This window comes from Micromonospora sp. DT62, assembly GCF_049847285.1.
GTDB lineage: Bacteria > Actinomycetota > Actinomycetes > Mycobacteriales > Micromonosporaceae > Micromonospora > Micromonospora reichwaldensis.
Window position 1 is genome coordinate 112,429 of sequence record NZ_JBNCOB010000004.1, and the last position, 55,075, is coordinate 167,503.

The 55,075-nt window shown below is 72.7% G+C and carries 55 protein-coding genes (2 of these 55 running past the window's edge); 22 read left to right on the plus strand and 33 right to left on the minus strand.

Going from position 1 to position 55,075, the window contains the following annotated elements:
• Both ACPXCB_RS08005 and ACPXCB_RS08010 read right to left on the minus strand, forming a co-directional pair.
• A protein-coding gene (locus ACPXCB_RS08005; RefSeq protein WP_425853862.1) for a PPOX class F420-dependent oxidoreductase crosses the window boundary here: on the minus strand, positions 1 to 147 show its beginning. The gene continues 318 nt to the left of window position 1, outside the view; the window shows 147 of its 465 coding nt (coding positions 1–147); the start codon lies at positions 145 to 147; its stop codon lies off the left edge, out of view.
• A 111-nt stretch (positions 148 to 258) separates the two neighbouring features.
• Positions 259 to 900, minus strand: coding sequence for a DUF6642 family protein (locus tag ACPXCB_RS08010; RefSeq protein WP_311412426.1), 642 nt, complete (start codon positions 898 to 900; stop codon positions 259 to 261).
• A 304-nt stretch (positions 901 to 1,204) separates the two neighbouring features.
• Here ACPXCB_RS08010 and ACPXCB_RS08015 point away from each other — a divergent pair, with 304 nt between their 5' ends.
• A complete protein-coding gene (locus tag ACPXCB_RS08015) occupies positions 1,205 to 1,993 on the plus strand; it encodes a D-Ala-D-Ala carboxypeptidase family metallohydrolase (protein ID WP_425873588.1) in 789 nt (262 codons plus the stop codon).
• Between the two features lie 168 nt (positions 1,994 to 2,161).
• Here the strand turns inward: ACPXCB_RS08015 and ACPXCB_RS08020 are convergent, their stop codons facing one another.
• From ACPXCB_RS08020 to ACPXCB_RS08030, 3 genes are all read right to left on the minus strand, one after another.
• The gene (locus ACPXCB_RS08020) at positions 2,162 to 2,605 is read right to left on the minus strand and encodes a hypothetical protein (protein WP_425873590.1); all 444 of its coding nucleotides are present in this window, start codon (positions 2,603 to 2,605) and stop codon (positions 2,162 to 2,164) included.
• A 99-nt stretch (positions 2,606 to 2,704) separates the two neighbouring features.
• A complete protein-coding gene (locus ACPXCB_RS08025) occupies positions 2,705 to 3,415 on the minus strand; it encodes a response regulator (protein ID WP_425873975.1) in 711 nt (236 codons plus the stop codon).
• Entirely contained in the window at positions 3,394 to 4,647 is a 1,254-nt protein-coding gene (locus ACPXCB_RS08030; RefSeq protein WP_425873592.1) for a sensor histidine kinase, read from the minus strand. Before ACPXCB_RS08030 ends, ACPXCB_RS08025 begins: the two co-directional genes overlap by 22 nt.
• A gap of 133 nt (positions 4,648 to 4,780) precedes the next feature.
• On the opposite strand from ACPXCB_RS08030, the gene ACPXCB_RS08035 reads away from it, so the two are divergent.
• Genes ACPXCB_RS08035 through ACPXCB_RS08050 form a run of 4 tightly spaced genes read left to right on the plus strand, consistent with a single transcriptional unit; the run spans position 4,781 to position 7,802 of the window.
• A complete protein-coding gene (locus tag ACPXCB_RS08035; RefSeq protein WP_425873594.1) occupies positions 4,781 to 5,677 on the plus strand; it encodes an ABC transporter ATP-binding protein in 897 nt (298 codons plus the stop codon).
• Entirely contained in the window at positions 5,674 to 6,474 is an 801-nt protein-coding gene (locus ACPXCB_RS08040; RefSeq protein ID WP_425873596.1) for an ABC transporter permease, read from the plus strand. Before ACPXCB_RS08035 ends, ACPXCB_RS08040 begins: the two co-directional genes overlap by 4 nt.
• A complete protein-coding gene (locus tag ACPXCB_RS08045; RefSeq protein WP_425873598.1) occupies positions 6,474 to 7,220 on the plus strand; it encodes a YqeB family protein in 747 nt (248 codons plus the stop codon). The genes ACPXCB_RS08040 and ACPXCB_RS08045 overlap by 1 nt, the downstream gene beginning before the upstream one ends.
• Positions 7,221 to 7,259: 39 nt before the next feature.
• Complete coding sequence (locus ACPXCB_RS08050; protein WP_425873600.1) at positions 7,260 to 7,802, plus strand: SOUL family heme-binding protein; 543 nt, start codon at positions 7,260 to 7,262, stop codon at positions 7,800 to 7,802.
• A 49-nt stretch (positions 7,803 to 7,851) separates the two neighbouring features.
• Here the strand turns inward: ACPXCB_RS08050 and ACPXCB_RS08055 are convergent, their stop codons facing one another.
• The 5 genes from ACPXCB_RS08055 to ACPXCB_RS08075 are packed head-to-tail and all read right to left on the minus strand — an operon-like array spanning position 7,852 to position 11,970.
• Positions 7,852 to 8,535, minus strand: coding sequence for a 4Fe-4S cluster-binding domain-containing protein (locus ACPXCB_RS08055; RefSeq protein ID WP_425873601.1), 684 nt, complete (start codon positions 8,533 to 8,535; stop codon positions 7,852 to 7,854).
• On the minus strand, positions 8,528 to 9,619 hold the full coding sequence (locus ACPXCB_RS08060; protein WP_425873603.1) for a helix-hairpin-helix domain-containing protein: 1,092 nt from the start codon (positions 9,617 to 9,619) through the stop codon (positions 8,528 to 8,530). The genes ACPXCB_RS08055 and ACPXCB_RS08060 overlap by 8 nt, the downstream gene beginning before the upstream one ends.
• A complete protein-coding gene (locus ACPXCB_RS08065) occupies positions 9,603 to 9,815 on the minus strand; it encodes a DUF2997 domain-containing protein (RefSeq protein ID WP_425873605.1) in 213 nt (70 codons plus the stop codon). The genes ACPXCB_RS08060 and ACPXCB_RS08065 overlap by 17 nt, the downstream gene beginning before the upstream one ends.
• Positions 9,815 to 10,267, minus strand: coding sequence for a hypothetical protein (locus ACPXCB_RS08070; RefSeq protein WP_425873606.1), 453 nt, complete (start codon positions 10,265 to 10,267; stop codon positions 9,815 to 9,817). The genes ACPXCB_RS08065 and ACPXCB_RS08070 overlap by 1 nt, the downstream gene beginning before the upstream one ends.
• 32 nt (positions 10,268 to 10,299) lie before the next feature.
• On the minus strand, positions 10,300 to 11,970 hold the full coding sequence (locus ACPXCB_RS08075) for an AAA family ATPase (protein WP_425873607.1): 1,671 nt from the start codon (positions 11,968 to 11,970) through the stop codon (positions 10,300 to 10,302).
• Positions 11,971 to 12,136: 166 nt separating this feature from the next.
• Between ACPXCB_RS08075 and ACPXCB_RS08080 the strand changes: the two genes are divergently transcribed.
• Positions 12,137 to 13,069, plus strand: coding sequence for a ParA family protein (locus tag ACPXCB_RS08080; protein ID WP_425873609.1), 933 nt, complete (start codon positions 12,137 to 12,139; stop codon positions 13,067 to 13,069).
• The gene (locus ACPXCB_RS08085) at positions 13,066 to 13,605 is read left to right on the plus strand and encodes a Rho termination factor N-terminal domain-containing protein (RefSeq protein WP_425873611.1); all 540 of its coding nucleotides are present in this window, start codon (positions 13,066 to 13,068) and stop codon (positions 13,603 to 13,605) included. Before ACPXCB_RS08080 ends, ACPXCB_RS08085 begins: the two co-directional genes overlap by 4 nt.
• Before the next feature lie 239 nt (positions 13,606 to 13,844).
• On the opposite strand, the gene ACPXCB_RS08090 is transcribed toward ACPXCB_RS08085, so the two are convergent.
• Positions 13,845 to 15,896 carry an endo-1,4-beta-xylanase gene (locus ACPXCB_RS08090; RefSeq protein ID WP_425873613.1) on the minus strand — a complete coding sequence of 684 codons (2,052 nt, stop codon included), beginning with the start codon at positions 15,894 to 15,896 and terminating at the stop codon, positions 13,845 to 13,847.
• 291 nt (positions 15,897 to 16,187) lie between these two features.
• Here ACPXCB_RS08090 and ACPXCB_RS08095 point away from each other — a divergent pair, with 291 nt between their 5' ends.
• Positions 16,188 to 16,727 (plus strand): DUF1697 domain-containing protein, encoded by a 540-nt coding sequence (locus tag ACPXCB_RS08095; RefSeq protein WP_425873615.1) that lies wholly within the window; start codon positions 16,188 to 16,190, stop codon positions 16,725 to 16,727.
• 79 nt (positions 16,728 to 16,806) lie between these two features.
• Here ACPXCB_RS08095 and ACPXCB_RS08100 read toward each other — a convergent pair whose 3' ends face one another.
• Positions 16,807 to 17,784 carry an MBL fold metallo-hydrolase gene (locus ACPXCB_RS08100; RefSeq protein WP_425873617.1) on the minus strand — a complete coding sequence of 326 codons (978 nt, stop codon included), beginning with the start codon at positions 17,782 to 17,784 and terminating at the stop codon, positions 16,807 to 16,809.
• 154 nt (positions 17,785 to 17,938) lie between these two features.
• Positions 17,939 to 18,853: a serine hydrolase gene (locus ACPXCB_RS08105; protein ID WP_425873619.1), complete on the minus strand. Its 915-nt coding sequence runs from the start codon at positions 18,851 to 18,853 to the stop codon at positions 17,939 to 17,941.
• A gap of 237 nt (positions 18,854 to 19,090) precedes the next feature.
• Between ACPXCB_RS08105 and ACPXCB_RS08110 the strand changes: the two genes are divergently transcribed.
• The 4 genes from ACPXCB_RS08110 to ACPXCB_RS08125 all read left to right on the plus strand — a co-directional run bounded on the left by ACPXCB_RS08110 (position 19,091) and on the right by ACPXCB_RS08125 (position 22,682).
• Positions 19,091 to 20,047 carry a LysR family transcriptional regulator gene (locus ACPXCB_RS08110; RefSeq protein ID WP_425873621.1) on the plus strand — a complete coding sequence of 319 codons (957 nt, stop codon included), beginning with the start codon at positions 19,091 to 19,093 and terminating at the stop codon, positions 20,045 to 20,047.
• Between the two features lie 192 nt (positions 20,048 to 20,239).
• Positions 20,240 to 20,794 (plus strand): NADPH-dependent FMN reductase, encoded by a 555-nt coding sequence (locus ACPXCB_RS08115; protein ID WP_425873623.1) that lies wholly within the window; start codon positions 20,240 to 20,242, stop codon positions 20,792 to 20,794.
• 29 nt (positions 20,795 to 20,823) lie between these two features.
• Complete coding sequence (locus ACPXCB_RS08120) at positions 20,824 to 21,834, plus strand: ATP-binding cassette domain-containing protein (RefSeq protein WP_425873625.1); 1,011 nt, start codon at positions 20,824 to 20,826, stop codon at positions 21,832 to 21,834.
• Entirely contained in the window at positions 21,831 to 22,682 is an 852-nt protein-coding gene (locus ACPXCB_RS08125; RefSeq protein WP_425873627.1) for an ABC transporter permease, read from the plus strand. The genes ACPXCB_RS08120 and ACPXCB_RS08125 overlap by 4 nt, the downstream gene beginning before the upstream one ends.
• A 79-nt stretch (positions 22,683 to 22,761) precedes the next feature.
• Here ACPXCB_RS08125 and ACPXCB_RS08130 read toward each other — a convergent pair whose 3' ends face one another.
• From ACPXCB_RS08130 to ACPXCB_RS08155, 6 genes are all read right to left on the minus strand, one after another.
• Positions 22,762 to 24,072, minus strand: a complete 1,311-nt coding sequence (locus tag ACPXCB_RS08130) for a hypothetical protein (RefSeq protein WP_425873629.1) — start codon at positions 24,070 to 24,072, stop codon at positions 22,762 to 22,764.
• Positions 24,069 to 24,593 carry a SigE family RNA polymerase sigma factor gene (locus ACPXCB_RS08135; RefSeq protein WP_425873631.1) on the minus strand — a complete coding sequence of 175 codons (525 nt, stop codon included), beginning with the start codon at positions 24,591 to 24,593 and terminating at the stop codon, positions 24,069 to 24,071. Before ACPXCB_RS08135 ends, ACPXCB_RS08130 begins: the two co-directional genes overlap by 4 nt.
• A gap of 106 nt (positions 24,594 to 24,699) precedes the next feature.
• On the minus strand, positions 24,700 to 28,095 hold the full coding sequence (locus ACPXCB_RS08140; protein ID WP_425873633.1) for an ATP-binding protein: 3,396 nt from the start codon (positions 28,093 to 28,095) through the stop codon (positions 24,700 to 24,702).
• Between the two features lie 128 nt (positions 28,096 to 28,223).
• The gene (locus ACPXCB_RS08145) at positions 28,224 to 28,625 is read right to left on the minus strand and encodes a hypothetical protein (RefSeq protein WP_225852145.1); all 402 of its coding nucleotides are present in this window, start codon (positions 28,623 to 28,625) and stop codon (positions 28,224 to 28,226) included.
• Complete coding sequence (locus tag ACPXCB_RS08150; RefSeq protein ID WP_425873635.1) at positions 28,622 to 28,882, minus strand: hypothetical protein; 261 nt, start codon at positions 28,880 to 28,882, stop codon at positions 28,622 to 28,624. Before ACPXCB_RS08150 ends, ACPXCB_RS08145 begins: the two co-directional genes overlap by 4 nt.
• Positions 28,883 to 28,898: 16 nt before the next feature.
• Complete coding sequence (locus tag ACPXCB_RS08155) at positions 28,899 to 29,585, minus strand: hypothetical protein (protein WP_425873637.1); 687 nt, start codon at positions 29,583 to 29,585, stop codon at positions 28,899 to 28,901.
• Between the two features lie 202 nt (positions 29,586 to 29,787).
• Here ACPXCB_RS08155 and ACPXCB_RS08160 point away from each other — a divergent pair, with 202 nt between their 5' ends.
• On the plus strand, positions 29,788 to 30,060 hold the full coding sequence (locus ACPXCB_RS08160) for a hypothetical protein (RefSeq protein ID WP_425873638.1): 273 nt from the start codon (positions 29,788 to 29,790) through the stop codon (positions 30,058 to 30,060).
• Entirely contained in the window at positions 29,958 to 30,686 is a 729-nt protein-coding gene (locus ACPXCB_RS08165; RefSeq protein WP_425873640.1) for a cellulose binding domain-containing protein, read from the plus strand. The genes ACPXCB_RS08160 and ACPXCB_RS08165 overlap by 103 nt, the downstream gene beginning before the upstream one ends.
• Before the next feature lie 60 nt (positions 30,687 to 30,746).
• Here ACPXCB_RS08165 and ACPXCB_RS08170 read toward each other — a convergent pair whose 3' ends face one another.
• The 3 genes from ACPXCB_RS08170 to ACPXCB_RS08180 form a co-directional block, all read right to left on the minus strand.
• On the minus strand, positions 30,747 to 31,652 hold the full coding sequence (locus ACPXCB_RS08170; protein ID WP_425873641.1) for a hypothetical protein: 906 nt from the start codon (positions 31,650 to 31,652) through the stop codon (positions 30,747 to 30,749).
• A 233-nt stretch (positions 31,653 to 31,885) separates the two neighbouring features.
• Positions 31,886 to 33,262, minus strand: a complete 1,377-nt coding sequence (locus tag ACPXCB_RS08175) for a M23 family metallopeptidase (protein WP_425873643.1) — start codon at positions 33,260 to 33,262, stop codon at positions 31,886 to 31,888.
• Between the two features lie 122 nt (positions 33,263 to 33,384).
• Positions 33,385 to 34,710: an AAA family ATPase gene (locus ACPXCB_RS08180; RefSeq protein WP_425873645.1), complete on the minus strand. Its 1,326-nt coding sequence runs from the start codon at positions 34,708 to 34,710 to the stop codon at positions 33,385 to 33,387.
• Between the two features lie 305 nt (positions 34,711 to 35,015).
• Here ACPXCB_RS08180 and ACPXCB_RS08185 point away from each other — a divergent pair, with 305 nt between their 5' ends.
• Together ACPXCB_RS08185 and ACPXCB_RS08190 are read left to right on the plus strand one after the other, a co-directional pair.
• A complete protein-coding gene (locus ACPXCB_RS08185; RefSeq protein ID WP_425873647.1) occupies positions 35,016 to 36,188 on the plus strand; it encodes a sensor histidine kinase in 1,173 nt (390 codons plus the stop codon).
• On the plus strand, positions 36,185 to 36,847 hold the full coding sequence (locus ACPXCB_RS08190) for a response regulator (protein WP_425873648.1): 663 nt from the start codon (positions 36,185 to 36,187) through the stop codon (positions 36,845 to 36,847). The genes ACPXCB_RS08185 and ACPXCB_RS08190 overlap by 4 nt, the downstream gene beginning before the upstream one ends.
• A 51-nt stretch (positions 36,848 to 36,898) precedes the next feature.
• On the opposite strand, the gene ACPXCB_RS08195 is transcribed toward ACPXCB_RS08190, so the two are convergent.
• Positions 36,899 to 37,246, minus strand: a complete 348-nt coding sequence (locus tag ACPXCB_RS08195; RefSeq protein ID WP_425873650.1) for a DUF6223 family protein — start codon at positions 37,244 to 37,246, stop codon at positions 36,899 to 36,901.
• Between the two features lie 221 nt (positions 37,247 to 37,467).
• Here ACPXCB_RS08195 and ACPXCB_RS08200 point away from each other — a divergent pair, with 221 nt between their 5' ends.
• On the plus strand, positions 37,468 to 37,788 hold the full coding sequence (locus ACPXCB_RS08200; RefSeq protein ID WP_425873652.1) for a GYD domain-containing protein: 321 nt from the start codon (positions 37,468 to 37,470) through the stop codon (positions 37,786 to 37,788).
• A gap of 108 nt (positions 37,789 to 37,896) precedes the next feature.
• Here ACPXCB_RS08200 and ACPXCB_RS08205 read toward each other — a convergent pair whose 3' ends face one another.
• Both ACPXCB_RS08205 and ACPXCB_RS08210 read right to left on the minus strand, forming a co-directional pair.
• The gene (locus tag ACPXCB_RS08205; protein ID WP_425873653.1) at positions 37,897 to 38,730 is read right to left on the minus strand and encodes a peptidase; all 834 of its coding nucleotides are present in this window, start codon (positions 38,728 to 38,730) and stop codon (positions 37,897 to 37,899) included.
• The gene (locus ACPXCB_RS08210; RefSeq protein ID WP_425873977.1) at positions 38,727 to 40,037 is read right to left on the minus strand and encodes a VWA domain-containing protein; all 1,311 of its coding nucleotides are present in this window, start codon (positions 40,035 to 40,037) and stop codon (positions 38,727 to 38,729) included. Before ACPXCB_RS08210 ends, ACPXCB_RS08205 begins: the two co-directional genes overlap by 4 nt.
• A gap of 304 nt (positions 40,038 to 40,341) precedes the next feature.
• Here ACPXCB_RS08210 and ACPXCB_RS08215 point away from each other — a divergent pair, with 304 nt between their 5' ends.
• On the plus strand, positions 40,342 to 41,412 hold the full coding sequence (locus ACPXCB_RS08215; RefSeq protein ID WP_425873655.1) for a hypothetical protein: 1,071 nt from the start codon (positions 40,342 to 40,344) through the stop codon (positions 41,410 to 41,412).
• 61 nt (positions 41,413 to 41,473) lie between these two features.
• On the opposite strand, the gene ACPXCB_RS08220 is transcribed toward ACPXCB_RS08215, so the two are convergent.
• The 5 genes from ACPXCB_RS08220 to ACPXCB_RS08240 form a co-directional block, all read right to left on the minus strand.
• A complete protein-coding gene (locus ACPXCB_RS08220; protein WP_425873657.1) occupies positions 41,474 to 42,136 on the minus strand; it encodes a hypothetical protein in 663 nt (220 codons plus the stop codon).
• Between the two features lie 78 nt (positions 42,137 to 42,214).
• Complete coding sequence (locus ACPXCB_RS08225; RefSeq protein ID WP_425873659.1) at positions 42,215 to 43,939, minus strand: HNH endonuclease; 1,725 nt, start codon at positions 43,937 to 43,939, stop codon at positions 42,215 to 42,217.
• A gap of 103 nt (positions 43,940 to 44,042) precedes the next feature.
• Entirely contained in the window at positions 44,043 to 44,315 is a 273-nt protein-coding gene (locus tag ACPXCB_RS08230) for a DivIVA domain-containing protein (protein ID WP_425873661.1), read from the minus strand.
• On the minus strand, positions 44,315 to 45,385 hold the full coding sequence (locus tag ACPXCB_RS08235; RefSeq protein ID WP_425873663.1) for an FAD-binding oxidoreductase: 1,071 nt from the start codon (positions 45,383 to 45,385) through the stop codon (positions 44,315 to 44,317). Before ACPXCB_RS08235 ends, ACPXCB_RS08230 begins: the two co-directional genes overlap by 1 nt.
• Positions 45,382 to 45,675, minus strand: a complete 294-nt coding sequence (locus ACPXCB_RS08240; protein ID WP_425873665.1) for a hypothetical protein — start codon at positions 45,673 to 45,675, stop codon at positions 45,382 to 45,384. Before ACPXCB_RS08240 ends, ACPXCB_RS08235 begins: the two co-directional genes overlap by 4 nt.
• A 375-nt stretch (positions 45,676 to 46,050) precedes the next feature.
• On the opposite strand from ACPXCB_RS08240, the gene ACPXCB_RS08245 reads away from it, so the two are divergent.
• Positions 46,051 to 46,764 (plus strand): poly-gamma-glutamate hydrolase family protein, encoded by a 714-nt coding sequence (locus tag ACPXCB_RS08245; protein WP_425873666.1) that lies wholly within the window; start codon positions 46,051 to 46,053, stop codon positions 46,762 to 46,764.
• Positions 46,765 to 46,871: 107 nt separating this feature from the next.
• Here the strand turns inward: ACPXCB_RS08245 and ACPXCB_RS08250 are convergent, their stop codons facing one another.
• Positions 46,872 to 48,380 (minus strand): hypothetical protein, encoded by a 1,509-nt coding sequence (locus ACPXCB_RS08250; protein ID WP_425873668.1) that lies wholly within the window; start codon positions 48,378 to 48,380, stop codon positions 46,872 to 46,874.
• Between the two features lie 182 nt (positions 48,381 to 48,562).
• Here ACPXCB_RS08250 and ACPXCB_RS08255 point away from each other — a divergent pair, with 182 nt between their 5' ends.
• Together ACPXCB_RS08255 and ACPXCB_RS08260 are read left to right on the plus strand one after the other, a co-directional pair.
• The gene (locus ACPXCB_RS08255) at positions 48,563 to 50,056 is read left to right on the plus strand and encodes a hypothetical protein (protein WP_425873670.1); all 1,494 of its coding nucleotides are present in this window, start codon (positions 48,563 to 48,565) and stop codon (positions 50,054 to 50,056) included.
• Positions 50,053 to 50,619: a GNAT family N-acetyltransferase gene (locus ACPXCB_RS08260; RefSeq protein ID WP_425873672.1), complete on the plus strand. Its 567-nt coding sequence runs from the start codon at positions 50,053 to 50,055 to the stop codon at positions 50,617 to 50,619. Before ACPXCB_RS08255 ends, ACPXCB_RS08260 begins: the two co-directional genes overlap by 4 nt.
• Positions 50,620 to 50,824: 205 nt before the next feature.
• Here the strand turns inward: ACPXCB_RS08260 and ACPXCB_RS08265 are convergent, their stop codons facing one another.
• Together ACPXCB_RS08265 and ACPXCB_RS08270 are read right to left on the minus strand one after the other, a co-directional pair.
• On the minus strand, positions 50,825 to 51,937 hold the full coding sequence (locus ACPXCB_RS08265) for a DUF262 domain-containing protein (RefSeq protein ID WP_425873674.1): 1,113 nt from the start codon (positions 51,935 to 51,937) through the stop codon (positions 50,825 to 50,827).
• Positions 51,930 to 52,559 carry a hypothetical protein gene (locus ACPXCB_RS08270; RefSeq protein WP_425873675.1) on the minus strand — a complete coding sequence of 210 codons (630 nt, stop codon included), beginning with the start codon at positions 52,557 to 52,559 and terminating at the stop codon, positions 51,930 to 51,932. The genes ACPXCB_RS08265 and ACPXCB_RS08270 overlap by 8 nt, the downstream gene beginning before the upstream one ends.
• A gap of 260 nt (positions 52,560 to 52,819) precedes the next feature.
• On the opposite strand from ACPXCB_RS08270, the gene ACPXCB_RS08275 reads away from it, so the two are divergent.
• On the plus strand, positions 52,820 to 55,075 hold the 5' portion of the coding sequence (locus ACPXCB_RS08275; protein WP_425873677.1) for a DUF3427 domain-containing protein. Its footprint extends 864 nt past the window's final position; 2,256 of the gene's 3,120 nt are visible here — the first part of the coding sequence; the start codon lies at positions 52,820 to 52,822; its stop codon lies off the right edge, out of view.

Here is a 55,075-nt window from a genome sequence, read left to right on the forward strand (position 1 = left end):
CTCGCCGTCCACCCCGGCGGACACCGGGGACGACTGCGGCCGACCGTCGGCGCGGGTGGTCATGAGCACCACCCGGTGCCGCGGCCGGAGGAACTCGGTCAGCCCGGCCCGGTCGACCCGGGTGTTCGTCGCGATGCTGCGTGCCATCGTTCGTTCCTACCAGGGCTTCCGTCGCACGGCGACCGCACCGGCCGGAACGGGCTCGACGCACACCGGGATCGCGCGGCGGCGCGGCGGCCGGATCGCGGCGCGGCGGCCTCAGCGGGGTCGCGGGGCGGCGCGGCCGGCGGCGGGCTGGGCCGGCACCCGGGGGCGGACCGAGGGCCGCCAGGCGCGGCCGTTGGCGTAGATCACCCGGAATCCGAGGTACGAGGCGAGGGGCGCCCAGTGCGCGGAGCCCATCCGCAGCTCGGCGGCGTTGTGGCGCTGCCCGTTGGCCAGCACGTCGAGCAGGACGGTCTCGAAGGCGGCCGACTCGACCCAGTCCACCTCCCGGGTGTACCCGCAGATCAGGGCCGCTCCCGTGGCGTCGAGGAAGTCCCGCAGCACCGCGTCGGAGGCGCGCAGCACCGAACAGCTGCCGAAATAGAGCCGCCGGCCCTCGCAGCGGCCCGCCATCAGCTCGGCGACGTCGGCGAGCGCCACCGATTCCCAGTCGGTGAGGCAGAGCCGGCTCGGCTCGCCGTGCATGGCGAAGAAGCCGACCCGGTGGTCGGCGTACTGCTTGAGCAGCCAGCGGTCGACGAAGTAGAAGAGTTCGTCGCGGGTGGCCGCGTCCTTGTGGATGAAACGGATCTTTCCGAGCCGTTCGAGCAGTTCCAGGGTGGGCAGGACGGAGCCGCGCTCGTTGAGGTCGCGGTGCCACTGGCCCTCGATGCAGAAGACGCCACCGCGTGCCATGTCGCCCCCTCCCCCGGTCCCGCCGGCGCTGACGTTACCGGGTCGGGCCGGCCGGAGAACATCACCCGGCGCGTGCCGGACTGCGGCTTTGCGCGCCGTTCGCGCTTTCCTGTGGCCTGTTGCCGATCAATGGGCGTTTCGCAATTCGCGTAATGCCCAGGCAACACTCAGGAACGGCGAATCGCGAGGACAATTCTTGTTAATCGCCGCGAACCACCCGTCGGCCTGCCAGGGTGGAAATGCGGGACGGGCAGGCCGATGTCCCGGATGCCACCCCATTCCCACTCCTATCGGGAGGACTTCTGTGCGCGTTAACACCCTGAAACGGGCGGCTGTCGCATTCGCCCTGGCGTTGCCGGCAGCCGCTGTCGCCACGGTGGTCGCCGCGCCAGCGGCCCATGCCGACGGCTGCTACACGTGGAAGCGCAACCTCTACCAGGGGCGCTCCGGCGACGACGTCCGCCAGTTGCAGATCCGGGTCGCCGGGTGGGCCGGCAACCGGAACATCGTGGAGAACGACGGCCGCTACGGACCGAAGACCGCCGCCGCCGTCAAGCGGTTCCAGGCCGCGTACGGGCTGCGCGCCGACGGCATCGCCGGACCGCAGACGTACGGCAAGCTCTACGACCTCCAGGACGACGACTGCACGCCACGGCACTTCAGCTACAGCGAGATGGACGACGGCTGCGGTCGCGGGGGCTGGAGCGGCGGTCCGCTCTCCGCCGCGCAGACCCGGCAGAACGCGCTGCGCACGATGTGGAAGCTGGAGGCGTTGCGGCACAGCCTCGGCGACAAGCCCCTCCTCGTCAGCAGCGGTTTCCGCAGCCGCACCTGCAACGACCGGGTCGGCGGGGCGTCCGACAGCCAGCACCTCTACGGCAACGCCGCCGACGTGGTGTCGCGCACCAGCTCGCTGTGCCAGATCGCCCGCGACGCCCGCAACCGGGGCTTCAGCGGGATCTACGGTCCCGGTTACCCGGACCACGACGACCACGTGCACGTGGACTCGCGGCGGGAGAACAACAGCGACGACACCTCGAACACCACCAGTTGGTCCGCGCCGGACTGCGGCATCGGCGCCGGCCGCGACTGAGCCGGTCGGGACGGGCCACGCCGAGCCGGGCGGACAGGCCACGCCGAACCGGTGCGCGGGTGCCACCCCGCGCACCGGGCCGGCGTCGTGTCCCCGGGTCCCGCCGAGCGGGCGTACCCCCGCCCGGCGTGCCGGGGACCAGCGGTCCCGCCGGCCGGCGTACCCCGCTCAGCTCGCCCTGGGCCAGCGCGGCGCGGTGGCGGGGGGAACCACCGGCCGGGCGGAGGCGGCGGGACGGGCGCCGGGCGCGACCGCGCGCGGGCCGCCCGGGTGCCCGGCGGTGGTACGTGGTGCGCGGGTGGTCGGCGCGGCACCGGTCACCGTGAACGGGAACGGCACGTGCACGAAGGGGTTGCCGTGCCGCACCAGGGCGTCGATCTGCCGCTCGTTGAGCCCGTGCCGCGTCAGCACCCGCCGGCCCCAGCGGTGCAGCCGGCACGGGTACGTCGCACCGTCGTTGCGGCACAGCGGCCCGGCCGGCCACTCCTCGGCGGCGTGCACCACCACCGCCCGGACCGCGAGCCGGACGTCCTCGGGGGTGAGGGGCGCCGGCACCGGCACCTCACCCAGGATCTGGTCGATGGGATCCGTCGACTGCTCACCAATCCGCACGGCAGGCCTCCCGCGGCTCCGGCAGCGGTGCGGCTGACCCGCCGCACCGCATCCTCGGCGACTGGTACGGCCCCCGCCCCCGGAAGGTTCAATCGCGCCTCAGACGAGGCCGGCGTCGTGCACCAGCAGGGCGACCTGGACCCGGTTGTTCAGGCCCAGCTTCACCAGCAGCCGCGACACGTACGCCTTGACGGTCGCGACGCTCATGAACAGCTCGGCGGCGATCTCCGCGTTCGTCCGGCCCTGCCCGAGCGCGACCGCGACCTCGCGTTCCCGCTCGCTGAGCCCGGCGAACTGCCGCAGCGCCCGCTCCCGGCGCGGGTCGGGGCCACCCGCCGCGCCCGGCGCGGTCACGTGGTCGATCAGCCGCCGGGTCACCGCCGGGGAGAGCGTCGCCTCGCCCGCCGCCACCCGGCGCACCGCCCGCACGATCTCGGCCGGCGGGGTGTCCTTGAGAAGGAAGCCGCCGGCCCCCGCCCGCAACGCCCGCAGCACCTGCTCGTCGGCGTCGAAGGTGGTCAGCACCAGCACCTCCGGCGGATCGGGCGACGCGCGCAGCGCCTCGGTGGCCGCGAGACCGTCGAGCCGGGGCATCCGGATGTCCATCAGCACCACGTCCGGCGCGCAGGCCGCCACGGCGGCGGGCACCTCGCTGCCGTCGGCGGCCTCCCCGACCACGAGCAGGTCCGGCACCCCGCCGAGGATCATCGACAGGCCGGCCCGCACCAGCGCGTCGTCGTCGACGAGCAGCACCCGTACCGGCCGGCCGGGGTCGGGGCCCGGCCCGCTCACGCCGGCCACGGCAGCCAGGCGGCCAGCCGGAAGTCGCCCACGTCGTCCCGCCCGTACTCCAGCCGGCCGCCGGCCAGGCTGACCCGCTCCGCGATGCCGACCAGGCCGGTGCCCGCGCCGGGGATCTCCGGGCCGGCGATGCCGCCGACCGGCCACCGGTTGCGGATCTCCACGGTCAGCCCGTCGCCGGGGGCGCCGGCCACGTCGACGGTGACCGCCGCGCCGGCGGCGTGCTTGCGGGCGTTGGTGAGCCCCTCCTGCACGATCCGGTAGACGCTGCGCCCCACCGCCGCGGGCACCCGCTCCGCCGAGGTGACCACCTCGCGGACGCCGATCCGCGCCCCGGCCGACCGGGACTCCTCGACGAGCGCCGGCAGATCGCCCAGCGTGGGCTGCGGGCGCTCGGGATCCTCCTCGGCGGTGGTCTCCGCGCGGAGCACCCCGATCACCTCGCGCAGATCCTGCAACGCGGCGTGGGCGCTGCCCCGGATCACCCCGGCCGCCCGCGCCACCTCCTCCGGCGGCGCGTCCGGCCGGAACTCGAGCGCGCCGGCGTGCAGGCTGAGCAGCGAGATCCGGTGGGCCAGCACGTCGTGCATCTCGCGGGCGATCCGGGTGCGCTCCAGGTGCCGGGCCTGCGCCACCCGCAACTGCTGCTCCGCCTCGGCCCGCTCGGCGCGCTCGCGCAGCGACACGACGAGCTGCCGCCGGGCCCGGACGAACATCCCCCACGCCAGCACGGAGAGGCTAAACACCACCCCCCAGAGGGTCGTCGCCCAGTACGGCATCTGCGGGTCCGGGCGCAGGTAGCTGAAGGCGAAGTTGGTGACCAGGCCGGCGGCGGTCAATCCCAGCGCGACGGCCGTGCGCCGGTGCACCACCACGGTGAAGTAGAGGATCAGCAGCGGAACCGCCGCCGCCATCGAGAACAGGGTCAGCGGCACGGTCGCGACGGCGAGCCCCACCGGCCACCGGCGCCGCAGCCAGATCAGCGCGCAGCAGACGAGCCCGAGCAGGGCGTCGACCGGGACCATCCAGCGCTGCGGCAGCGGCGTGGCGAACTCCGGGTCGGCCGAGGCCGCGTCAGCCGTGGCGAGCAGGACCCAGCCGAGGGAGAGCAGGAAGCAGAAGCCGTCCACCACCCAGTCGCGGGTCGTGCGACGCGGCCCCCGCCCCACCCGCGCCGCCGGATCGACGCTCAGCGCCCCCGGCAGCAGCCAGGGGTGCTCCGGTACGGCGGCACTGGTCACGCGACCATGCTAGGCAGCCGCCCGGCGGACCGACCAGCTACCAAAGTCGAGACCCTGGCGTCGACCAAGGTAGCCGCCGGACGAGACCGTCGGCCGCAGCGCGCGACCGGGTGGCTCCGGCAGCGTGGCCGGCATGATCAGCGTGGAACACCTCACCAAACGGTACGGGCGGCACACCGCCGTCGACGACGTGTCGTTCCGCTGCGAGCCGGGCACCGTCACCGGCTTCCTGGGGCCGAACGGCGCCGGCAAGTCCACCACCATGCGGATGATCTGCGGACTCACCCCGCCCAGCGGCGGCGGCGCGACGGTCGGCGGCCGGCCGTACCGGGAACTGCCCAACCCCGGGCGGGAGGTGGGCGTGCTGCTGGACGCCTCGGCCCAGCACGCCGGGCGCACCGGGCGGGAGGCGCTGACCGTGGCCGCGGCAACCATGGGCGTGGACCGCCGGCAGGTCGCCACCAAGCTCGACCTGGTCGGGCTCAACGAGGTCGCGGCGAAGCGCCGCCTCCGGGCGTACTCGTTGGGGATGCGGCAACGACTCGGCCTCGCGCACGCGCTGCTGGGCGACCCCCGGGTGCTGATCCTCGACGAGCCGGCCAACGGCCTGGACCCGGAGGGGATCTTCTGGATGCGCGGCCTGCTGCGCGACTTCGCCGACCGGGGCGGCACCGTGCTGCTCTCCTCCCACCTGCTGCGCGAGGTGGAGGCGGTCGCGGACCGGCTGGTGGTCATCGGGGGCGGCCGGATCGTGGCCCAGGGCGACAAGGCCGAGCTGCTGGCCGGCGGCGGGACGCTGGTGCGGGCCCGCGACGGCGGGGCGCTGCGCGGCGCGTTGGAGCGGGCCGGGCTGGCGGTCACCGAGGGCGCCGAGGGGCTGCTGGTCCATGCCGACGCCGAGGCGGTCGGGCAGGCCGCCGCCGACGCCGGCGTCGCCCTCACCGAACTGCGGTCGGCCGGCAGCGGCGGCCTGGAACAGCTCTTCCTCACCCTGACCGCCGGCGCGTCGACCCAGGAGGCCGTCCGATGACCACCACCGCCACCACCGCCAGCCCGCCCGCCACCACCGCGCCCCAGCGCCATTCCGGCGTACGCCGACCGTCGCTGCTCCGGCTCACCGGCGTGGAGCTGCGCAAGCTCGTCGACACCCGGGCCGGGCTCTGGCTGCTGATCACCATCGGGCTGCTCGCCGCCGCCCTCGTGGTGGTCCAGTTGATCTGGTCGGACGACGCCGCGCAGACCTTCCCCAACTTCTTCCTCCCCTCGATGCTGCCGATCGGCCTGCTGCTTCCCGTGCTGGGCATCCTGTCGATCACCGGGGAGTGGTCCCAGCGCACGGCGCTCACCACGTTCGCCCTGGTGCCCCGGCGGGGCCGGGTGATCGTCGCCAAGCTGACCGCGATGGTGCTGGCGGCCCTGGCGTCGGTGCTGGTGAGCCTCGGCGTGGCCGCCGCCGGCACGCTCGTCGCCGCGGCCACCGGCGGCGCCGGCACCTGGCGCATGGAGTGGGCCCTGGTGCTGCACGCCGTGGTGCTCCAGGTGGCCAACGTGCTGATGGGGGCCGGCTTCGGCCTGCTGCTGCTCAACACCCCGCTGGCGATCGTCGGCTACCTGCTGCTGCCGACCGTCTGGTCGATCCTCGGCGAGATGATCCGGCCGCTGCGCGGCCCGGCGGGCTGGCTGGACACGGGCCGGACCATGGAGCCGCTGCTCACGCCCGACGTGACCGCCGGGCAGTGGGGACGGTTCGCCGTGTCGCTGCTGGTCTGGCTGGCCGTGCCGCTGGTCGCGGGGCTGGTCCGCACGCTGCGGCGCGAGGTGTCCTGATGGTGGACGGCTACGGTGCCCCCACCGTCGTCGACGGCGGCGCGGCGGAACTGGCGGTCCTCTGGGGCGGGTTCCCGGCACTCGGCGCGGGCGCCGGATGGCTGCTCGTCACCGGCGCGGAGTGGGTCGCCGGGCTGTCCTGGGCTCCCGCGCAGGACCTGTTCGAGCTGGTCGCCCGGCTGCCGGACCCGCAGGCCGGCATCGGCGGCCTGGCCGTCGGCACGCTGGGCGGCCTGCTGGTCGCCGCCGTCGGCACCGCCGAACGGCTCGCCGTCACCATCGACACCGAACGGGTCCGGCTGCGCCGCGACCGCACGGACCGGCAGGTCGGGCGGCGACCGGTACGCGCCGTCTTCGTCGACGGCAAGGACCTGGTGCTGCTCGGCGCGGACGACGAGGAACTGGTCCGGGAGCGGTCGGACCTGGCCGTCGACCGGCTGCGCGACGCCTTCCGCGCGCACGGCTGGCCGTGGGCCGACGGCGACCCGCACCGGGACGCGTACCGGCGGTGGGTGCCGGGCCTGCCGGGGCTGCCGACCGGCGCGGACGCGCTGCTGCGGGCCCGGCAGCGGGCCCTCGACGCCGACCGGGGCGGCGAGGCCCGGGAGCTGCGCGGCGAACTGGGCCGCACCGGGTTGGTGGTCCGCGACGACGGGCGGCGGCAGTACTGGCGGCTGACCCGCGCCGCCCCGCGCCCCCGGCCGGAGGACGCGACTTCGGCTGAGCCGGAGGTCGAGGGCCGGTAGCGTTGCTCCCGACGGGGCCCGGGGCACGGGGAGCGCGCGATGACCGAGCAGCAGTCGTACCGGGTGGTGGCCCGGCACCCCGGCTTCGAGCTGCGCCGCTACCCGGCCCACCTGGTCGCCGAGGTGCGAGCGGAGGGCGCGTTCGAGCAGGCCGCCCGGGACGCCTTCCGGCCGCTGGGCGCGTACCTGCGCGGCGCCAACCGCGCGCGGCGGGCGACCGCCCGGGAGACGGGCCCGCAGACGATCGCGATGACGGTCCCGTTCGTGCAGGAGGAGGGGGACCGGCCGGGCCACTGGCTGGTGTGGCTCGTGATGCCGGCGGGCCTCACCCCCGACACGCTGCCCGAACCGGCGGACCCCCGGGTCCGCACCCGGTTGGTCCCGGAACAGCTCGCCGCCGCGACGCGCTTCGCGGGCCGCTGGACGGCCGTGGCGTTCGACCGGCGGGCGACCGCGCTGGGCCGGGCGGTCACCGCGGCCGGGCTGCGCCCCACCGGCGCGGTCCGGTACGCGCGCTTCGATCCGCCGTGGAAGCCGTGGTTCCTGCGCCACAACGAGGTCGTGCTGCCGATCGCCGAGTGAGCCGGGTGCCGCGGCCCGGCACGGGGTGCTCCCGGCCGGACCGGCGCGGCTACCCCCGCCGGGGTACGCCCGCGGGCCGGGGCCGAGGGCTGGTCACCGACGCCAGCAGTTCGTCGAGGGCGTCGACCTCGGCCCAGCCGTTCACCGCGATCCGGCCGGCGGCGTCGACGGTCACCTCGACCCGGTCCGGGCTGTGCGACACCTCGTCGAGCAGTCCCGGGAAGCGGTCGCCGAGCAGCACGAACTCCTGATTGGTGGAACCCACCCAGGGCCGCCGGGTGTCGATCCGATCGGCCAGGAACGGCCCGGCGACGAGGAGGTCGGTCGCCGCCAGCAGCGCCGCGACGTCGTCCCGGCCGGCGTCGACCGCCCGGTGCAGCTGCGCCCGGGTGTAGCCCGTGAAGGTCATCACCGAACGCCCGGCGGCGCGTACCCCGGCGGCGACGGCCGCCAGCGGGGCGGCCTGGTCGAAGGGCTCGCCGCCCAGCAGGGTCAGCCCGTCGGTGCCGGCGTCGAGCGCCCGGCGCACCAGATCGGCGGGGGCGACCCGTTCCCCGCCCCGGAAGCTCCACAGGTGCGGGTTGAAGCAGCCGGGGCAGCGGATGGCGCAGCCCTGCACCCAGACGGCCGTCCGCTCGCCCGGGCCCTCGGCGCGGGTGGCGGCCAGGAAGCGCGCCACCGCCGCCGTCTCCACCCCCACCGGCGGGCGCGGCCCCGGACCGTCGTCAGACATCGAGGACCCGGCCGGGCGGCGGCCGGTCGGGCGCCGGCCCGGCGGGCGGGACGCACTCCACGGCGTCGCGCAGGCGCGCGTACTCGTGGGGGGCCAGGTTGGCGGCGGCGGCGAACTCGGCCAGGCTGCCGAAGGACCCGCGCCGCTCCCGCTCGGCCAGCACCTGCCGGGCGCGCTGCGGGTCGAAGCCGGGCAGCGCCGCGAGGTCGCCCGGCCCGGCCGCGTTGACGTCGATCGGCGGTCCGGCCGGCGGCCCGGAGGCCGGCGCGTCCGGTTGCCCCGGGGCCGGCGCGTCCGGTTGCCACGCAAGCGACGTGATCGGCCCGGTGGGAAAGGGGTCGACGGCCGGCGCCAACGTCGGGTCGGCCGCCAGCGACGGATACCCAGTCGACGTGGGCGGATGTCCCGTCGGCGACGCGGGCGGGTACGCCGGCGACCCCGGCGGATAGGTTGACGACCCCTGCGGATAGGACGACGACGCGGGCGGGTAGGACGACTCGGGCAGGTAGGACGACGGCCCCGGCGGGTACGCCGGCGAACCCGGCGGATAGGCGGGCGACGTGGGCGGGTACCCAGGCGGGTAGGCCGGGGACGGGTAGGCCGCCGTCGAGCCGGGCTGATACGTCGGGGACATGCCCGGGTAGGGATGGGGGATCGGGCCGGCGGGAGCCGCCCCGGGCAGCGGGGCCAGCGGGTACGCGCCGCCGGGCCACCCCGTCGCCGCGAACCTGGCGCGGCGGTCCGTGAGCCAGCGCAGCCACGCAGGATTGATCAGCGCGGCATGCAGGATGCTGGCGATCCACACGGCCAGGAGCACGCCGACCGCCCAGTCGCTGAGGGCGCTCTCCTGGTCCGACTCGCCGACGACGAGGAACGCCGCCGAGCCCACCACGGTGTAGAAGATGCCGGGGAGCCACCACGCCGCGCGCTGGGCCCGCAGGCCCACGTAGACGAATCCGAGGCCGCCGAGGCAGCTGCACCCGAGGACGGGCAGCAACAGCCACCAGCTCTGCAACACCTGCCACGTCGTGCTCGGCCGGGGGACGGCCGGGGGCGGCCAGCCGGGGCTAGGCGCGTTCGACATCGCGCTGCTCCTGCCGCTCGGGCACGGCGGCGCGGTCGCGGTCGGCGGTGTACGCGCTGCGTACCGTGCGGGCCGCCAGCAGGTCCTCCAGCACGGCGATGTAGTCGATGCACCCGTCGCCGAGCACGTCCCTGGTCTCGGCGCTCACGACGCCCTCGCTGGTCACGGTGACCACGATCCGCGGCTGCCCGCCCATCACGACCTGCCCTCGACGGCGAACACCAGGCGGACGCTCGCGTCCTCGGTGACCTGTTCGGACTCCAGCCGCAGCCCGGCGGCGGGGGCCTGCTCGCGCAGCCGCTCCAGCACGGCCCGCTGGACCTGCCGCCCGTACGCGGCGTCGATGGCCCGGACCGCCTCGACGGCCCGCGGCTCGTCGACCTCGCCCGTGAAGTGCGCCGACCAGATGCCGTCCTCGCCGCGCCGGAAGCCGGCCCGCACGTCGGCCCAGTCCGCGATGATGGCGTCCGGTTCGGTGGTGACCACCGCGCCGGTGTCGCGCAGCGCGGTGACGAGCAGCGTCTCGTCCCGCATCCGGGTCTGCACCTGGCAGACGACGCGGCCCTCCCCGTCCCGTCCGGCGGTCGCGGCGTGCGTCGCGGCGACGGCGGCGACGGCCAGCGGCAGGAGTATCAGTGAGACGCTCATCGGGGCCCCTCCCCTCGGTTTCGACCCACAGACTAGAACTCGACCGCTCGCCCGCCCTGCCCCCGTTGCTCTCCCGGACCGCCGGGGCGGGGGCCGCCCGGGCCGACGGGACGACCGCCGAGGTCCCAGTCCTCGGCGGCGGTGGCGGCGACGGCGCGGGCGTCGGCCCAGGAGCGTACGGCGTCGATGCGTTCCGCCTGGGTGACGCTGAGCGGCACCATGCTGACCAGGGCCCGGACCAGGTCGTCGCGGCGCAGCGGACGCCGTTCGGCGAAGGCGTCGAAGAGCCCGCCGACGACGGCCTGCTCGATCTCGGCCCCCGAGTAGCCCTCGCTGAGCCCGGCCAGCTCGCCGAGCAGGGCGTCGTCGGGCGTCAGGGCGCCGGCGACGGCCGGGTTGCGCAGCCGCCGGGCGAGGTGGACCCGCCAGATCGACGCGCGCTCCGCGCGGGTCGGCAGGTCGACGAAGAAGATCTCGTCGAAGCGCCCCTTGCGGAGCAGTTCCGGGGGCAGCCGTTCGAAGTCGTTGGCGGTCGCGATGACGAAGACGGGCCGGGACTTCTCCTGCATCCAGGTCAGGAAGGAGCCGAAGACCCGGGCGGAGGTGCCGGAGTCGTTGGCCCCGCCGACGAAGCCCTTCTCGATCTCGTCGACCCACAGCACGCAGGGCGCGGTCGCCTCGGCGGTCCGGATGGCGGTGCGCATGTTCTGCTCACTCGACCCGACGAGCCCGGCGAAGACCCGCCCGACGTCCAGCCGCAGCAGCGGCAGGCCCCAGGCCGCGGCGACCGCCTTCGCGGTCAGCGACTTGCCGCAGCCGGGCACGCCGGTGATCAGGACGCCCCGGGGCGCGGGCAGCCCGTACGCCGCCGCCTCGGCCAGCCAGGAACCGTCCCGCTTGGCCAGCCACCGTTTCAGGTTCTCCAGCCCGCCGACGTCGGCGAGGTCGACCGGGGGGTCGACGAATTCCAGCAGCCCCGACTTGCGTACGGTCTGCCGCTTCTCCTCGTGCACGACCGCGAGGTCGCTGCCGTCGAGGACACCGTCGTTGACCATGGCGCGGGCGAACGCGTTCTCCGCCTCGTGCAGGGTGAGCCCGAGGGCCGCCTTGGCGAGCCGTTCCCGGCCGAGGTCGTCCAGCGCGATCCGGATCCGGCCGCTGGCGGAGTTGGCGGCGATCATGCCGTCGAGCACCCGTCGGATCTCCGTCTCGGTGGGCAGCGGGAAGTCGACGATCGTCACGTCCTTCTCCAGCTCCACCGGGATGTGCAGCACCGGCGAGACCAGGACGAGAGTGCGCGGCACCGGGCCGGCCTTGAAGGCCGCCACCACGTCCCGCAGCCGGCGGACCACACCGGGGGTGCCCGGCCGGTCGCTGCTGCCGTGCGCCGGGTGCAGGTCCTTGAAGACCAGCACGCTGGGGTGGTCGAGGCGCAGCACGGCGCCCAGCGCGTCGTCCGGGTCGGTGGTGCCCTTGCGGGCGACGCCGTCGGGCTGCACGAGCCCCGTCGTCAGCGACCAGGTCCACACCGCCCGGGGCGTGCGGACGAGGGTGGCGTCCCGGGCGACGGCGCAGACCTCGGCGACCACCCGCTGTTCCTCGGACGACTCGACGTAGAGGACCGGGAAGCGCGCCTTGAGCATCTGCGACAGTGCGTCACGGAACGGCACCACCACCGTCGCCCCCTCCCACCCCCGACCCAAGAGCAGCGCAGACTCTAACAGCCCCGCCCACCGCCCACTCCGGCGTCGATCATGAGTTGGCGCCCACCGGTCGTCGAGGCGGACGGTGCCGGTGAAGGCGGACCGCCGGAGCGGTTGACGCGCCGGTCCGCCGGCCCGCTACCGTTCCCGGTCTGGGGAGGTGCCGGTGTACGTCGTATCAGTGATCAATTACAAGGGCGGGGTCGGCAAGACCACCGTGACCGCCAACCTCGGTGCAGAGCTGGCCAACCGCGGGATGAAGGTGCTGCTCATCGACCTCGATCCGCAGGCCAGCCTCACCTTCGGCTTCTACGACCCCGACGACTGGCGGGTCCGCCTGCGCGACGGTCGGACGGTGAAGCGCTGGTACGACGGCCTGCGCGGGGACACCCCCGCGACGACCCTGGGCGAGCTGGTCGTCTCCCCCGGCCCGGTCAACGCGCGGCTCACCGGCGCGGGCCGGCTCGACCTGATCGCGTCCCACCTCCAGCTCGTCGACATCGACCTGGCGCTGGCCCGGGCGGTCGCTGACGGCGACGAGTACGACGCCGAGCTGTTCCGGGTGCGCGGCTCCCTGGCCGAGGGGCTGCACGACGACGCGCTCGGCGGCTACGACATGGTGCTCATCGACTGCCCGCCGAACTTCAACGTGGTCACCCAGTCGGCCATCATCGCCAGCGACCACCTGCTCATCCCGGCGAAGGCCGACTACCTGTCCACGCTGGGCATCGACTACCTGCACGGCAACGTCCGGGAACTGGTCGACCAGTACAACGCCGACGCCCGCCGGTTCGCCACCACCCGCCGGCACCACAAGGTCGCCCCCGACGTGGCCGGCGTGGTGTTCACGATGATCCAGCTCATGGCGCAGCGGCCGATCGCCGCCCACCAGGGCTACATGGACCAGGTCCGGGCGCTCGGCCTGCCGGTCTTCCCCACCCCGCTGCGGGAGAACGTCACCGTGTTCGCCACGAACACCCCGCGCGGCGTGCCCGTGGTGCTCCGCGACCGGATCGCCACCCCGGCGGTCCGCGACGAGCTGCGCCAGCTCGCCACCGAGTTCCTCGACCACCTCCAGCCTGAGCGGGCCGGGGCGTGACCGACCCGACCCGCGACGTCGCCGACCTGGTGGCCGCGCTGCTCCGGGGGCTGCCCGCCGCCGACGTCGCCGCCCTGGCGGAGGGGCGGGCCCGGCTCGCGGTGGTACCGGTCGACCCGGCCCCACCCACCCCACCGCCCGCCGGAACCACCCACGCCGGGCACCCGGCCGCCGCACGCGCCGACCAACTCGGTTCCGCCGGGCACCCGCCCACCGTCCCCGCCGACCGGACCACCCACGCCGGGCACCCGGCCGCCGAATCCGCCGACCGGGGCGGGGCGCCCGCGCGCCCGGCGGCCCGGCGGGCGGCGTCCGCGCCGGACCCGGTGGCGGCCGGGGCCGCGCTGGCGGCCATGTCCCGCCGCGACGACGGTACGGCGTACCTTTCCGGCTGGACCGCCCGCGACCTGCGGGTGCTCGCCGCGAGCCTGGAGTTGCGCGGCGTCGCCGGGCTGCGGAAGGCGGACCTGGTCGCCCGCATCGTCGACCGCACCATCGGCTTCCGCCTCGCCTCCGCCGCCATCCGCCAGCTCTGACGCCGGACCGGAGCGGACGCCGTCGCCGGCATCCGCGGGGTCCCGGCCCGGCTCCGCCGCGACGTCCGGGCACCGGGCACGGCGATGGCCGGGCCTGCCCGGCCCGGCCATCGCCCACCGCTGACGCCCCGGGTACGGCCCTTCCGTCAGACGCGGTCACCGCCACCGTCGCGCTGGCATGGCGGCCGGCCACCGACCGGAGGCGGGCAGGTCGGGCGGCGGCACGACGGGCCGGTGGGTCAGCCGGTCGCGCAGGCCAGTCCGTCGAGGGTGAAGCCGACCGGGCGGTCGTTGCTCGTGGACCAACCGGCGAGGAAGCCGAACTCGACCGTCCCGCCGGCGGGCAGGGCGGAGTTCCAGGACGTGGGGGTGACCGACACGTCCGGGCCGTCCTGCCGGACCGTGCCGTTCCAGAGCTGGCTGATCCGCTGCCCGTCCGGGAACCGCCAGCGCACCGTCCAGCCGTCGTGCGCCCGCCCGCCGGTGTTGGTGATCCTCACGCTCGCCTGGAAGCCGCCCGGCCACTGGTTGGAGACGGTGTACGCCGCCCGGCAGGCGTCCGGCCCCCCGGTCGGCGAGACCGTCGGCGAAACGGTCGGGCTGACCGTCGGCGAGACCGTCGGGCTGACGGTTGGGGAAGCCGTCGGGCTGACGGTTGGGGAAACCGTCGGGCTGGCCGTCGGCGTCGGGGTCGGGTCGATCCGGGTCGGGTCGACGATGCCCCAGTACGCCGACTTGGCCTGGAGTTCCGTGTCGAACAGCAGCGGCGCGTCCTTGCGGGTCACCGGGAAGGTGTCCAGCCAGGTGTCGTCGTCCGCCAGCCCCCACAGGGTCACCGAGGTCAGCTCGTCGGCGTAGCGGCGGTAGAGGGCGAACAGGTCCCGGTACCGGTACGCCTGGGTCAGCAGCCGGTCGGCCGGCGGGGTGGGGAAGGACTCGCTGCTGTCGACGTAGATGCTGACGTCCATCTCGGTGACCTGCTGCTCCACGCCGAGCGGGACGAACGCCTGGAGCATCGCCTCGGTCTCGGCGATCGACGGCCACTGGACGTTGACGTGCATCTGGTGCCCGACGCCGTCGATCGGCACCCCTTCGGCGCGCAGCTGGCTCACCAGGTCGCGCAGCTTGTCGCGCTTGGCCGGCACGTTGGTGTTGTAGTCGTTGATGTAGAGCTTGGCCGTCGGCGCGACCTCCCGGGCCACCCGGAACGCGGTCCGCAGGTAGTCCAGCCCGCTGATCTCGTACCAGCGGCTGCGCCGCAGCCCGTCGGACTGGTTCTCGTCGATCACCTCGTTGGCGACGTCCCAGACCCCGATGGCGTCGCCATACCGGCCGACGACCGCGCGGATGTGCGCCTCCAGCCGGGACAGCAGCAGGGCCTTGTCGGCCGGGTCCGAGGTCAGCGGGGTGCCGTCGGTGTCGGTGAAGACCCAGGCCGGGGTCTGCTGGTGCCAGACGAGGGTGTGTCCACGTACCGCCAGGTTGTTGTCCGTGGCGAAGCCGACCTGCGCGTCGGCGTCGGCCCACCGGAAGGTGCCCTCGGCCGGCTGGGTGGCGTCCCACTTGAGCGCGTTGCCCGGGGTGACCGTGTCGAAGTGCCGGCGCAGCAGGGTGGCCTGGTCGCCGATGATCTGCCGGTTGCCGATCGCCGCCCCGATCGGGAAATCGGCGGCCAGCACCTCACGCAGGGCCGGGATGTCGGTCTGCACCGGCTTGGTCGGCTGGGACGCCATGGTGAAGTCGTCGATGTGCAGGTCGGCGGTGCCGCTGACGGTCTCGACGTACGCCGACAGCCCGTCCACGTCGTGCGCGAGCACGTACGTGCCACTGAGCCGGACCCAGGCGTCGGCGGTGACGGCGGTGTCGCCCACCACCTGGTCGTAGGCGGAGGTGCCGCCGGAGTCGCGTTGCACGCTGAGCCGGACCTGGCCGGGCGACTGGCCGGCGGCGAGCCGCACCCACACCGTCAGCGTGTAGCGGGTGCCCTTGACCATCTCGTCGAGCAGGTCGAGGGCGGGACCCTGCCAACTCTCGGTGCGGCCGGAGGCGAGCAGGCTGCGCGTGCCGCCGTGGGCGACGGCGGTGCTGACCGCGACGGTCTCACCGCCCCGGGAGCGGAAGCCCTGGGTGGTGCCGTCCTCGAAGGTGGCGTCGAGCACCACGACGGGGTCGGCGGCGCGGGCGGGCGGGCTGGTGAGTGGAACGGCGGCGGCCACGGCGGCGGTGGCGAGGCAGGCCAGGGCCAGCAGCCCCGGCAGAAGGCGGTGACGGCGCGTCCAGGGAGCGCGCATGGCGGTGTCCTTCCGGTACGGATGGATGCGCGCGGACCGCTGGGCGAGGTTCTCGCGGAGGCGGTCGCACGCCGGTCGACCGGCATGAGCCCGCATGCCGGTGTCCGTGGTCCCGCTCCGCTCGCGGCACCCGTTGCCGGGCGCCGCTGTCGAGAACCGATGGTACGGATCACGGACCCGGCACTCCAGCACGGTGTGGCGAGCGGCGGGCCCCGACCCGGCGCCGACGGCCGCGACCCGACGTCGACCCACGCCCTAGGCTGGCCCGTACCGGCGGGTCGAGGAGGTCGTGTGGACAGGTGGGTCGCGTTGCTGCGCGGGGTCAACGTCGGCGGTGCGAAGGTCGCCATGGCCGACCTGCGCCGGCTGGTCACCGGCCTCGGCCATCAGGACGTGCAGACGTACCTGCAGAGCGGGAACGTGGTCTTCGGGAGCACGGTGCGCGACGCCGACGCGCTGGCGCGGGGCATCGAGCGGGCCATCGCCGACGAGTTGGGGCTGACGGTGCCGGTGCTGGTGCGCAGCGGCCGGGAACTGGCGGCGGTGGCCGGCGGCAACCCGTACGCCGGGCGGGAGGACGACCCCACGCGGCTGATGGTGGTCTTCCTCGCGACCGCGCCCGACCCGGCCGCCGTGGCCGCCCTGACCGTGCCCGGCGGCGAGAACGTCGCGTTCACGGTCACCGGTCGCGAGGTCTACCTGCACCATCCCGACGGCGGCTACGGCCGGTCGAAGTTCACCAACAACCACCTGGAGAAGAAGCTCGGCGTGGTGGCGACCACCCGCAACTGGCGCTCGGTGCGGGCACTGGCCGACATGTCGGCGAGCTGAGCCCTCGCCGCCGGTCCAGCAGCCGACCTGGACGCGACGACGGGCCGGGGGCTGCTGCCCGCGGCCCGTCGTGCGTTCCTCAGAAGTGGTACGCGGTGTGATACTCCGGCACGATCACCCGGCTGCGCGGGGAGACCCGGCGGATGGCGGCGAGGAACGCGTCCAGCCGCTCGCGGTCCGTCGGTGCCATAGGCACGGGGTTGCGCAGCTCGGTCTCGAAGTTGTCGAAGTGCACCGGCACCACGACCTTCGGCCGGTCGAGCGCGTCGAGCAGCCGCTCCGCGTAGTCGGCGGTGACCGTGGTGCTCGGCAGCGCCAGCATGGCCACGTCGGGGGCCAGCCCGGTCAGGTTCCGCTCGGCGAAGTCGCTCGCGCCCATGAAGAAGACCGACGGACCGCCGGGCACCCGCAGCTGGTACGCGAGGGTGTCGCCCTCGGGCAGGTCGGCGATGGTCTCCGGCTTCGCCGGCTGGCTGACCCGTACGCCCGGAAAGGCCATCGAGTACGACTTGTTGCGGCTGTGCAGGGAGCTGACCACCTCCACGGTGTACGCGCCGAAGTCCAGCACCTCCCCGCCCCGCACCGGGCTGAGCTGCCCCGACGGCAGCCCGTACGCCAGCCCGAGGTGGTAGGCGGTCAGCGTGCCGAAGACCCGGGCGCCGGTGCGGCCGGCGATGTACGGCACGTCCATGTAGTGGTCCCAGTGGGTGTGCGTGACGAGCACCGTCTCGGCCCGGTCCACCAGGGAGTCCACGACGTCGGTGCGGACCTCCAGCTTCTTGGTCTGGTCGAAGGCGCCCCTGAACAGCCCCGTGTCGATCCGGCTGAGGAAGGGGTCGACCAGGACGGTCCGGTCGCCGACGTCGATGCGCCAGGCGGACGTACCCCACCAGCGGAAGCTGACCGGGCCGCTGCGGCGGCCGGCCGGGGCGGCGGCGACCGGCGGCGCGGCGTGCGCCGGGCCGGTGAGTGCGGTGCCGGCGAGCCCGCCGGCGGTGACCAGCGCGGTGCTGGCGGCGGCGTCGCGGAGGAAGCGGCGGCGGTCGATGTCGGGCATGCGGAACTCTCCCCGTCGTGGTGCTGATCGGTCGGTGCCGAGCCAATCAGCTCGGCCCGGGCCCGGTCCAAGATCGTCGGCCGACACGATCGATATCCGCCGGCATATCGGGCCAGCTCAGCCGGGTCGACGGCAGCACCTCGCGGCCGGAAGATCAGCCGGCACGCAGGGCCTCGACGGCCGTCCGGGCCGCCTCCCCCATCGCCAGGTCCACGTCGATGCGGCGGGTGGCGAGCTGCGTGGCGCGGACGAAGACGGCGACGGCGTACCGCCCGCCGTCGGGGTACTCGGCCACGCCCGCCTCCAGGTACAGGCCCGGCAGGGTGCCGGTCTTGCCGGTCACCCGCACGCCCGGCGGGAAACCGGCGGCCAGCCGGGTCCAGAAGAGTTGCCGGGCCATCCAGCCCCGGACCATCGCGCACGCCTCGGGCGGGCCGGCCTCGTCGCGCCAGATCAGGCCGAGCAGCCGGGTGATCTCCCGGGCGGTGCTCGACGTGGTGTGCGCGGGATCGAACATCCGCATCGCGCGGACCCGCTCGGGCGGCAGGGTGGGGAAGATCCGGGCGAAGTCCGCCTCCGTACGCGCGCCGACGTCGGCGAGCATCGTCTCGACCAGCTGCCGGGGGCCGCCGACGATCCGGGTACGCGGCAGCCCCAGCTCGGCGGCGAGCATCGGCAGCACGTCCGCCCCGACCCGGCACAGCAGCAGGTCGGCGGCGGTGTTGTCGCTGACCGACATGGCGAAGTAGGCCAGGTCCCGCAGCGACACCTCGGCGTCGTCGGCGCAGCCGGCGATCCCCCACCCGCCGAGCCGGTCGTCGGCGGTGACGAGGACCCGTTCCCGGGGGTCGAGCTGGCCGGCGACGACCTGCCGGGCGAACTCCAGCACCAGCAGCACCTTGAAGATCGAGGCGATCACCACCTGCTCGTCCGCCCGGACCGCCACCTCCCGCCGGCCGTCGAGCTCACCCGTACCGGCACCGCCGTCGACCGCGTCGAGGTCGACGACGTGCAGGCAGCCGGTGACCCCGGCCCGCTCGAAGATCTCCACGATCCGCTCCGCCACCACACTGCGCACGGTAGCCGCTGCCCCGCCCCCGCCCGCCGGACGCCCGCCGGCGCTCGGCGCTCGGCGCTCGGCGCCAGATCTTGGTAGCAAAGTGCCCCCCGAGGGGCGCTTCGGTACCAAGATCTCGCCGCGTCCACGTCCACGTCCACGTCCGCGGTCGCGGTTGCGGTTGCGGTTGCGGTTGCGGACGTGTTCGCGGTTGCGGACGCGGGCGGGCGCTGGCGTAGGGTCCCGGCCGTGGACCTGCTCCGGCACCTGCGGCACTTCGTGGTGGTCGCCGACGAGTTGCACTTCGGGCGGGCGGCCGAGCGGCTCGGCATGGCCCAGCCGCCGCTGAGCCAGTCGGTGCAGCGCCTGGAGCGGGAGCTGGCGGTCGAGCTGTTCGACCGGTCCCGGCGGCAGGTGCGGCTGACCACCGCCGGCCAGTTGCTCCTCGGCGAGGCCGAGGAACTGCTGGCCGGGGAGGGCCGGCTGCGCAACCTGATGCGGCAGGTGCGCGACGGCGTGTCGGGGGTACTCCGGGCGGGGGTGCCGCCGGAGACACCCGCCGTGACCCTGCGCGAGCTGCTCGACCGGCTGGCCGAGCGCGCCCCCGGGCTCGACGTGGACCTGCACGAGCTGACCAGCGGCGAGCAGGAGCGGATGCTCAGCGAGGGACGGCTGGACGTCGGCCTGCTGCACCATCCCGTCACCGACGACGGGCTGCGCCTCGGCGCCGCCGTCGACGTACCGCTGGGGGTGCTGTTGCCGCGCGCCTCGGCGCTGGCCCGGGGACGGGAGGTCGAGCTGGCGGCGCTGGCCGGACTGGACCTGGTGACCGCGCCCCGGGCCACCGCGCCCGGCTGGCACGACCACCTGCTGGAGGTCTGCCGCCGGCACGGGTTCACGCCGGGGCGGGTCCGCCCGGCGCGGAACCCGGAGTTCCTCTTCGGGTTGGTGCTGGCGGGCGGCGGGGTCGCCGTCGAGCCGGCGGCGACGGCGCGCCGGGAGCCCCGGATCGCCTGGCGGCCGGTGGCCGGGTCGCCGCTGGTCCGGCGCACCTCGGCGGCCTGGCCGCGCCGGGCCGCGCACCCGGCCGCGCCGATGTTCGGGCAGCTCGCGGCGGAGGTGCTGGCCGACGGGTCGGAGCCTCCGCCACCGCCGCCCGGGCCGGCGCCCCGCCCCTGGCCGGTGCTCTTCGACGAGCCGGCCTGATCACCGGTTGGAAGGCCCCCGATCAGGGGTACGCCACGGCCCGATCCGCACGTCGGTCATGAGCCGCCCCTTCCCCTGACGCCCGTGGCAGCGCACCCGCCGCCGGCATCGCGCCCCGCCAGTTCCGATCTGGCGGGGTGCTGGCCGCCGTCTCGCGCCCGACGGGTGGAACCGGAGCCGGGAGGGGGAGCCATGACGCCACTGCGCCTCGCCGTGATCATCGGCAGCACCCGGGAGGGGCGGGCGGGCGACCGGATCGGCCGCTGGTTCGTCGACCGGGCACGGCGACGCGACGAGTTGGCGGTGACGGTCGTCGACCTCGCCGACCACGATTTCCCCGCGAGCTGCCCGGCTGAGCCGACTCCCGCGGTCGGGTCGTTCGTCGCGCAGGTCGCGCGGGCGGAGGCGTTCGTCGTGGTCGCCCCCGAGTACAACCACAGCTTTCCGGGCTCGTTGAAACAGGCGATCGACCACGCGTACGACGAGTGGCAGGCCAAACCGGTCGGCTTCGTGTCGTACGGGTGCGGTTCCATCGGCCTGCACGCGGTCGAGCAGCTCCGGACGGTCTTCACCGCACTGCACGCGGTCACGATGCGCGACGTCGTCGGTGTCGACCTGCTCGACGGCGCGCCGTCACCCCCGACGGCCGACCGGTGCGAGCGGGCGGCCGACGTCCTGCTCGACCAGCTCCACTGGTGGGGCCTGGCCCTGCGCGAGGGCCGCGCCGCGCGCCCGTACGTCTCCTGAACGTGTGACACCTGAGGAAGGTAGGGAGCATGACACGCACCACCGGCCTGGCCATCGAGGCCGAGGGCCTGACCCGGTCGTTCGGGGACACCCGGGCGCTCGCCGGCATGGATCTCCAGGTCCCCGCCGGCACCGTCTACGGGCTGCTCGGCCCGAACGGCGCCGGCAAGACCACGGCGGTACGGGTGCTGGCGACGCTGCTGCGCCCCGACGGCGGACGGGCCCGCGTCTTCGGGCACGACGTCGTCACCGAGGCCAACACCGTGCGCGCCCGGATGAGCCTGACCGGCCAGTACGCCTCCGTGGACGAGGACCTGACGGGGCTGGAGAACCTGATGCTCCTCGCCCGCCTGCTCGGGCACCGCAAGCCGGCCGCCCGGGAACGGGCGGAGGGCATGCTCGCCGCGTTCGGCCTGACCGACGCGGCCGACCGGCAGGTCAAGAAGTACTCGGGCGGCATGCGGCGGCGCATCGACATCGCGGCGAGCATCCTCAACACCCCCGACCTGCTGTTCCTCGACGAGCCGACGACGGGGCTGGACCCGCGCAGCCGCAACCAGGTGTGGGAGATCGTCCGGGCCGTCGTGGCACACGGCACGACGGTGCTGCTGACCACGCAGTACCTGGACGAGGCCGACCAGCTCGCCGGCCGCATCGCGGTGGTGGACCACGGCCGGGTGATCGCGGAGGGCACCCCGGGCGAGCTGAAGTCCTCGGTCGGCTCCGGCACCGTCCACCTGCGGCTGCGCGACCCCGGGCGGCGGCCGGAGGCGGAGAAGCTGCTCCAGGCGGCCCTCGGCGTGCCGGTGCAGCTCGCACCCGATCCGGTCGCGCTGACCGCGCGGGTCGGCGGCGACGGCAGCGACCTCGACGCCAACGAGCAGGCGGCCCGCGCGCTCGGGGACCTGGCCCGCGCCGGCATCGTCGTCGACGACTTCTCCCTCGGTCAGCCGAGCCTGGACGAGGTCTTCCTGGCCCTGACCGATCACCCCGCCGTCGCGGCCGACGAGCGGGACGACCAGCTGGAGGCAGCCCGATGACCAACGCCACCACGACCGGGCGGGCCCCGTCCGTCTACGTACCCTCGACGGAGGCGCTCGCCACCGTCCTCGCGCCCGGCGCGCGACCGCCCAGGCCCGGCGCGCTGTCGGCGTCGCTCACGTTCGGCTGGCGCGCGCTGCTGAAGATCAAGCACGTGCCGGAGCAGCTCTTCGACGTGACGGCGTTCCCGATCATCATGGTGCTGATGTTCACGTACCTGTTCGGTGGTGCCCTCGCCGACAGCCCGCGCGACTACCTCCAGTTCTTCCTGCCCGGAATCATGGTGACGAGCGTCGTGATGATCACCATGTACACCGGCGTCGGGTTGAACACCGACATCGAGAAGGGCGTCTTCGACCGGTTCCGGACGCTGTCGGTCTGGCGGCCCGCCCCGCTGGTCGGCATGATCTTCGGCGACGTGCTGCGGTACGTGCTGGCGGCCGTGGTCATCCTCGGCGTCGGGCTGGTGCTCGGGTTCCGGCCCGACGGCGGGCTGCCCGGCGTGCTGGCCGGGATCGGCCTGCTGGTGGTCTTCTCGTTCGCGTTCTCCTGGGTCTGGACGTTCTTCGGGCTCGTCCTGCGCAGCGAGAAGTCCGTGATGGGGGCGAGCATGATGGTGCTGTTCCCGCTGACCTTCCTCAGCAACGTCTTCGTCGAGCCCGCGACGATGCCCGGCTGGCTCCAGGCGTTCGTCAAGGTCAACCCGATCACGCAGCTGGTGGCCTCGGTACGCGCCGTCATGTCGGGAACCTCGGACGCGTCGGCGATCATGTGGACGCTGCTGTGGACCGCCGGCTTCCTGGTGGTCTTCGGCACGCTGACCATGTACCGCTACAACCGCCGCTGATCCTGCCGACGACGGGCACCGCCACGCAGGACGGGCACCGCCACGCAGGTGGTGGTGCCCGTCGTCGTGCGGCGGCCGGCTAGGAGTCGACCCGGACGGTGCTGGCCGTGCCGCCGGCAGCGGTGACGCGTACCTCGGTGGCGTCGGCGGGTAGCAGCGCCGCGCCGCGCCCGGCGTCGTGCCACTCCCCCGCACCGACCCGGTAGCTCAGCGCCGCGCCCTCGGCGGCGACGAGGACACCCTGCCCGTCGGGCAGCCGCAGCCGCACCGGCAGCGGCGCGGTCCAGTCGATGAATCCGCTGGCCACCGGTTGGAAGGGCGCGCCGCGGTGGGCGAGCAGGGCGATCGCGCGGGTGGGATCGTCGTCGTACTGGTGGCTCTCGAGCAGCAGCTGCCGGCCGTCGGGGGTCGCCCCGTAGACGACCAGGTGGGGAGATTCCCCTGCCCGGTGCGTGCCGCCGGGATCGACGTAGGCGGCGAGCGCTTCCGTCTCGTAGACGTCCCTGCCGACCTGCGCGGCGGGGCTGTCGCCCCACACCCGTTCCGCGTCGGGCAGCGTGTAGGTGACCGACCGCGGCTGCGGACTGGCCTTCCGGTCGGCGAAGAGGACGTCGGTCGCGTTGGCGATGTGGACGGCGGTCGTCGCGCTGACCGGCCTCCGGACCAGGGCGACGGTCACCCTTCCGCGCTGCGGCGGCACCGACAGCACGGCGGCCCCGTCCCGGAACTCCACCCGCTGGAAGGTGCGCTCGATCCGGCCGTCGGCCGCGTACCGGAGCGTCGGCGAGAACTCGACCGGCTGTCCGGTGTCGAGCACGACCAGCACGTCGCGTCGCGATCCGAGCAGCACGGCCACCGAACTGCCGTAGGTGCCGGCATCGGTCACGGTCTCCCGCGTCATGACCCGTGGCCCGCCGGCGGTGGGCTCGACGAACGCGGCATAGCCGATCATCCGCTCGCCGGCCGGCTTCCACACCTCGCCGGTGGCGGTGGTCCGCTGCGCGACGTAGGCGGCGGGCCCGGCCGGCGTGTTCCCCGCCCAGACCACGTGCGGATCGCCTTCGACATCGGAGCCGGTGTCCCTGGTTCCGTCCCGCCACGCCTGCCGGACCTGTCGCAGATACCTGTTGTCGCCGGCCAGATCGCCGCGGGTGGGTCCGTCGAACAGCGGCGAGGCGACCTCCACCGCGGCCCCGCCGTCCGCGAGGTGGAGCGCACCGCCGACAGGTACCGCCACCACGGCCGCGCACACGGCGGCCAGGACGGCGCGACGTCGCCGCAACCGGCGACGCCCACCCCGTCGTACGTCGTCGATCAGGGTCGGCGGGCCGACGAGGTCATCGGTAACCCGACGCAGGACGCCCCGCACGTCACGCTCTTGGATGGTCATCGCGCACTCCCGGTGTGGGTCGGGGCGGACAGGACGAGGCTCGACCCGGCCAGCGCCACCCGGAGGTGGGCGAGGCCCCGGGAGGCGTGGCTCTTCACGGTGCCCTCGGAGCAACGCAGCGCCCCGGCGACCTCGGCGACCGACAGGTCCTCCAGGTAGCGCAGCACGACGGCGGCGCGCTGCCGGGGCGGCAGGGTACGCAGCGCCGCGACGACCGCCTGGCGCAGCGCGATGTCGTCGGCGTGGTCCCGGGCGACCCCGTCGTTGTCGCCCAACGCCTGCTCCGGCCGCCGGGACCGCCACCGCCACCGGTTGATCGACCGGTTCACCAGGGCCCGCCGGGCGTACGCCTCCGGGGAGGTGCGCAAACGGTGCCAACGCACGTACATCTGCTCCAGTACCTCCTGGAGCAGGTCCTCGGCCGCGTGCCGGTCGCCGGTCAACAGGTAGGCCACCCGCAACAGCGCCACCGACCGGGTACGGACGAAGTCGTCGAACTCCGTGGCATGCGCCTCTCGCATCTGGCCCCTCCCGGGTCTCTCAGTCAGCAAGACACCGCGAGGGGCTGCGGGGTTTACCGGCCCGCGCCGACGACGAGCGACCGGTGCCCGGGGGCTAGTAGCACTACTAGAGGCGCCAGGGCAGTGGCTCGGGCGGGAGGTAGCGGCAGGTGCTGCCCGTGGAGACGGTGTCGCGCAGGTGGGCGGCGAGGCCCGGGTGGCGCTGGTCGAGCTTGCGCAGCGCGTCCCGGATGCGGGCGGTGACCGTCTTGCGGGCCCGCTCGGCCTCGTCGCCCAGGCGTCGGCTGCGGCCGGCCAGCCCGGCGGCGGCGCGCAGCTCGGCGAGCAGGGCGCCGCGCTCGGCGTCGAGGTCGGCCAACCTCCGCTCGTCGCCGCGTTCGGCGGCCCGGTCGATCTCGTCGTCGAGCCGTTCCAGGTGCCGCCGGTAGCGGGCCTTGGCCTCGTCGTCGAGGACCGGGTCGCCGCCCATCCGGCGGGCCGCGACGAGTTCCGGCCCGGCGGCCGGGTCGAGCAACTCCACCGCCGGGACGTCGACGCCCGGCCGGCTGAGCAGCACGTGCAGGTCGCGCAGCCCCTTCGCGTCGGGCAGGTGCACCACCACGCCGGCGTAGGCGAGCTGCCAGACCGGCCCGTCGCGGCGGAACCCGTACGCCTGGCCCGCCTGCCGCCCGACGGCGGACGGGTGCGGCCCGGCGGCGGGCGACCCGGTCCCCACCGCCTGCGGGCCGGCGGTGACGGCCCGCGCCGGAGTTGGGCCGGCGGCCGGTGCGACGGCCGACGCCGGGCGCGGACCGGCGACCGCGGCGACGACCCCCGGCCGGTAGGCGGGCGACGCCTCGGCCCCCGTCGACGGCACGCCGGCCAGGCGGCGGGCCGTCGAGTGCATGCCGAGGTCGGCGGCGTCGCGGGCGGTGGTGGCGCGCAGCGCGGCGGCGGCCGCCGCGTCGCCGGGACGGTCCCGCCCGGTCAGCGCGTCGGCAAGCGCGGCGCGGGCCAGGACCGACCATGGGCGGGCGCCCAGCCGGTCGGCGGAGTCGCGGGCGGCGGAGAAGCCGGTCACCGCGTCGTCCCAGCGTTCCTGCGCGGCGTCGACGAGGGCCAGCCAGTGGTCGACGGGGCCGCTGAGGTCGCAGCCGAACAACGCCGACATCCACTGCCCGCGGTGCGGTCGCAGCGCGTCCCGGGCCTCGGCGCAGCGCCGGGGGTCGCGACTGACGGCGGCGACCCCGGCGCGCAGCCGCAGCCACAGGGGCGACACCGGTCCCGGGTACGTCGTGCCGGCGGACTCGATGCCGGCGACCACCCGTTGGGCCGTCTCGACGTCGCCGCGCTCGGCCGCGGTGATGCCCCGGACGAGTTCCGGATGGGGGTAGCCGGTCGAGGACAGCTCGTCGAGCAGGGCGTCGACCTCGTCGGCACGGCCCTGCAGGTGCAGCCGCGACCAGCGCAGGTGGTGGCCCATGAAGGCGAAGTCGGAGTGCTCCCACTCGCTGAGTGCGGTCAGCTCGCCGACCAGTTGGTCGGCCCGGGCGAAGTCGCCACGGAAGGCCGCGATGATGGCGTCGTCCATGGTGGCGGCGGCCCGGTGCCGGGCGTCGCCCTGGCGGGCGCCGGTGACGAAGGTGGTGAGTTCGTCCTGGTAGCGGGGGTCGCCCAGCTCCAGCAGGGCGACCCAGCGCAGCGCGGTCGCCCAGCGCGTCGTCTCCCGGTCGCCACCGCGGCGCGCCACGTCCCGGATCTCGGCGGTGATCGCGGCCCGGTCGCGGGCCGAGCCCAGCCCCCAGGTGGTGTCGTGGCGGGCCCACAGGCTGAAGGTGAGCGCCTCGTCGTCGTGCCCCCGCCGGGCCAGGGACTCCGTGGCGGCGATCAGGTCGGTGACCATCGTGCCGACCGGGACGGTGCCCGCGGACCCGCCGATCAACCGCCGGTACGCCTCCCGCAGCACGTCCTCCGGATCGGCGAGCCGCCCGGGGCCGTCGGCGTGGCGGCGGTGGACGACGAGGGCGACCCGGGCCAGCACCACCGGATCGTCGGCCGCCACGGCCAGCGTGGTGGCCTCGGCGAGCAGCCGCCGGGCCTCGTCGCCCGCGCCCGAGTGGTGCAGCAGCTCTCCCAGCTCGATCATGATCTTCACGCGTCGGGTCGGGTCGTCGGCGACGTCGAGCGCCCGGCGGAAGTGGACCACCGACTCGTCCACGGCCAGCCGGCCGGCCGCGGCGCGGGCCGCGGCGACCAGCAGATCGGCGGCGCGGGACGGGTCGAGGTGGGCGCCGGCGAGGTGGGCATGCCGGGCCAGGTCGGCGGGGATCAGCCGCTCGGCGAGCGCTGGCGCGCCGTCGACGGCCCGGACGACCGCCGCGTGCCGGGAGCGTCGGTCGTCGTCGGGCAGCGCGTCGTAGAGGGTCTCCCGCACGAGGTCGTGCACGAAGGCGAACCGGCCGCCGCCACGGGACACCACGAGCCGGGCGGTCACCGCCCGGTCGAGCAGCCGGTCGGCCTGCGCCGCCGGCGTGCCCGCGCAGGCGGCGAGGACCGGACGGTGGAACTCCCGGCCCAGCACGGCGGCGGCGGTGAGTGCCTCGACGACCGTCGCCGGCAACTGGGCGAGGCGGCCCCGCACCGCCTCCCGTACGCCCGGGGGGATCGTGCCGATCCGGCCGTCGGCACGCCAGATCCGGGCGGTCTGCTCCACGAAGAACGGGTTGCCGCCGGTGCGCCGGTGCACCTCGTCGAGGAGGTCGGCGTCGGGTGCCCGGCCGGCCGCCCGGGTCATCAACGCGGCCACCTCGTCGCGGGACAGGCCGGTGAGGGTGAGCGTGGTCGCCTTCGCCACCAGCGGCATCAGCAGCCCGCGCAGCGGGTGCTCGGGGGACTCGACCTCGGCGTCACGGTAGGTGCCGATAAGCAGCAGCCGCTCGAACCAGGTGTGCTGGGCGGCGAAGCGCAGCAGCCGCATCGAGGCGGGATCGGCCCAGTGCAGGTCGTCGAGCACGACCACGACCGGCCGGCGCTGGGACACCGCGACCAGCGCGGTGGTCACCGCGTCGTGCAGCGCGAACTCCTCCTGCTCGACGCGGTCGTCACCGCTCCGACGGCCGGCCGCCTCGCCGGCTGCGCCGTCGACCGCCCCGGCGTCGCCGTCCGCCGGCTCCCCGGCGGTGCCGCCGGCCGCCTCGCCGAGCAGCGCCGCCAGGGCCGGCTCGGCCGACTCCCGGGCCAACGCCCAGTCGTCGGTCGAGCGGCGCAGACCGCGCAGCACCTGCACCCAGGGCCAGTAGCCGGGGGCGCTGCCGGAATCCCAGCAGGCGGCGCCGAGCACCAGCGCGCCTCGTCGGCGGGCCTCGCCGGCCGCCGCCGTGACCAGCGTCGTCTTGCCGATGCCGGGCTCCCCGGCGACGAGGACCAGACCGCCGTGGCTGGTGGTCATCCGGTCGATCTCGGCGCGCAGCAGACCCGCGGGATGCTCCCGCCCGATGACGTCCCCGTCGTACCGCGGATCCATGACGCCCAGACCGTAGCGGAAGGGTGGGACATCGCGAGCCCTTTACGCGCGGCGACGCCGCCGCCCGGCCTGTGTGCGCGGGTCCGCCCGGTGGGCGGTCGCCCACGAGCAGGCGGGCGGTCGGGTGCTCAGCGGGCGTCGGTGACCACGTGGGAGCAGGCGGCGCAGGCGGCCCGGCCCTGCTCCGCGTACCACCGGCAGGTCCGGCGGATCGCGCAGCGCGGCAGGTCGTCCTCCGCCGGACCGGCGACCTCCTGGAAGGACGCCGCCACCCGTTCGCCGAGGCCGCAGTGCGCGCCGGTCCAGAAGCCGCACTTCGACGTGACGCACGGGCCGGCCAGCCGGTACCGGGACTCGACCGGGGTGTCCGTGCCGGCCTGGGCGAGGGCGACCTCGGCGGGGAGCGGGGGCGTCACGTAGGCGACCCGCCCCGCCGGAGTGATCATGCCGAGGAACACCGTGGCGTTGGCCGCGGGGGTGCTCGGACACATCCGCTCCGGCGGGTCCGGCCGGTGGGCGGTGTCCGTCACCGCTGCATCCAGAAGCCGATGTCGTTGATCTTCTGGCCCAGCTCCTCGGCGAACGGGCCGTCGATGACCCACAGGCCGTACCACTCGGGGCGGAGCTTGATGTTGGCGTGCCCCACGGCGAGCGGGTTGGTCAGCCTCTTGCCGGCGGTGGAGAGGGCGTTCAGGCCCGCCTTCTGGATCTCGCTCGCGATCAGGCTCTGCTGTTCGGTGGTCAGGTCGACGCCGTCGACGACGAAACGGAATTCACTGCGTGCCATGTCCTACCTCCGATGGTCAGTACGAATCGGTCCGCAGCCCGCGCCGCAGACTCGCCCTGGTGAATGCCGCCCAGCCGGAGCGGGAGGTGGGGTCGCCCCCGTGCCCGGCCCGGCTCAGGTGCTCGCGCCAGTCGGTCGCGTCGGCGGCGCGCAGCCCCCACAGCTCCCGGCAGGCGGTGGTCGCGAACGCGACCTGTCCGGCCGAGCCGGTCCAGCCGGCGGGGCCGTCGGCCACCCGCAGCGCGCCGCCCGCCTCGACGCGTACCGACGGGAAGTGGTGGTGCAGGCTGGCGAGGGTGGCCAGGTGTGCGGCGTCCGAGCGCCCGGCGGCGAAGGCGTCCCGCGTCTCGTCGTCACGGGTGACCCGGATGGCGTGCAGCGTGAACGCGTCGCCGTCGCCGCCGACCTGACCCTCGACCTCCGTCGGGGTGCTCCAGATCCGGGGCGAGTTGGCCGACCAGAAGGCCAGCCAGGCGTCGAGGCGTTCGTGGAAGTCCGCCTGGAAGCGGGCCGGTCCGCCGGTGAGCCGGGCGGTGGCGATCCGGTCCCGGGCGACGGGACGCCGGGCCGGTCCTGCCGGGGGCGCTCCCCCGGCGGGTGGCGCGGCGTGTGCGGCGCTCGCTCCGGCGACGGTGGCCGCCGAGGCCGCGGCGGCGCCGAGCAGGATCCGGCGCCGGGAGAGTGGGGAATGGGATTCGTTCATGGTCCGCCTTTCATGGACGGCCTTTGCCACGACACGCTATCCACAGACGTAGATCAAAAGAGACGTCGATCTATCGGTGAACCGACACGAAAACCGGTGATCGACGGCGGCGGAATCCCGCGCACTGTGCACTGCGCTCCCGCCGGCCGGACGGCCACCTAACGATTGATAAGCATCCATCGACACTCGTAGCATCGTCACCATGCGTGCCCGTCGCGTCACCCTCGCCGCCGTCCTCGCCGCGCTGCTGAGCCCGTTCGCCGTCGGCGCCGCGCGGGCGGACGACACCCCGGCGCTCACCACACCCGGCAGCCCCGTCGTCGTGGTCGACGAGCCCCACCGCCTCACCCTCTCCTGGACGCCCTCCACCTGGTGGGCGAGCCGGCCGGCGAGGAACCGATCACGTACGAGGTGCGGGCGCGGCTGGGCCCGTACGCCTACCGGAGCCTCGGCAGCACCACCGCCACCACCCTGACGCTGACCAACCTGGCGCCGGGCAGCGAGTACCGGCTCGTCGTCAGCGCCTACACCCTCGGCGGCTACTCCGACCCCTCCCCCGTGACCCCGGTCCGCACGGCGTACGGGCGGGCCAAGGTCAGCTACCTCAACCTCGACTGGTCGCCGACGGACAACCAGATCCAGCACGTCCTGAAGGTCACCAACACCGGCACCGGGCCGCTCGACCTCACCACCGTGCGGGTGCGCTACCACCTGACCTTCGAGGGCGGCGACACCTCGCTGGTGCCGAACTGCGACTGGGCGGCGCTGGGCTGCGACCGGATCCGCCGCGGCGTGACGTTCTTCCCGCCGCCCCTGCCGCCCGGCGGCCCGCCGACGCCGACACCCACCCCGACGCCGACCCGGTACCCGCTGCCGGGCACACCGATCCCCGGCTGGGTGGAGTTGACCTTCACCGGGGGCGTTCTCGCCCCTGGTGCGTCGTCCGGGCCGATCCAGCTGCGCCACCACCGGCCCGGATGGACCGACATCGACGAGCGCGACGACCCGAGCTGGCGCGCCGCCACCGGCCAGTGGACCGACAACAGCCGGATCACCCTGGACGTCGACGGCGTACGCGAGTTCGGTGACACGTTCGCCTGACGGGCGCCGGCCGGTGGCGTCACCCCCGGTCGGGGCGGCACCACCGGCCGGCGCCGGTGACTACGCCGTCGCGCAGATGGCGTACGCGGTGCTGGTCCAGTTGCCGGTGAACGTGTCCTCCTCGTACGCGCCGACGGTGGCGGTGGCCGGCGCGACGGCCGGGCCGCCGTTGGGGCGGAAGTCGTCGACCACGGCCTCGCCGGTCACGCCGTTCAGCTCGTAGCCGGCCCCGGTCAGCACCTTCCCGAGCGGGCAGGCCGCGGCGACGCTGTGGAAGTCGTTCGAGTCACTGGCGCTGGTCGCCGAGACCCGCACCAGTCCCGCGACGGGGTTGGCGCAGATCGCGTACGCCGTCGCGGACCAGTTGCCGGCGAAGGCGTCGGCCTCGTACGCGCCCACGAAGACCGACGTCGGCGCGGCGGCCACGCCACCGTTCGGCCTGAAGTCGTCGACCACGCCCTCCCCGGTGACGCCGTTGAGCTCGTGGCCCGTCCCGGTCAGCACCTTGCCCACCGGGCAGGTCGCCGTGACGCTGCGGAAGTCGTTCGAGTCACTGGCGCTGGTCGCCGAGACCCGCACCAGACCGGCGACGGGGTTGGCGCAGATCGCGTACGCGGTGAGGGACCAGTTGCCCGCGAACGCCTCCGCCTCGTACGCCCCGACGGTGACGGCGGTCGGCGCGGCGGCCGGGCCGCCGTTGGGGCGCAGGTCGTCGACCACCGCCTCGCCGGTCGCCCCGTTGACCTCGTAGCCCGTCCCGGTCAGCACCTTGCCCACCGGGCAGGTCGCCGTGACGCTGCGGAAGTCGTCCGAGTTGCTGGCGCTCGTCGCGACGATCCGCACGAGGCCGGGGACGGCGGCCGAGGCGGGTGCGGCGGGGACGACCACCCCGGCCGCCACGGCGACGCCGAGGATGAGGGTGAACGCGTGGGGTCGGAGCCGGCGGGCTGCTGCCTGAGCTGACATGGAATTCTCCTGTCTGTCGCCTCGGCGGTGACCTCCCGCAGGTGTCGGGTGCGACCGTGACGAGGCGCTGCGATTGACTCGCTCACGCTATGTAGTCACGCGACCAGGCATTATCCCCAACCTGACTACGTCAAGTAGTCGACTGATCGCCCTCGCCCGGGCCGCCACGCCCGCCGGCTTTCTGGGATCGCCGGCGGGCGGGCGGCAGGCGGAACCGTGGTCCGGTCGCGCCGTCAGGCGGTGTAGAGGATCTTCACCCCGTTGAGGCTCGTCGCCGAGACGGTCGTGCCGCGGACGCCGGAGTTGAGGTTGCGCCAGCCGTTGTTGCTCGCCGCCTCGTGGACCATGCCCCCGGCCACCGTGTAGACGTGCTTGACGCCGTTGACGTCCATCGCCGCCAGCGCGTCGGGGCTGATCCCGGAGATGCCGGAGTTCAGGTTGCGCCACCCGCTGTTGCTGGCCGCCTCGTGGACCATGCCGCCGATCACGGTGTAGACGATCTTCACACCGTTGTGACTGATCGCGGCCAACGCGTTCGGGCTGACCCCCGAGATGCCGGAGTTGAGGTTGCGCCAGCCGTTGTTGCTCGCCGCCTCGTGGACCATGCCACCGGCCACCGTGTAGATGATCTTCACGCCGTTGAAGTTGATCGCGGCCAAGGCGTTCGAGCTGACCCCCGAGATGCCGGTGTTCAGGTTGCGCCAGCCGTTGTTGCTCGCCGCCTCGTGGACCATGCCCCCGATCACGGTGTAGATGTACTTGACGCCGTCGACGTGGATCACGGCGAGCGCGTTGTTGCTGACCCCCGAGATGCCGGTCCACAGGTTGCGCCAGCCGGTGTCGCTGGCCGCCTCGTACACCCGGCCGTCATTGACCGTGTAGAGCAGCTTGTTGGTGCCCATGACCATCGACGCGGTGGTCGAGCCGGTGATGCTGTTGACCGGCAGCATCTGCCAGCCGCTGTGGCTGCCGGACTCGTACACCTGGCGGTTGGAGCTGACCTGCCCGCAGTTCTGGCTGGTCATGTTCCGGGCCGACGAGACGGGGCCGGAGACGTAGAGCGGCCCCGTGTTCGGGCTGCCGTCGGAGGTGATGCCGGAGGGCACGCCGTTGAAGTACGCCTCGGTCTTGACGCCGTCGCGCGTCAGCTCGTAGTGCAGGTGCGGGCCGGTCGAGTTCCCGGTGCTGCCGACCCGGCCGATCTGCTGGCCGGTCGACACCCACTGCCCGGCGCGGACCGGCGGGGACTCGATCATGTGCGCGTAGCTGGTCCTCCAGCCGCCGCCGTGGTCGATCACCACGTACCAGCCGCCGCCGCTGGTCCAGCCGGCGAACGTGACGGTGCCGGCGTACGAGGCGAGGATCGGCCGGCCGTTGCTGGCCCCGCCGGTGAAGGTCATGTCGATGTCGTAGTCGTCATGCCCGTAGTAGGTGGCCATCCGCCAGGTCTCGCCGCAGGGGAACGGCATCTGGAAGTTCGGCCGTGGGCCCGCGGCCTGGACCGGTGCGGCCACGACAGCGATGGCGCCCACCATGGCGAGCAGCACGGCGCCGACGCCGGCGAGTGCCAGGCGGGCCGAGGTGAGGACGCGGGCGAGTAGACCCGTCATAGGGAATTTCCCTCCGGAGCCGGATTTGATGTTGATGGATGTTAGGGCAGCCATCACCATCCGGCGAGAGGGGGCGGACGGTTCCGTTCGGCGGGCGGAAGCGGCCGGCGGCGGGGGCCGGGTCAGCCGGCCACCGTCGTGCCGGCGAGCAGGGCGAGGATCGTCTGGTTCGCCTCCCAGCCGTCCGGAAACTTGACCGGCACGTCGAGGTGCACGGTCTCCGTCGACGGGTGGGCGTCCAGCAGGTCCCCGATGCCGGCGCGCGCCACCACGATGCAGGCGTGCCGGTGCCGCGACGTCAGCACGCAGAGCCGCCCCGACTCCAGGTGGAACGCGGTCGCGTCGCGTCGCCCCGACAGCGGGTGCAGCACGATCGTCACGTCGTACTCCCGGCCCTGGAGCCGGTTGGCGGTGTCGACGGTGATGCCGGCCCCCGCCGGCCCCAGGTGCGCGCGGATGGCCGCGGCCTGGTCGCGGTGGGCGGCCCCGACGGCGATCCGGTCGGCGGTGACCGGCGCACCCGCCGGCGCGTGCTCGGAGACGGCGACCGCGCCCCGCCGCAGCACCCGCAACGCCAGGGCCGCGCAGGCCGAGGCGGCCTCCGCATCGGTACGCAGGGTCTGCCGCGCCGGCAGCTCGTGCAGCGCCCAGCCGGTGGCCGCCGCCAGGTCCACCGTCCGGTCCAGGGCGTCGCCCGCCCCGGGCTCGCCGAGGCGCAACGCCCGGTCGGCCGGGCCGGTGCCGGCGCGGAACCCGGTGAACGGGTAGAACGCCGCCGCGACCACCGGCGCCGCCGAGGCGGGTAGCCGCCACGACACCGGCAGCCGGTGCACCGGCAACTCCGGGTTGTGCCGCAGCAGCACGGCGACCGCCGACTGCATCGGATCCCAGGTCAGGCCCGTCCAGCGGCCCGTCTCCACCGTCGAGAACGGGTCGAGCTGACCGGGATCGCCGACGAACAGCGCCCGCTCGAACCGCCGGGCCACGCGCAGCAGGGCGTCCGAACGCATCTGGTACGCCTCGTCGACGATCGCCCACGGCCAGGAGCCCTCGGCGACCGTGGCCCACTTGGCGGCCGTACCGATGATGACGGCCGGACCACCGAGGTCGGCGACCTTGGCGGCGACCCGGACCGTCTCGTGGCCCCTGACCCGCTCGGACGGCCGGTAGTCGGCGGCGGAGAGCCGCCCGATGCGCAGCTCGGGCGCCTTGCGCGCCAGGCGGTCGATGAGGTCGTCGACCTGCTCGTTGGTCTGCGCGATGATGATCAGCGGTTCGCCGGCGGCGGCCAGCTCGACGGCGGCGCGCACCACCAGGGTCGACTTGCCGGCCCCCGGCGGCGAGTCGACCACCACGCCGCGATGGTCGCCGGAGCGCAGGTCGGCCAGTACGGCGGCGATCACCCGCTCCGCCTCGACCGCCGGCGGCACCTCCAGCCCGGAACGCATCGATTCCCCCTCCCCACCGATCACCGGGACCCTACGCCTGCCCCACCGCCGAGCGGTGACGCCGTGCCCCGGGTCGGGCAGCGCGGGAAGGCCGGAACCGGGCTCCTACTGCGGGCAGGTGCAGGGCTTCGCCGCGCACCGCCACAGCGGCAGCGCCCACCCGCTCGTGCGCAAAGTCGCGGACCTGTGCGTCGAGTCGCTCGTCGACCGGCACCCCGAGCGACGTTCTGGCACGAGATGTCCGAGCGGATGGCCCCCGCCTGGCGCAAGTGAGTCGTACGGCGTCCGGCACTAGGCTTCGACGCATGTGGACGTCGCGATGGCACGGCCTGGCGGCGAAGGTGGCCCTGGTGCCGGTGGTCGGCCTCGTGGCCGTCGTCGGCCTGGTGGTGCAGGCGTCCGGCATCGACACCGACGCCGAACGGGCGGCGCTGTTGGCGGTGCTGGCGTCCTCCGGCGCGCTCTACCTCCGCCGCCGCCATCCGGTGGCGGTGGGCGTCGTGGCGCTAGCTGCCGTCGGCGCGTACGGCGCGCTGCTGCACCGGCCCGGGCCGATCATGCTGGTGTTCGTCGTGGCGCTCTACACCGTCGTCGACGAGGGGCATCTCGGGGTCGCCGTCGGGCTCGGTCTCGCCTCGGTGATCGCCTTCGCCGTCGCGGACAGCTACCACCGGACGGCCGAGAGTGTGAACGGGGCGACGCTGCTGCACGCCGGTTGGCTCGTCGCGGTCATCGTGGGCGTGACCCGCAACCGCCGGGCCTACCTCGCCGAGGCGCAGGCCCGGGTGCTGGCCGCGGAGCAGGGCAAGGAGGAGGAGGCCCGGCGACGGGCCACCGAGGAGCGGCTACGCATCGCCCGCGAGCTGCACGACGTGCTCGGTCACCATCTCTCCCTGATCAACGTGCAGGCCAGCGCCGCGCTGCACCGGCCGGACCCCGACCGGTCCGCGCAGGCGCTCGCCGCGATCAAACAGACGAGCAAGGAGACGCTGCGGGAGTTGCGCACGACGCTCGGCATCCTGCGGCGGGAGGGCGCGGCGCCGACCGGGCCCACACCCGGCCTCGACCGCTTGTACGAGCTGGTCACGACCGCCGGGCGGTCCGGGTTGGAGATCCGCACCGAGCTGGCCGAGACCCGCGCGCTGCCGCCGGAGGTCGACCTGGCGGCGTACCGGATCGTCCAGGAGGCGCTCACCAACGTGACCCGGCACGCCGGTGCCAGCGCCGTGGTGATCCGCGTCCGACCGGACCGCGACGACGTGCTGCTGGAGGTCGAGGACGACGGCGTGGGCACGGCGGGCCAGCCCGGCAACGGGATCCTGGGCATGGGCGAGCGGGCCCGGGCACTGGGCGGCTCGCTGACCACGGGCCCGGGCGTGGACGGCGGCTTCCGGGTGCGTGCCCGCCTTCCCATACCGCCCGTCCCTGTGTCGGCGGGCCCTCCCGCGCCGCGACCGGAGCCGGGGGACGTGGCGTGATCCGGGTGCTGCTCGCCGACGACCAGACCCTGGTGCGCGCCGGGTTCGGGTCCATCCTGGGCGGGGAGGACGGCATCGAGGTGGTCGGCGAGGCCGCCGACGGTGCCGAGGCGGTGCGGCTCGCCCGGCAGCTGCGGCCGGACGTCGTCCTCATGGACGTCCGGATGCCCGGCCTGGACGGCCTGGCCGCCACCCGGGAGATCGCCACGAGCTCCGACGTCCGCGTGATCATCCTGACCACGTTCGACCTGGACGAGTACGTCTACGGCGCACTGCGGGCCGGCGCGAGCGGTTTCCTGGTCAAGGACACCGAGCCCGCGGAGCTCATCCACGGCGTGCGGGTGGTGGCGCGCGGTGACGCGCTCATCGCGCCGTCGATCACCCGCCGGCTGATCTCCGAGTTCGCCGCCCGGGCCACCCACCCGGATCCGGGGCCACGGCTGAGCGCGCTGACGGAGCGGGAGCGTGAGGTGCTGACGCTGGTCGCCGCCGGCCTGTCCAACGACGAGATCGCGGCGCGGCTGGTGCTGAGCCCGGCCACCGCGAAGACGCACGTCAGCCGGATCATGACCAAGACCCGGGTCCGGGACCGGGCCCAGTTGGTGATCCTCGCGTACGAGTCCGGCCTGACCGTTCCCGGCTGGCTCGCCCGCTCCTGACGGCGACCTCCACGGCGCCGCACCGACCCGGCGCCCCTGGCCGGTCTGCGATCAGGCGGTGCGCCGGGAACGCACCAGGGCCAGCCCACCGAGGACCACGGCGACCAGCCCCAGCACCAGGGCCACGTAGGCCCCGCCCCGCCCGTTTCCGGTGCCGATACCGCTGTCGGAGGTGACCACGACCAGCCCGCCGAGGGCGATGCCGATCAGCCCCGCGGCCAGGGCCACACTGGCCCCGAGCCGGCCGGAGCCGGTGCCGAACCGACCGGCGGGGCGGGCCAGAGCCAGCCCGCCGATGATCACGCCGGCCAGCCCCAGCAGGGCAGCGACGGTGGCCCCGAGGCGCCCGGCGCTCATGGTGTAGGCACTGGGGGCGGCAAGCAGGTGATGGACGTTCATCGAGGATCCCTTCGCTCGCATGACGAGTACAGCCGGCAGCGTATGTACCGGCGTGGTCACGGGTCGTCATGCCGGAGTTGGCGATGGGCCTACCACCCGGGTTGCGGGCGCCCGGCGTGGCGTACTCCCCTGGTTGTCTCGCGCCCTCGTCAACGGCAGCGGGCAGGACTAGTCGCCGGCACGTGGGGTACGCGCGGCCGGGATACGGAGGTGGTGCCCGGATGGCGAGGTTCCTGTTCACGGCGACCTACACGGTCGAGGGGATCAGCGGCTTGATGAAGGAAGGCGGAGCGAGACGCGCCGAGGTGATCCGGGCGTTGGTCGAGAACGCCGGTGGCCGGATGGAGTCCTTCGACTTCGGGCTCGGTCCGCACGACGCGTACGTGATCTGCGACCTTCCCGACCAGCAGACCGCCGTCGCCCTGGCCACCACGATCCGGGCGGCCGGCGGCCTGGACACCCGGATCAACCCGCTGCTGACCCCCGAGGAGATGGACGGGGCGCTCCAGCTGAACATGGCCTACCGGCCGCCGGGAGTCTGACCCGTCGACCCGGACGCGGAGCAGGGCGGGCACGACCCGCTCGGTCATGCCCGCCCTGCCGTCGTCGTCGATCTCGTTCGTGCCCTTGTGCGGTGACCGCGCGTACGGTCAGCCGACGCGCTGGCGGGGGCGGGTCAGGGCGAAGCCGACCACGCCCGCGACGGCGGCCAGGATGCCGCCGCCGATGGTCCAGTACCAGCGGGACGACAGGCCCGGCCACCGCACCCAGTCGAACCAGCCGTCCTCCTCGTCACCGGCCGCCCCCGGGGCCGGCGTGCTGGCGGTCGGATCGCCGGCGAGCACCTTGCCCGGGTTCACCGCCGGGGCCAGGGGCGCCTTCAGGTCGCCACCCTCCGGCTTGGTGTCGCCGTCGGACTCCACCCCGACCAGCAGGCTCACCTCGATCGGCAGGCCCAGCTCCTGCTCCGGCAACTCGATGCCGGACAGCCGGACGTAGTAGGTGCCCGGCAACGGGTCACCCGACCACGGCTCGGCCCACGAGCGCACCTGGCGCAGCTCGCAGTCGAGTTCGACGGTGGTGGCACTCTTCGACGCCACCGGGGTCTGCGCCCCCGCCACACACGCCTGCCGGCGGCGCAGCCCGTCGAAGACCTCGACCGTCCAGGTGGAGTCGCCCTTCCGGCTCGCCGCGGCGGGCAGCGACACGGTGGCCGCCACGTGATGGGTGTCCCCCGCTTCGGCCGTGAACGACCAGTACAGGTAGTCGCCCACGGAGGCGCCGACCCGTACCGGCTGGCCGGGACTGATCCCGGCGGCGGTGAGGAACGAGGTGCCGGCCTTGTGGATGGTGGCGGCCCCCGGCGACGGGGTGGGCGTCTCCGCGCCGGCGGCGGCCGGCAGCGCGACGGCGATGCCGGTGGCGGCGAGCAGCACCGCCGCCCGGCGGGCCGAGGTCAGGGCCGGAGCCTTCCGCATCGTCATCGGGTCCTCCAGACCGCGACCCACCAACGGGTCAGCCAACCAACGATCAACCCACTGAGCAGGCCCGCAAGGATGAGTACGCCCAGCAGGACCCAGCCCCGGCCGAGACCCGGACTGTTCGGGGCGGGCGACGCGTCGACCAGGTCGATGGTCAGTTCGAGCGGCATGCCCGGAGCCTGACCGGCGCCCGCCTTCGCGGAGAACGAGTTGCTGACCACCAGGCACACGACGGTGGGCTCGGGAGCCTTCTCGGTCGAGTCGGAGAAGACGCCACCCTTGTCGTCGTCCGCCGAGTCCTCCTCGTCCTCGTCGTCCGCCGCCGACCAGCGCACGCCGGTCGACAGCACGTCGGTACGACCGCTGCCGGCGTCGTTGCCCCGGACCAGTTCCCGCCCGTCGGTGGCGGTGGCCCGCAGCAGTACGCCGTAGTCCCGGTTCAACGGCCGGTCCAGGCCGATGCTCACCGAGGCCCGCAGCTCCTGCCCCGGCTGGACCGGGATCCGGTACCACCGGTGCTCCTCGAAGCGCTCCCGGTCGGTGTAGACACCGGGGGTGAGCACGGGCGCCTTGGCGCAGACGTCGGTGCCGGCCACCTTCGCCGGCGTCTTCGTGTGCGTGTCCTTGGCCCGTTCGACGATCTGCTTGATCCGCCGGGTCAGATCGTCCTTGCTCTGCGCGGAGGTGTACGTCCCGCCGGTCGCCGAGGCGATGCAGACGAGCTGCTTGCGTACCTTCTCGTTCGGAATGAGGCCGAGCGTGTCGACCACCAGGTGGGTGCCCTGGGCGGCCAACTCGCGGGCCACCTCGCAGGGGTCCGGCGGCGCGCAGGTGTCCTCGCCGTCGGTGATGAGAATGATGCGCCGGGTGGTCTCGCCGGAGCCGAGGTCCTTCGCCGCCTCGCGCAGGGCCAGCCCGACGGGGGTGAAGCCGGTGGGGCGCAGGGTGGCGATGGCGTTCTTGGCCTTCACCCGGTCGACGGGGCCGACCGGTACGAGCTGCTGGGTGTCTTGGCAGCCGACCTTCTTGTCGTCCCCGCCGTAGGTGGCGCCGAGGACGCGGATGCCGAGATCCGTCGTCTCGGGCAGCGCGTCCACGACGTCGTTGAACGCCTCCTGGGCCACGGCGATACGGGAACGCCCGCCGATGTCCTTGGCGCGCATCGAGCCGCTGACGTCGAGGACCAGCTCCACTTTGGGCGGCTCGGCGGGTTCGGTCTCGTGCTCGTCGGCGTAGGCGGGAGGCACGCCCAGTGTCGGGAAGGCCACCAACAGTCCTAAGAGGACCGCTGGAAGCCGTCGTTTGATCATCACGGCGCCGATCCTAGTGATCACCAAGCTCTAAGCCGACCGGGCGGCCTCGTCAATATCCACTGCGGACTGATCGACCTCGTCGAAAGCCACACCCGGGGAATAGGCATCAATTACGCTTGCCCATCATGTCGGCCGCCTCTCGCAGAGCCGCGCCGGACACCTCCGTATCGATGGGTCGCGGGCACGACGGCAGCGGACGGAACACCGATCTGCCCACGCTCGGTCAAAGCTCAAGCCCGCACCTACACCTCCGTTGCCGGCTCGTCGCCGGCCTGACCCGCGTCCCATCGAAGGAGTACCAGTGCCGCTGTACGAGATCGACGGCGACCGCCTGCGCCGGCACGACGCGGCCCGCTTTGCCGCCCTCGGCATCTACGAACGCGACGACCTGCAACGGCTGCTGCGTGACGACATCGCCGTGCTGAGCCCGGACCTGCTCGTCGTCGCCGAGGAGTTCGGCAACTGGGAGGACTCGAGGCGCCGGATCGACCTGCTGGCCGTGGACAAGACCGGGCATCTGGTGGTCATCGAACTCAAGCGCACCGATGACGGCGGGCACATGGAGCTTCAGGCTCTCCGGTACGCAGCGATGGTCTCGGCGATGAGCTTCGACGAGGTCGTCGCGGCCTACGAGGACCACCTTTCCCGGATCCGGTCGGACGAGGACGTCGACGCCAGATCGGAGTTGCTCGCCTGGCTCGATCTAGGAGACAGCGACGAGGCGCCGATCATCTCCTCCGACGTGCGCATTCTGCTCGTCTCGGCGGACTTCGGGCGGGAGCTGACCACCGCCGTGCTGTGGCTCAACCGTTTCGACGGCATGGACGTACGCTGCGTCCGGCTCATCCCGTACCGGATCGACGGACGGGTCCTGCTGGACATCCAGCAGGTCATCCCACTGCCCGAGGCGGCCGACTACCAGATCCGGGTCGGTCGCAAGGTCGCTGAGCAGGAACGGCGAGGCACCGACAACCGGGATTGGACCAGGTATCACATCATCGTCGAGGGCCAGGTGCTGCCGGACGAGAACAAGCGCCGAGCAGTGCGGCTGATGATCGAGAAACTCATCCAGCGAGGGGTGCCGGCGGCGGCGATCGGCGGCGCGCTGTCGCCGGGCCGGTTCCGGCCCATCGAGGGCGAGCACCACGGCGAGGATGAGGTGCGGGTTGCGCTCGCCGATCAGTACCCCGGCGTGGAGGTCAGCCGCTGGTTCACGGAACACGCTCTGGTGCAGGACGGCCGGACATGGGTGGTACGGAAGGTGTGGGGCCGCAACACTGAGCCCACCCTCACCACGCTGCGGGACTCGTTTCCCGAGGCGAAGGTCGGCTTCCAGCGAGCGACTCCCGGCCCCGCTGCCGGGCAGGCGTGACGCGATGGCTGCCGCCGACCTCACCGCCGTCACGGTCGGGCCCTCCGGGGCGGCGTGGCGGTCAGGCGGCGAAGCCGCGCCGGCTCTGGGAGGCGTCACCCGGTAGCGGCAGGTCCTCGACGTGCTGCCACTCCAGCTCGCCGTTCTGTCGGAGCGCCGCCTCGCCCCAGGAGACCCGGAGCAGCCCGGCGTCCGAATTGCAGGCATAGCCGATCAGCAGCACCTTCGGCTCGACGGGAAGCCGCTCGACTGCGTCCCGCAACTCCGACCGGTCGCGGGATTCCTGATCACTGAGCGGCATGAGCGGCAGGGTGTCCTGCTGGTAGCGCGGCGTCGGGCCGTACATGGCGAGCAGGTCGTGGGCGAATCGGTTGAGGGTGCGCCCCGGTCGGACCCGCGCAATCTCGAGGTCGCTCCTGGTGGAGTAGTGCCAGGGCAGCAGGAGGTGGCCCGCGCAGACGGTGATCCTGAACTGGGCACCGGCTGGTCGCAGGTCCGTCACGTCGGGCAGTTCCCGTAGGTGTAGGTGCAGTTCCTCGTACTGCACCAGCCAGCGCACGGACCCGAAGGCATGGTCACTGGTCATCTCGGACGCTTCCCGGGCGTCCATGGCCCGCTCGACCGCCCGCTTGAGGGCCGCCGGAACGCGCTTGCGCAGCGTCACCGCCTGGGCGAACCCGAACTTCTCGATCGACCACTGCGACGGCCCGTCCGCAACACCCACTTCGATCACCCCTCGTGTCCTGTCGCACACGCTCCGACATAGACAATCTCACGGAGATCGATGTCGAACCAGGGGGTCTCACGGCATTCCGGCCACCTCCTGGCGGTGGGCGCGCAGCGCGGCGGCGTCCGGACGGTCCGCCGCACGGATCGGCAGCCGCAGCTCCTCGCCGTGCCAGCTCCCGTAGTGCGCGGCCTCCGCCTTGACCCGGACGCGAAGCTGCTCGTCAACCCAGATCAGGCCCCGGTCGAAGAGGTTGTGCACGTCGGCCCGGAGCAACAGACCGTTGGTGACCCGGTTCGTGGCGGGTCCGTCGTACGGCGAGATGTGGGCGGCCTGGAGGGCAGCCCCGGTGTCGCAGCCGGTGATCGCGCAGCGCCCCCCGTACGCCTCGAGGAGCCTGCGCCGGAAGTCGGCCTGCCCCTGGCGGGCAGTGACCTCCGCGAGCCTCCGGCGGCGCCCCTCGGGCAGGGCCTCGGGTTCCGGCGCCCCGCCCGCTTCCAACCTGTCAGCGAGCCGGTCGCGCTCGGTCGCGCTCATCCCCCGCACGCCACGCACCGGCCCGGCTGGCACCCCGGGCAGGTTCTCTTCGTTGCTGCGCAGATGCCGGGTCAGCTCGGCATCCCACCGGATGGGCACCCGCCACTCCGACCCACCTTCCGTCGCCTGCTGATAGGGGTCGTCCCAGGCGACGCCCGCAGCGACGAGACGGGCGGGTGGCACGGTGGCGTACGCCCAGATCCGGTCGCCGGCGGCGATCTGGTGGTAGCCGGCGGCGAGCCGCAGGTCGACCACCGCGTCGCTGTGGAAGTACTCCCACACATTCCCGGATGGGCTACCGACCGCGTCCACCGGGTAGATCCAGTCGGTGTGTTCGTGCCGGCCGAGCACCGCATCGGCGAGTGGCTGACTGTGCCCTCGCGCGTGCAGGGTCCGGGAGCGCAGCAGTGGTTCGGTGAGGGCGCGGGCGGCGAGGACCACACGCTCGTCCCCGAGCGCCGCGATCAGGTCGTCGACGCCACCGGTGAGGCACTCCTGGTCGGGTCCGGCATCGACGTAGTCCGACGGCCACCGGGTGATGCCGGGATGGGCCGCGCGGAAGGCTGCGGGCGTCCAGCGCGCGTCGACCACCGACTTGCGGACGACCATGAAGCCCTCGGCCCGGGCGTCGGCGGCCGGCTCGGTCGGCTCGTGCAGCACGAACGTCTCCATCGTCTTCATGGAGATTGCCGACAGTCGTGGCGGGTCCGTCCTGGTGCCGGGCAGACAGGAAAGTGCCCAGTGTTCCCGCTCGGTGGCCGCCGCGTCCGGCACGACCGCGTCGAGGTAGGCCCGGTTGGCCACCACCACGGAGTCGAAGTACGGGAGCTCCGCCAGCCGCGCGAAGCGGCTCGCGGCACCCGTGGACGTGACCCGTTGCCCGGGCAACAGCTGGTTGAAGCGTGGAGCGATCCGGGTTAGCAGGGCCTCCTTGAGCGCCTTCGGGTCATCCGTCTCCCGCCACCTGATCTCGCACCGGCCGAGCCATGCGGCGATCTCGGCTGTGCTCGCCTGCCGGCCGAGTTCACCGTCGAGCAGCTCGCCGACCTGCTTGTGCAGCACCGACGAGCCCCGGTTGCCCCGCAGGTGGGCTCGGAGTCGTTCCCGAAGAGTCCGCCCCGTCTCACCCACATAGACGATGTCACCGTCGAGGATGACGACCTGTGTTCCGGGCGCGAGCGGTGCCCGGTCGGCCGTGTCCCGGTTGAACGGCTTCGGTTCGGTGAAGGTGGCGAGCAGACCGTCGAGAGTGGAGTCCGGCATCCCGGGAGGCTACCGAGCCCGAAGGTTCTTCGTGGTTGCCCGGGCTTTCCCGGGACCCCCAAGACCAGAGCCACCGGGCAACAGCCGCCCGAATGGCGACCGTTCACCGGGCGGCCTGCCGGGCACGCGAGCGCTCCTCGGCGTGCCGGGTCTGCCAGGTGCGCAGCGCCTCCTTGATGCGGTGGTTCTCGGCGCGGGTGAGGTCGAGCTGGCGGTTGCGGTCGCGCAGCTCGTGGGCGAGGCGGCACAGCAGGGCGTCGACCTCGTCGACCCGGTAGCCGCGCCGGCCGAGCGGCGTACGCGGCAGCGCGACGTCCAGGACCCGGTCGGGGGTGAGCGGACCGGGCAGGACGTGCCGGCTGCGGTAGACGGCCATCAGGGCACCAGCTCCGCCGGCAGGTGGATACGCTCGGCGGGCACCCCGACGGCGAGCAGCCGCAGTCGCGCGCCGGCGAGCATCGGGGGCGGGCCGCAGACGTACACGTCATCCTCGGGTCGATGATGGTCCAGGGCGATGGTGAGGGCGTCGCCCTGCTCGGCGGGCTCGGCGCCGGGGTCGTGGCTGAAGGCGGGCACGACGGTCAGCCAGTCGTGGGCAGACTGGAGCTTGTCGAGGGCGGGTGCGTCGTACAGGTCCGTGAAGGTGCGCGCGCCGACGACCAGGGTCACCCGACGGCCGCCGGGCGCGGCGGCGACCTGCTCGACGAGAGCGCGCAGCGGCGCCAGCCCGGTGCCGCCGGCCACGAGCAGCAGGTCCCGCCGCGCGGACGGGTCCAGGCACAGCCCGGCGTCGCGCGGCGGGCCGAGATGGAGCAGCTCGCCGGGGCGTACGTCGTGGACGAGGCGGTGGGCGACGGCCCCGGCGGCGACGGCACGGACGTGCAGCTCGACGGTGCCGTCGGGGCGCGGGGCGTTGGCCGGGGAGAGCCAGCGCCAGCGGCCGGGCCGGCGCGGCGTGCAGACGGGGACCGCCTGGCCGGGCCGGAAGGGCAGGCGCTGCCAGGGGCGTACGGTCAGGATCGCGATCGTGTCGCACGGCCGGTCGTGGCCGATCACCTCGGCGGGACACCAGGCCGGGCCATCGTCGGCGCGGGCGGCGGCGCGGCGCACGGCCTCGTCGGCGCGGCGGCCGGCGTGCTCCCAGGCGTCGGCGAGCCGCGGCGTCCACAGCGGGCGGGCGCGCCGGGCGACGGCGGCGAGCAGCGCGTCGCCGATGGTGGCGGCGTGCGGCAGCAGACCATGCCGGCGGTACGCGCGGCCGAGCACCGCCAGCAGCGCCGCCCGCCCGGCCGGGTCGTCGCCGCCGACCGTGAGGCGGCCGAGCGCGGCGAAGAGCAGCGGCGCGTCCCGCTCGGGGAGCAGACCGGGGCGGCGGTCCTCCAGGGTGCACCAGAAGTCGTCGGCGCCCCGCTCGACGGCTGTCTCCCAGGCGGCCACGATGGTCACGCGCCCACCTCGCCGGCGAAGGCCCGGTGGGCGCGGGCGATCCGGTCGTCGGGCACGTCGAGCGCCCAGAGCACCCCCGCCAGGTAGTCGACGATGCGCCGGTGCTGCTCCTCCGACAGGCCGAACCCGCGCCACGGGTCCTCTCTTGGCTGGCCTTCGAGGGCCGCGTCGAGGCCCGCCGCCAGGTGCGCGCCGAGCCGCTCCAGGTCGACCCCGATGAGGTACGGCGACAGCTCCGCGTCCGCCACCACGAGCCGCAGCCACCGCCCGACCACCTCCTGCTCGCTCACGCCAACTCCTCGAGGGTGTAAGGAAGGTGCCCTTGTTAACGGATTCGGTAGAGGAAGGCCCCTTGCCAACGGTTGGAGTGGCGCCGGGGTGGGCGGGAGCGGAGCTGTGTCGTTCGGGGATCGACGCAGTTCCGGAGCCAGCACCCGCCCCGGGCCATACGTCGACCTTCGCCTCCGGCCAGGGCTCCCGGTATGCCGCGATCACCGTGAGGGCGATACACGCTGTGCATGCGGTTCGTCACTCGTCCGCCCCGAGCGCGGCTGCGTGGTGCCGAGGACGGCACGAACACGCACTGCATGCACCGTGCCCGCGCAGAGTGACGTCAGTGGATAGAGTCGACGCGGCGAGATCAACGCGACCACAAGGAGAATCCCTTGAACAGACACGTGCGATGGATGCTCAGTGCTCTCGCCGTTCCGCTCGTGCTGATGACCGGGTACGGCATCGCCCGGGTGGACGACGCGCCGACGCAGCAGGCAGCCGCCGCGGTGGGCAGTGTGGGCGAGTATCCGTCGATGACCGCGCTGCGCAAGGTCGAAGAGGCAGACGTCGCCTACGAACTCAGCTGGAAGATCACCAACTCACCGCTGATCGTCGTCGCCCCACACGGCGGCTCGATCGAGTCACGCACCAGCGAGATCGCGAACGCGATCGCGGGCACCGACCACACCCAGTGCCAGTTCAAGGGTCTGCTGCCGGCAGGTCAGAACTTTCCCCGGCTGCACGTCACGAGTGAGAACTGGGACGTCGAGGAGTGCCTGATCCTGATCGGCCAGCGGACCCACGCACTGTCGGTGCACGGCACGGCCAAGGCGGGCAAGGTCGTCTACATCGGCGGACGGGATACCGCCACCGGTGTGGAACTGGCGACAGCCCTTCGCGCCGCCGGTTTCAGCGTCGTCCAGCCCGCGCCTGCGGACATCGCCGGCACGTCGACCGCGAACTTCGTCAACAAGGACGCCGACGGCGCCGGCGTTCAGCTTGAACTGACGTACGACCTACGGATGGAGCTGGTCCCCGCGAAGGACGGGGCACCCTCGGCGCGCGGGCAATCGTTCGTTGAAGCCGTGCGAAGCGTGTACGCCTGACAGGCGACTGCCTCGACGCGACCCTGACCGCAGGGGCAGAGCCAGATCCATCGGTCGACAGCACAGCGGCATGGCCAGCCAAAGTCCTCCAGCTACCCACCACTCGCTCAGGCGTACGTCAGGGCGAGCCGACGGTGTTCAGGGTCGTCGGTGCGCTTGGCCAGCGCGCGCAGCTCCGCGGAGGCAGTGGCGGAGTTGCGCGCGCACCAGTCGCGCAGAAGAGCGGCGGCGGTTTCCGCCGGGCTGCCGGTGGCGGTGGCCACGACGACCTCCGCGGTTTCTTCCAGCAACTGGTCGATGGTCGGCACGGCCACGCCCTGTTCGCGCAGGTGCCCGGCGAGCAGACCGACGCCCAGGGCGGTCAACCCGACGACACCGCCGTCCGTCTCGACCGCGCCGAGCCTGGCGAGCAGGTCGAGCAGGCGGTCGGTGTCGTTGTCGGCGAGCTGATGCCAGCCCCGCTCCTGCTCCTCGGTGCCGGGCTCGAACCCCAGCCCGTCGCAGGCCACCTCGTAGGCGAGCTGCCGCAACTCGTCGATCGGCGTCGGCTCCGGCGCGACGAGCAGCGCCATCGTCACGGCGAACACGGCATCGTCGAACCGCCACCGCAGGACCGACTCGGCCCACCCGCTGCCGCAGACCGCCCCGCCGAGCTCGCACAGCCCGTCGAAGGCCCGTCGGGCCAGCGCGAGCGGGTCGGCCAGCGTCTTCGCCGCGCTCTTGACCGGCACCAACCGGCCCTTCACCACCCGCACGACGCGGGCCGCCCGAGCCCAGGCGACGAGCACCGTGAGCCCGTACAGGTCGTCGCTGCTGCGCGTCTTGAACACCCGGTCGCCGATGACGGGGTCGATGACGTCGCCGGTGTCCAGCAGCGCGACGAGTTCCCGCGCGTCGGCCAGCCGCAGCCTGCCCGTCGTGGTCAGCGTCCGCCCGTCCCCGAGCCACCGCACCAGTTCCCCCAGCTGGCGTACGACCGGCGTCCCGGCGGCCAGCTCGCGAAGCGTGTCGTCGTCGGGCACGGCCACCAGTGGTAGCGGTGGGTGCTGGTCGGAGTCCTCGGCTTGCAGATGGTTGGCCATCACACGGTGTAGCAGCGCCTCATCGACGGCGATGCGGCCCGCATCCAGGTCCGCGATGAACCGTTCGGCGGCCACCTGGTCGCTGGGGTCGACGCCCTCAGCGAGCATCCGCACGGTCCAGAACTTCGCGAGCCCGTACCGGCTCTGGTCCGCCATCGCCTCGTCGAAGGGGGTGGCGACCTTGTCCAGGAGGCCGTGCAGCAGGTGCCGGTCGGCGCAGTGTCGGTCGGCGAGGTCCTGCTCGAAGAGGAAGTCGACGAACGCACCCACGGTCGGCACGACCTCGGCCCACTCGTCAGGTGACAACGTCACCTGACGGGGAAACCAGTCGAGCAGTGTCTCCTCCAGGTCCTCGGGCTGCCACCGTCCGAGGAGCCCGTCACCCGCCGACCAGCGGTGCTCCAGCAACGCCTCGATGACGAACAGGTCGACCGGCCGGCGGTGCTTGCGGGCCCACCGGTCGAGCTTGCGCACCAGCCGCTCCCGCGCCGGGTAGAAGGCGTCGGGGGGTGCCGAGGTGTAGACCATCCGCATGACGACCGACCCTACCGGCGGCGCCAGCCTTTGCCGGGAGGGACGGCCACGTGGACCCGACATGACGGCGCGGGGATCGTCGATATGCGTCCCACGCATACCGGGAGCGCTCGGAACAGATTGAATGGATAAGCTCTACGGAGCGCAATCGACACAGCCACCCGCGAGCGGCGAGGTTGCCGGTGACACACGCGAACTGCCCCCGGTGCGGCGGACGACTGGCCCGCGACAACGACAGCGGACGCTGCGCGCCGTGCCAGGCCGCCGAGCGCGACAGGCTGAGCGCGCCGCCGGTGGTGCCGGCGAGCTTCTGGGAGCACGAGCCGGTGCGGCGGGCGCTGGCGGAGCGGCACCTCGGGCGGGTCATCCGCGCGTACCGGTGCCATCCGTACCACGGGCGAGCCGCGCTGCCGCAGACCGTGGTGGCGGGGTGGCTGGGGATCACGCAGGCGCAGCTCAGCCGGGTGGAGAACGGGCCACCGCTGGTGCACCTGGATCGGCTGACGCACTGGGCGCAGTTGCTCCGGGTCCCGCCCTGCTTCCTGTGGTTCAGCCTCCCCGCCCGGTTGACCGAGGTTGCGGAGCACGACGCCGTGCCCGTGAAAGAAGCCGGACCGACAGCCCCACCGGCACTGACTGATGCCTGCATCGCGGGATCGACCCAAGGAGGTGGCACTACGGACCGCCGACAGTTCCATGCCCTCGCCGCGCTCGCGGGCATTGCCGCGACCGGTTCCCTCGACCTGCTCGCCGCACCCCACAACGCGGCCCGGAGCATCGGCATGGAGCAGGTACGCGCCGTCGACTCGCTGGTAAACGAGTTCCGCCGCGCCGACGCGGCAGTGGGTGCCAACCGGCTCTGCGACACCGCCATCCGGGTGCACGCCCAGCTGTCGGCGGCTGCGGCGAAGGCCACCTACAGCCGAGACGTCGGCGAAGCCCTCCAGGCCACCCTCGCCGACCTGGCCATAGAGACAGCCTGGCTCACCATCGACGCGAATCGCCGCCCGGAGGCCAGGGCCTACCTCAATGAGGCGATCACCAGAGCCCGCTTCGCCGATGACCCTCGGATGGAGGTACGCGCCTTCGCCCACCTTGCGCTGCTGACCTGGCGGGACCGTCCAGGTGAGGCGCTGCACGCCGCCGAGGCGGCGCTCCGGTCCTCCGCTGGGTGGGGCACCCCGCGGCTGGCCACGCTGCTACACCTCCGTGCCGCGAGCACCTACGCCACCCTGAACGACATGAGCGGTTTCCACCGGGCGATGAGCAGAGCACGACGGGAGTTTGAGCGTGGTGTCAGCGAGGACGACATGCCGTTCCTTCACTTCGTCACCGAGCAGGAGCTGAAGGGCATCGAGGGCCTCTCCTACCTGGCCCTGGGCAGGCCCGAACGCGCCGCCAACGCCTTCCGAGCCATCACGGAGAACCCCTCCCCTGTTCTCCGGCGCAATCAGATCTACTACTCGGTTCAGCTCGCCGACGCCGCCTCCCGGCAGGGCAACCTCGACGAGGCGGCATACACGGCGATGAACCTGCTACCCGACATTGGTCGGGTGAGTTCGGGGCGGGTGAGCCTCCACCTCGCACAGCTCCGGTCCAGCCTGGGGCAACCACAGCGGGCGACGGCCGCGACCCGGCAGTTCGTCGAGGCCTACGACCAGGCGGTGCACGCATGATCGAGAGCTTGGACCTGCGGCACCACACCGCCGAGCAGGCGGCCGGGCTCATCGACCGGCTCGTCGGGCTCTACCTCAAGGTGTATGCGGACGGCGGCGAGTTCCACAGCGAGGACCGGTACCGCCGACAGCTTGCCGGCCACATGCAGCGCGCCTGTTGGGATCTCGTCACCGCCACGGTCGACGGCGAGTTGGTGGGATACATCTACGGGTTTCCAATGCCCGCCGAGACCGGATGGTGGGGCGGTATCCACGAGCCCGTCCCGGCCGGGTTCACCGACGAGGACGGGAAGCGGACCTTCGCCATCAGCGAGCTGATGGTGGCCCCTGACTGGCGCCGCCGAGGAATCGCCAAGTCGTTGCATGACGAGCTACTCGCTGGACGTACCCAGGAACGGGCCACTCTCCTGGCAGAGCCAAACAACGCCCCCGCCCAAGCCGCGTACCGAAGCTGGGGCTGGCAAAAGATCACCGCGCTTCGTCCTGGTTGGGAGCACGCACCTACATATGACGTCTTGGTGAAGCAGATTTCGCCGGACCGTTGGCCTTCCGCTTGCGTATGACGAGGAGACGGAAGACACACCCGGACTGCCCCGGTGCGGCAGCGGGTCCGCGCCGATGGCAGTGGGCGCTGCGCGTTGTGCCAAGCGCCGAACGGGATAGGCTGAGCGCACCGCGGGCGGTGCCGGCAAGCTACTGGAGCACCAGCCAGTTCGGCAGATATTGGCGAAGCGGCACCTCAGAGGCTTTCAATACGCAACGGCTCGTTCAGCTCTCGAGCTTCCTCGAAAGTAAAGCTCCTAGCTGCTGGGAGCGAATTCGACGCGACCCCAAATCGGACGAGTTCCGGATACCTGACATATAACCTTCGATGGCCTTGTCGACTTCCCCTGGCGCCATTTCCAGAATTACCGAAAGAAATGTAGTGAGGTTGGCACTCTCACCGTTATCGCCGTTTCGCTTCTTGGCCGATACCGCACGCTGGAATAGGTCCAGAATATCTCGAATTTGCTCCGCCCGGACCGGGTCAGCATTGCCGAACTTTTCTCGCAGACCCCAAGAAACATGCAGCAGCGTGAACATATCGACGATGTTCGACCACCTGGTTCGACCCGCCCACTTAATAGTATTCTTCAGGAACGTCAGTAGCGCGAGGAATTCTATCGAACGATCCTGGTAGTCTTCGAAGTCTGCGGATATTTTGTCATAACGCTCGTCAAGTTCGGTCTTTTTGTTGGACAGCCCGAAGATGCAGGTTCCGAATACCTCGGCATAGAACTCCAGGTCACCACCTCGCTTGCGTCGTTCACCACTGAAAACTCCGGACACCGAACTTATTGGGTGTGCTACACAATCCTTCAGAAAGTCATTAAAAGGGCCAGGCAACAGAGCATTGCGGAGCTCTTGCTCCGTTAGCACCATATTAACCCTGTTGACGCGGGCGAAAACTGCGCGCACAAACTCATCGGCCAGGTTCGACAGGCGCCGAATTGGAAAACGATACTGGAAAAACTCTTGACGTACGTCGTCGGGGAGATCCGTGAAATACAATCCCTCGAACTTCTCCCTCAACTTTTCGTCCTCTAGCCCGTCCAGCGGAAACTTGTTGTTCAGAAACCCAAGCAGAGAGGTGAGACGCTGCTGACCGTCGACAACGGAAGCCTTCTGCTCGCCTTCCGGCGAGGTCTCGTAAGCAAGATAGATCTCCGGAATTGGATATCCGAGAAGAATGGTCTCCATCAAGGACACTTTGGCCCGCTCGGGCCAAACAGCCTGGCGCTGATATTCAGGCTGAAGGATCAGTTCGCCGGACTTATTCAGCGACCGGAATTCGGCCACAGTTTTCGACTCGATCTCGAACTTAAGCCCGTGATCAGTCATTGTGCACGCCCTCCTCGATCGCACGATTCCGCGCGATATTCACGCTTTTCACCTGATAGACCCTGAGTGACTTATGACTACGATACAGTCGATAATTGACTTCGCAATTCATGAACGCCTCGCCGAGATCCTCGATGAAGCTATCTCGCGACCGTGACCACCGCTCACCGAAAGACAGGCGAGGCAGTATAACATCGAGGGCAATACACTCTTCGAAAACCAATTTTCGGAGATAGTTTTTCTTGCTTGCGAAGAACTCGTCTTCAATTATGTCCCGTAGCTCACCCCACGCTTGATCGAACAACTCCGGCGAGATCACCGCGATGTCCAAGTCCGAGCTTTCATGGAACTTTCTAAAGTTCTTCTTTGGGTTGAGCGAATAGCCCAAACGGGCGCTTCCGACTAGCTGGACCGACATCGGGTCGACGTCAAGTTCGGTTGCAACCCGATGCCGCCATTTGATGTAATTGAGTTCGTGAGGCCAGGCTGCGGGTGTCCCGTCGAACAGACGGGCAGTTACAAAGTAGTCAACTTCCTTCCCTAGAGAACAAAACTCCTCCCAGAATTCGGGTAGTCCCGAAATATCGCTCATGCTCTCCCCAGCGAACATCGAGCTACGCACGTCACTAATGCGCCGCACTGGCTGGCGAATGGCCGTCGGACCATCCGCGATCTTCCATGAATTCGCGCTTAGAGCCTAGCGTGTCTTTCTCATTCGATCGCGCTCGCATCCGGCAGAGACCAGGGCCCGACAAAGTCGCGACGCTGCCCGAACCCGCCAGCCTAGGAACCGAATTTCTGCTGGTCAGCCAGACGTAGCGCGACGCAGCGTCCACCCAATGACAGCGGCCTCCCATCACATCGAGGAGGGCCGAAATTGTCATGGATCCGACACCGCTAAGGGACAGGCACAGCTACCTTGCTGAGGTGACGGATCTTGAGCGGGGCCTCTACGAGCACCTCATCACCCGTGAGCTGGCCTCCCGCCTCCAGCACGTCGACCCCGCCCACATCCAGCACCACAAGCTCGACCCCGCCGACGCCCCCGACGCCCTCGCCCGTCACATCGCCACCCTGGCCCACCGCGCCCTGCAAGCCGTCCCCAACAGCGACGACAAGCTCCGTCACCAGATCGAACTGGCCAACCGCATCGCCGACGCCATAGCCGCCGAGAGCCCACAGGCGTCGACGACACACGACCAGATCACCGACGCCAGGCACCTTTTGCACTCCATCGCCGCCCCACCCACCCCACCGGCACAACCAGCCTTCCCCCAACGCCCCACCACCCCGCTCTCCACCGGTGCCCTCCTGGTCAACGGCCGCCACCAGCCCCGCATCGGCCACGAGGTCACCCACGAGATGGCATCGGCGGAGCAGGTCGACCTGCTCTGCGCGTTCATCAAGTGGTACGGCCTGCGCATCGTCGAGCCCGCCATTCGCGAGCTGATCGCCCGGGGCGGCAAGCTGCGCGTCATCACCACGACCTACCTCGGCGCGACCGACCAGCGGGCCCTCGACCGGCTCGCCGAGTTGGGCGCCGAAATCAAGGTGTCCTACGAGACCAGGACCACCCGGCTGCACGCCAAGGCGTGGCTGTTCCGCCGCAACAACGGCATGACCACCGCGTACGTCGGATCGTCGAACCTGTCGAAGACCGCGCTGATCGACGGCGTGGAGTGGAACGTGCGCGTCTCCAACGTCGAGCAGCCGCACGTCATCGACACGTTCACCGCCACGTTCGAGGACTACTGGAACGACCCGGCGTTCGAGGACTACGACGCCAGCCGGGACGCCGAGCGGCTGCGCAACGCCCTCAGCGGTGAGCGGCGCGAGGACTCGCCCACGCAGATCGCCAACCTGGACGTGCGGCCGTACCCGTACCAGGCGGAGATCCTCGCCGACCTGGACGCCGAGCGGCAGGTGCACGGCCGGCACCGGAACCTGGTGGTGATGGCAACCGGCACCGGCAAGACGGTCGTCGCGGCGCTGGACTTCCGGCGCCTGCACCGCAACAACCAGGTCGACTCGCTGCTCTTCGTCGCCCACCAGGAGCAGATCCTCACCCAGAGCCTGGCGATGTTCCGGCAGGTCATGCTCGACGGCAGCTTCGGCGAAACCCTGGTCGGGGGCAAAACCCCGACCAGGTGGCGGCACGTCTTCGCCTCCATCCAGTCGCTGCACCGGCGGGAGATCGACCCCGAGGCGTACGACATGGTGATCGTCGACGAGTTCCATCACGCGGAGGCACCGACGTACGCCCGGCTGTTGGAGCGGCTTCGGCCGCGCGTACTGCTGGGGCTGACGGCGACCCCCGACCGGGCCGACGGCCGCGATGTGCGGCGGTGGTTCGACGGCCGCGTGGCGGTGGAGCTGCACCTGTGGGAGGCGTTGGAGCGGCAGTTGCTCGCGCCGTTCCAGTATTTCGGGCTGCACGACGACGTAGACCTGTCGCGGCTGCGCTGGAAGCGCGGCCAGGGGTACGACCTGGGCGAGCTCGACGGCCTCTACACCGGCAACGACGCGCGGGCGCGGCTGGTGCTGAAGGCGGTACGCGACACGGTCGACGTGGACCGGATGCGGGCGCTCGGGTTCTGCGTGAGCATCGCCCACGCCCGGTTCATGGCGGAGTGGTTCACCCGGCACGGCGTGCCGTCGGCGGCGGTGACCTCCCAGGTGGACCGGCCCGTGCAGCATGACCTGCTGCGGGAGTTCAAGGCCGGCAAGCTGCGGGTGCTCTTCACCGTGGACCTGTTCAACGAGGGCGTCGACCTGCCGATGGTCGACACGATCCTGATGCTGCGGCCTACCGAGAGCGCCACGATCTTCCTCCAGCAGCTCGGCCGAGGGCTGCGCCTGGACGACGACAAGCCCTGCCTGACGGTGCTCGACTTCATCGGCGGGCAGCACGCCAACTTCCGCTTCGATCTGCGCTGGCGCGCACTGACCGGGGTCAGCCGCAGAGAGATCAAAGAGGCGGTCGAGCAGGGCTTCCCGTCGCTGCCCAGCGGATGCCACATCCAGCTCGATCCGGTCGCCCGCAAGGTCGTGCTCGACAACCTGCGTACCGTCATGCCCACGTCGAAGAACGGCCTGCTGGCGGAGCTGCGGCACCTCGGAGACGTCAGCCTCGCCGGG

What these genes read in the sequence shown, in the direction of transcription:
- ACPXCB_RS08070 (WP_425873606.1), bottom strand. Translation starts at nt 10,267, where the DNA reads ATGAGCGTCTCACTGATACTCCTGCCGCTGGCCGTCGCCGCCGTCGCC.
- ACPXCB_RS08170 (WP_425873641.1), bottom strand. Translation starts at nt 31,652, where the DNA reads ATGTCAGCTCAGGCAGCAGCCCGCCGGCTCCGACCCCACGCGTTCACC.
- ACPXCB_RS08230 (WP_425873661.1), bottom strand. Translation starts at nt 44,315, where the DNA reads ATGGCCGTCTACCGCAGCCGGCACGTCCTGCCCGGTCCGCTCACCCCC.
- ACPXCB_RS08050 (WP_425873600.1), top strand. Translation starts at nt 7,260, where the DNA reads ATGACCGAGCAGCAGTCGTACCGGGTGGTGGCCCGGCACCCCGGCTTC.
- ACPXCB_RS08265 (WP_425873674.1), bottom strand. Translation starts at nt 51,937, where the DNA reads ATGACTGATCACGGGCTTAAGTTCGAGATCGAGTCGAAAACTGTGGCC.
- ACPXCB_RS08055 (WP_425873601.1), bottom strand. Translation starts at nt 8,535, where the DNA reads ATGTCTGACGACGGTCCGGGGCCGCGCCCGCCGGTGGGGGTGGAGACG.
- ACPXCB_RS08175 (WP_425873643.1), bottom strand. Translation starts at nt 33,262, where the DNA reads ATGACGGGTCTACTCGCCCGCGTCCTCACCTCGGCCCGCCTGGCACTC.
- ACPXCB_RS08010 (WP_311412426.1), bottom strand. Translation starts at nt 900, where the DNA reads ATGGCACGCGGTGGCGTCTTCTGCATCGAGGGCCAGTGGCACCGCGAC.
- ACPXCB_RS08260 (WP_425873672.1), top strand. Translation starts at nt 50,053, where the DNA reads ATGATCGAGAGCTTGGACCTGCGGCACCACACCGCCGAGCAGGCGGCC.
- ACPXCB_RS08060 (WP_425873603.1), bottom strand. Translation starts at nt 9,619, where the DNA reads ATGTCGAACGCGCCTAGCCCCGGCTGGCCGCCCCCGGCCGTCCCCCGG.
- ACPXCB_RS08040 (WP_425873596.1), top strand. Translation starts at nt 5,674, where the DNA reads ATGACCACCACCGCCACCACCGCCAGCCCGCCCGCCACCACCGCGCCC.
- ACPXCB_RS08065 (WP_425873605.1), bottom strand. Translation starts at nt 9,815, where the DNA reads ATGGGCGGGCAGCCGCGGATCGTGGTCACCGTGACCAGCGAGGGCGTC.
- ACPXCB_RS08100 (WP_425873617.1), bottom strand. Translation starts at nt 17,784, where the DNA reads ATGCCCGACATCGACCGCCGCCGCTTCCTCCGCGACGCCGCCGCCAGC.
- ACPXCB_RS08200 (WP_425873652.1), top strand. Translation starts at nt 37,468, where the DNA reads ATGGCGAGGTTCCTGTTCACGGCGACCTACACGGTCGAGGGGATCAGC.
- ACPXCB_RS08035 (WP_425873594.1), top strand. Translation starts at nt 4,781, where the DNA reads ATGATCAGCGTGGAACACCTCACCAAACGGTACGGGCGGCACACCGCC.
- ACPXCB_RS08130 (WP_425873629.1), bottom strand. Translation starts at nt 24,072, where the DNA reads ATGACCATCCAAGAGCGTGACGTGCGGGGCGTCCTGCGTCGGGTTACC.
- ACPXCB_RS08185 (WP_425873647.1), top strand. Translation starts at nt 35,016, where the DNA reads ATGTGGACGTCGCGATGGCACGGCCTGGCGGCGAAGGTGGCCCTGGTG.
- ACPXCB_RS08090 (WP_425873613.1), bottom strand. Translation starts at nt 15,896, where the DNA reads ATGCGCGCTCCCTGGACGCGCCGTCACCGCCTTCTGCCGGGGCTGCTG.
- ACPXCB_RS08160 (WP_425873638.1), top strand. Translation starts at nt 29,788, where the DNA reads ATGCGTGCCCGTCGCGTCACCCTCGCCGCCGTCCTCGCCGCGCTGCTG.
- ACPXCB_RS08195 (WP_425873650.1), bottom strand. Translation starts at nt 37,246, where the DNA reads ATGAACGTCCATCACCTGCTTGCCGCCCCCAGTGCCTACACCATGAGC.
- ACPXCB_RS08250 (WP_425873668.1), bottom strand. Translation starts at nt 48,380, where the DNA reads ATGCGGATGGTCTACACCTCGGCACCCCCCGACGCCTTCTACCCGGCG.
- ACPXCB_RS08045 (WP_425873598.1), top strand. Translation starts at nt 6,474, where the DNA reads ATGGTGGACGGCTACGGTGCCCCCACCGTCGTCGACGGCGGCGCGGCG.
- ACPXCB_RS08135 (WP_425873631.1), bottom strand. Translation starts at nt 24,593, where the DNA reads ATGCGAGAGGCGCATGCCACGGAGTTCGACGACTTCGTCCGTACCCGG.
- ACPXCB_RS08180 (WP_425873645.1), bottom strand. Translation starts at nt 34,710, where the DNA reads ATGCGTTCCGGGCTGGAGGTGCCGCCGGCGGTCGAGGCGGAGCGGGTG.
- ACPXCB_RS08205 (WP_425873653.1), bottom strand. Translation starts at nt 38,730, where the DNA reads ATGACGATGCGGAAGGCTCCGGCCCTGACCTCGGCCCGCCGGGCGGCG.
- ACPXCB_RS08140 (WP_425873633.1), bottom strand. Translation starts at nt 28,095, where the DNA reads ATGGATCCGCGGTACGACGGGGACGTCATCGGGCGGGAGCATCCCGCG.
- ACPXCB_RS08120 (WP_425873625.1), top strand. Translation starts at nt 20,824, where the DNA reads ATGACACGCACCACCGGCCTGGCCATCGAGGCCGAGGGCCTGACCCGG.
- ACPXCB_RS08210 (WP_425873977.1), bottom strand. Translation starts at nt 40,037, where the DNA reads ATGATCAAACGACGGCTTCCAGCGGTCCTCTTAGGACTGTTGGTGGCC.
- ACPXCB_RS08225 (WP_425873659.1), bottom strand. Translation starts at nt 43,939, where the DNA reads ATGCCGGACTCCACTCTCGACGGTCTGCTCGCCACCTTCACCGAACCG.
- ACPXCB_RS08150 (WP_425873635.1), bottom strand. Translation starts at nt 28,882, where the DNA reads ATGGCACGCAGTGAATTCCGTTTCGTCGTCGACGGCGTCGACCTGACC.
- ACPXCB_RS08115 (WP_425873623.1), top strand. Translation starts at nt 20,240, where the DNA reads ATGACGCCACTGCGCCTCGCCGTGATCATCGGCAGCACCCGGGAGGGG.
- ACPXCB_RS08125 (WP_425873627.1), top strand. Translation starts at nt 21,831, where the DNA reads ATGACCAACGCCACCACGACCGGGCGGGCCCCGTCCGTCTACGTACCC.
- ACPXCB_RS08155 (WP_425873637.1), bottom strand. Translation starts at nt 29,585, where the DNA reads ATGAACGAATCCCATTCCCCACTCTCCCGGCGCCGGATCCTGCTCGGC.